The following is a 56,058-nucleotide window of genomic DNA, read 5'->3' as shown; positions in this document are numbered from 1 at the left end:
CCCGCTGGCTGGCCGAGAACCCGGGGCGGGACACCATCCGCAACCCGATCGCGCTGCGGATGGCCTTCGGCAACCTGCACTCCGCCAGCCAGCTCAAGGGCCTGTACGCCTCGGCCAACGAATACCACACCGAGGCCCTCGCCCAGGTCCGGGAGCAGGTAAAGAACGCCAAACGGGATGGGGAGACGTACGACGCCAGCGCGCTGGAGTTCGCCGTCGCCTACCACCGGGCGGCCCTGTCCTGGTTGAAGTCCGCTCCGGTCGGGTGACCTCCCGCGGGTTCGCCCAGTGGGAACGAGCTGCTCAGCCGGCGGCGTCGGGGTGCGGCTTTTGCGCGGGACCGTCGGGCTCGCAAGCTCAATCCTCGTCCGCGCAGTACGCTTACCTGTCGTGACCGCTGCCGATTACGCCGAACAGCTCAAGGAACTCGACGCGACCCTGCGAAACATCGAGGCCGTCCTCAACCTCGACCGACTCCACGAGGACAAGGCCCGCCTTGAGCAGGAGGCCTCCGCCCCCGACCTGTGGGACGACCAGGCCAAGGCTCAGCAGGTGACCTCGCAGCTGTCGTACGTCAACGGCGAGATCAGCAAGCTGGGCAGCCTGCGCTCCGGCCTCGACGACGCCCAGGTGCTGTTGGAGCTGGCCGAGGCCGAGGCCGACCCGGGCGTGTTGACCGAGGTCGAGTCGGAGATCACCGGGTTGACCAAGGCCATCCAGGAGATGGAGGTCCGCACCCTGCTCTCCGGCGAGTACGACTCCCGGGAGGCGCTTGTCGCCATCCGCGCCGGCGCCGGTGGTGTGGACGCCGCCGACTTCGCCGAGATGCTGCTGCGGATGTACCTGCGCTGGGCGGAGCGGCACGGCTATCCGACCGAGGTCTACGAGACCTCCTACGCCGAAGAGGCGGGCCTGAAGTCGGCCACCTTCGCGGTCAAGGTGCCCTACGCGTACGGCACGCTCAGCGTCGAGTCGGGCACCCACCGGTTGGTCCGGATCAGCCCGTTCGACAACCAGGGCCGCCGGCAGACCAGCTTCGCGGGCGTCGAGGTCCTGCCGGTCACCGAGCAGACCGACCACATCGACATCCCGGAGAACGAGGTACGCGTCGACGTCTATCGTTCCTCCGGTCCCGGTGGGCAGAGCGTCAACACCACCGACTCGGCGGTCCGGTTGACCCACATCCCGACCGGCATCGTGGTCACCTGTCAGAACGAGAAGTCCCAGCTGCAGAACAAGGCCTCCGCGCTGCGGGTGCTCCAGGCCCGCCTGCTGGAGCGCAAGCGCCAGGAGGAGCAGGCCAAGCTGGAGGGGCTCAAGGAGAACGCCGCCGGTTCGTGGGGCGACCAGATGCGCTCCTACGTCCTGCACCCGTATCAGATGGTGAAGGATCTCCGAACCGAGCAGGAGACCGGCAATCCGAGCGCGGTGTTCGACGGGGACCTGGACGGTTTCATCGAGGCGGGGATCCGTTGGCGCAAGCAGCGGCAACTCGCCGGCGACGGAGCGTAACGACACGCGGGCGGAACGCTTCGTCGATCTCCAGGTAGAGGCCTGATTCGACGACTCGTGCCGGATCGGCGGGGCGTGGGGCTTGGCTCAGTTGTTACACCGCGTAGACTCACCACCCGTGATTCAGCTTGAGCAAGTGACGAAGACGTACCCGAAGGCGTCCCGGCCTTCGCTCGACAACGTGTCCGTCTCGATCGAGAAGGGCGAGTTCGTCTTCTTCATCGGTCCATCCGGCTCCGGCAAGTCCACAATCATCAAGATGCTGCTGCACGAGGTCGCCCCCAACAAGGGCCGCGTCGTCGTCAACGGCAAGGACGTCACGTCGATGCGCTCCTGGAAGCGACCCCACTTCCGGCGCTCGATCGGCTGTGTCTTCCAGGACTTCCGGCTGCTGCCGAACCGCACCGCGTACGAGAACGTGGCGTTCGCCCTCGAGGTGATCGGCAAGACCAAGGCGGTTGCCCGCCGGGTCGTGCCGGAGGTGCTGGAGCTGGTGGGGCTCGGTGGCAAGGAGCACCGCTACCCGCACGAGCTCTCCGGTGGTGAGCAGCAGCGGGTCGCCGTCGCCCGGGCGTTCGTGAACCGTCCGCTGATCCTGCTGGCGGACGAGCCCACCGGAAACCTGGACCCGGACACCTCGATCGAGATCATGCGCCTGCTGGACCGGATCAACCGCACCGGCACGACCGTCGTGATGGTCACCCACGACTCCAACATCGTCAACCAGATGCGCCGCCGCGTCGTCGAGATCGAGAGCGGTCGTATCGTGCGTGACCAGGCCCGCGGCGTCTACGGGTGAGCCGGCTCTCCACCCCTGCGCAGCCTGACGACGAACACTTCATGCCGGAGACCCGGAGGAAATCCCGATGCGCGTGAAATACGTCCTGTCCGAGGTACTGGTCGGACTGTGGCGCAACGTGACCATGTCCATCGCGATGATCATCACGATGGCGGTCTCGCTGACCATGCTCGGCGCCAGCGGTCTCATGTACCGCCAGGTCGACGACATGAAGGTCACCTACTACAAGAACATCGAAGTCTCGATCTTCTTGAAGCAGGAGGTGAGCGAGCAGGAGCGCACCGACCTGAACGCCAAGCTCGACAGCGACCCCCTGGTCAAGGATGTCATCTACGTCAACAAGGACGAGGCGTACAAGAAGTTCAAGGTCATGTACCAGGACGCGCCCGACCTGGTGAACGTGGTCAAGCCGGACCAGCTGCCCGAGTCGTTCCGGCTCAAGCTGAACAACCCGGAGCAGTACAAGGACATCTACGAGCAGTACAAGAACACCGCGGGTGTCGACGAGATCATCGACCAGAGTCGACTGCTCGACAAGATCTTCAACATCCTCACCTCGATCCAGAACATCGCCCTGGCCGCCGCCATCGTGATGGCGATCGCCGCCCTGCTGCTTGTCGCGAACACCATCCAGGTCGCCGCGTACAGCAAGCGGCGTGAGGTGGCGGTCATGAAGCTGGTCGGCGCCTCCAACTGGTTCATCCAGGCACCGTTCGTGCTGGAGGCCGTGGTGGCCGGTCTGATCGGCTCGCTGCTCGGTCTGGTGGCCTTGGTCGCGGCCAAGTACCTGCTCTTCGACCGCTCGTTGAGCGCGTTGCAGGGTCTGCTCTCGCCGATCTCCTGGGGTGACATCCTTGTCGTCTTCCCGCTGATGGCCGGCGTCGGTGGTCTGATCAGCGCGGGCACCGCCTGGATCACCCTGCGCTTCTACCTGCGGGTCTAGTCGTCCCGTCGTCTCCCGAGGACCCTCCCGCAGCCGGAAATAAACGGCGCGGGAGGGTCCTTGTGATTCGGGTAGCATGATCGGTTGTCCGGCCGAGGTGCGCTCGGCCCACGGGCAGCGGAGAGAGGGGGTGGCACCGATGCCACGGGAAAAGGGGCGCAAGGTGGTCGCCTCCAACAAGAAGGCGCGCCACGACTATGCCATTCTCGACACGTACGAGGCGGGCATGGCGCTGACCGGCACCGAGGTCAAGTCGCTGCGGGCGGGGCGGGCGTCGCTTGTCGACGCGTTCGCCCAGGAGCGTGACGGCGAGCTGTTCCTGCACGCCCTGCACATCCCGGAGTACACGCAGGGCACCTGGACCAACCACGAGCCCCGGCGCACCCGCAAGCTGCTGCTCAACCGGGTCGAGATCGACAAGCTCGTCGGCAAGACCCGCGAGGGCGGTTTCACCATCGTCCCGTTGCAGGTCTACTTCTCCGACGGCTGGGCCAAGGTCGAGATCGCCCTGGCCAAGGGCAAGAAGTCGTACGACAAGCGTCAGGACCTCGCCAAGCGGGACGCGGACCGGGAGATCGCCCGGGTGTCCGGTCGACGCGGCAAGGGAATGGACGACTAGTTCATCCTGTTTGTCCGGGTCGGCGCGCCGGCCCGGGGCTCGGGATGAAAGCTGTTGCGGCAGGCGTTAGTCTTGTCAGTGCCGCCACATCGGCGGCCTGTCGAGGGGGTGACTGGTTTCGACTTCGTACGCAGCGACAGGGGAAGCGAGCCGAGGAAGCCGACGTCGTCTCGAGAATCGGTCGTCGGAAACTTATAAGCGCCAAGCAAAATCGCGCTGACTTCGCTCTCGCCGCCTGAGGCGAGTAGCTAAGTCTGTCGGCCTGGGAACGCCTTCGTCCCAGTAGCCGGCATCAGCTAGGAGGCTGGCCAATCGGACCCGGTCGCGGGGTCCGTGCGGCGAGATTAATCAGCGACTGGGCCCGTCACACCAACTTGCTCGCGTGAGCGGTGGGGCCGAGTAGAGGCACAGCGAGCTGCGCTCGGAGAAGCCCTGACAAACCGGCGAAGGACCCGGGTTCGATTCCCGGCACCTCCACCACCTCGAGCGAAGCGCCCCGGCCCGTCGGCCGGGGCGCTTCGTCGTGTACGCGCCTCGCCTACGCTGCCCCCTGTGACGAACCAGGAGCTGCGCCTGTCGGTGGGCGCCTCACCCGCCCAGCGCACGTGGGCGGTGGTGGTCGGCGTCTTCGTCACCGCCGTCGCATCGGCATTCGTGGTGCTGCCGCTGATCGCCGGCGGGTTGCTGGGCCGGCTGTCCGGCCCGGGTGATCCGTTCTCCTCCTATGAGGAGGCCCGCGATCTGCCGCCGGGGATGCTGCCACCCGCGCTGCGGGACGGTGGCGCGGAACAGGCCGGGCCGAGCCCGTTCATCGGGCTCTGCGGCCTGCCGTTCGTCCTGCTCGGCATCTACCTCGTGCTGCGGGTGCTCCGCACGGCCGCCTGGCTGGAGGGCAGCCACGTACGGGTCCGGGGCGCGTTCCGGACGCGCGGCGTCGACCTCGCCACCGCCCGGATCGACGCCGCGGCGCTGTCGCACGACGAGCCCGGAGACGACTTTCCGGCGGGTCGGCGGCGGACCCGCGCCATCATCGCGACCGACCACGCAGATGGGCGGCGAGTCACCGTCGCGTTGCAGGGCATGGGGCTGGCCAGCCTGCCCCCGTCGGAGTTGCGCGCGCTCGCCGACGCGATCACGGCGGGCCGGCCGGTCGACGGCCGGGACGGCGACGCGCACGCCGTCGCCCGCCAACTGCGCCGCCTGGCGGAGCACCCCCAGCTCGGCTGAGCGGCGGTTGTCCGGTCCCACTGGGACTCGCGGGACCCCTGGGACCAACGGGACAGATGAGCATTCTCCGGGGCCTTTACCGGCCCGGTCGGGCAGGCTCACCATTGCGGTATGGGGTAGCAGCACAGCGCGGGAGGTGCCATGGTCACCGGTCCGGTCCAGCAGTCGTCACTCGTCGCCCGGCCGTCCGCCGCACCGCACCATCCGATCGGGCTGCCCGGTGAGCCACGCCCGGCCGGTCTGGCCGGAGACGTCCATGCGTTCGGCCGGGCCGTCACCGTGGCCCCCACCGAGCCGCGCTGGCGGGAAGAGGTCCTGCTCCGGCTGCGTCCGGTGGGGCACGGGTTCGCCGAGCACGTTCGGGTCACCGAGGGCCCCGCGGGCCTTTACCGGGAGTTGCTCACCCAGTCGCCCCGGCTGGCCCACGGGGTGCGGTTGCTGACCCGGGAGCACGCGGGGATCATCGCCGCGATCCTCGCGGTGCAACGGGTCGCCGAGCGTCCCGAGGTGCACCCCGACGAGGTGCGGCATCGGGCCGGGCACCTGCTGCGGCGCTTGGCCCGGCATCGGCGGCGCGGTGCCGACCTGCTCTGGGAGGCGTACCAGACGGACCTGGGCGGCGAGACCTGAGCAGTCGACCGGGAACCGGCGGATCGGCGGCGGCGTCGAACCGTACATGCGTCGACCGGCCCTGCTTCTCGTCCTCCCGTTGCTGCTCACGGCGGGCTGCGCCACGCCCGTGGCGGATCCGGCCGGCGGGCCCCACAGCCCGTCACCCCGCGGCGAGGCGTTCGACAACCGGGCCGCCGAGGTGGCCGAGGCGTGGCGACCGGGCCCCGACTGGAGTACGGGGTACGTCCCGCTGGAGGGGCCCACGGTGGTCACCGGCGACCCGCGCTTCACCCCGGACACCGAGGCCGCCTACCGGGCCGGGTGGTACCGGGCGCAGGTACCGATGCCACCCACCCGGGTCGGCGGCGAGATCCGATTCCCGGACGGCCGGCTGACGCTGCCGCTGGTCAGCGCCGCCGAGGCGTACCGTCAGTTGGACCAGGGTGATCCGCTGCCCTGCCCGGGGCGACCGAAGCGGCCCGGCCTGCCGAGCCCGGGCGGCCCCAGCGTCGAACCAGGGCCGGACGGATGGGCCACCAGCGCGACGCAGACGGCCTGTCTGTCGCTCACCGTCACCGGGGTCACGTTCGGTGCCGTGCCGGTCCGTACGAGCCGGGGCACGGCGCAGGTCCCGGCCTGGCTGTTCACCATCAAGGAACTGGCCACCCCGGTGGCCCGGCTCGCCGTCGCGCCGAGCGCGGTCACGCCCGTGACCCAACCCTCCGCGCCGGTCCGCCCGCTGGCCGACGGTCTGGTGGGCGCCCAGAACCTCCTGGCGGTCGACGATGTCCGGATGACCGTGCAGCTCGGCGTCGGCGCCTGCGACACCGGCATCACGCCGCTGGTGTGGGAACGGCCGGACGTCGTGGTGGTCGGCGGCCGCGTCACCCGGGCCACCGGAGAATGCATCGCTGTGCTCAAGCTGGCACCGGTCGCCGTCACCCTGGACGCGCCACTGGGCGCCCGGCCGGTCCTGGACGTCGCCACCGGCGCCCCCCTGTCGATCGCCCCACGCTGACCGGTCGGCACCGGAGCCGACGAGCCGGTTCAGAGGAGGCTGGGCACGTCCGTGCTGATCGGCACCGGCAAGACGGTTGGCCGGTCGGCACGCAGCCCGGTGGCGAGCGCCGCACCGAGCTGGTCCGGGGTCTCGACGACCTCGGTGGCGCAGCCGTAGCCGGCCGCGATGGCGACGATGTCCAACCCCGGCAGGTCCAGGCCGGGCACCCCGGGGGTGTCCTTCAGCTCGGCGAACGCCTTGAGGATCGCGTACTGCTGATTCACCGGGACGACGACCACCACCGGCAGTGCGAGGCGCGCGGCGGTCCACAACGCCTGCACCGAGTAGTGGAACGAACCGTCACCGACGACCGCCACCACCGGACGGCCGCGCCCGCTGTCCCGCTCGGCGAGCGCCACCCCGATCGCGGCCGGCAGGCCGTAGCCGAGGCCGCCGCTGGCCATCGTGAAGTACGACGCCGGGCGGGTGATCCGCAGCTGCCGGCGTAGTGCGGACAGATTGGACGGTGACTCCTGCACCAGCACGCCGTCCGCCGGCCAGTGCGCGGCCAGCCCGGCGAACAGCGCGTCGGCGCTCAACGGGGCGGTGATCTCCGGCGGGGTCGGTGCGGCGCGGGGTGCGGGGGGTGGCCGGTCGGCCGGCGGCACCCGGTCCAGCAGCGCGGCCAGGGTCAGCCCCGGGTCGCCGAGCAGGCTGTCCCCGACGGGTGCCCGCGCGGCCTCGTCGGGGTCGTCCGTGACGTGCAGCAGCCGGGCGCCCTCCGGCAGGTGCCCGCCCGGCACGTACGGGTAGTAGCGGAACACCGGTGCGCCGACGACAAGCACCGTGTCGTGCCCGCGCAGCGCCTCGGCGAGGGGGCCGATCGCGTACGGCAGCACCCCGCGGAAGTGCGGGTGGTCCTCCGGGAAGACGGCGCGTTCGGGTGCCGGGGCCGACCAGACCGGTGCGGCCAGCCGCTCGGCGAGCGCGACAGCGGTCGGCCAGCTCCCGGAGCGGTCCACCCCCGGCCCGTACACCAGCACCGGGTTGTCGCTGCCGGCCAGGATCCGGGCGAACTCGGCCAGCCGTTGCGGGTCCGGCGCGAACCGGGTGGCCACCGTTCGCGGTGCGGGCAGCGGGTCGGCCGGCTGGGCCCAGTCGTCCATCGGCAGGGAGAGGAAGACCGGCCCAGCCGGTGGCTGCACCGCCGTCGCGTACGCCCGCAGCACCGCCGCGGGGATGTCCTGCGCGCGGGCCGGCTCGTAGGCCCACTTGACGTACGGCTGGGGAAGCTCGGTGGGCCGGCGGCTGGCCAGCCGGGGTTCGAGCAGCAGCATCTCCCGGGTCTGCTGGCCGGCCGTGACGATCAGCGGCGTCTTGTTGTGCCAGGCGGTGACCAGGTTGCCCATGCCGTTGCCGGTGCCCGGGGCGGTGTGCAGGTTGACGTGGGCGGCTGTGCCGCTGGCCTGCGCGTAGCCGTCGGCCATCGCGACCGCCGTCGCCTCCTGGAGCGCGTGGACGTAGCGGAAGTCGGCGGGGAAGTTCTCCAGGAACGGCTCCTCCGTCGAGCCGGGGTTACCGAAGACGGTGGTCATGCCGAGGGTGCGGAGCACGTCGTACGTCGCGTCCCGGACCGTTGCCATCGCCACCGCCTCCGTGTTGCGGGAGGGACGACAGCAGTCGTCCCTCCCGATCAGCCGAATCTATCGGGATGTGACGGACCTTTCGGGTGTTTCCGGCGGGCCGATCCGGCGGACCGGGCCCGTACCTGGTCAGGGCACCGGAACGGACTAACTGCGGTCTTAACTGTCTGATCACCTGCCGGTCAGCCCTTAGCCAGCACCCGGGACGCAGGCTATGGTGCCAGGCATGGCGTTGACAGCGCGGCTGATCCCGAAGCACCGGGCGGATCCGGTAGATGACCGATCCCCGGCGCGGGCTCACGGTTGACGGGTGTGTGGGATGCAGGGAGAGGGTCAGGCGATCGGCGGACGAGCGATGGAGTCGATGACCGGGCGGCTACTGGTCGCCACTCCGGCGCTCAAGGATCCGAACTTCGACCGTACGGTGGTGCTGCTGGTCGCCCACGAGCCCGGCGGCGCGCTCGGCGTGGTGCTCAACCGGGCCACCGAGGTGCCGGTGTCCGAGGTGCTCGGCGACTGGAGCGACCTGGCCCGCCACCCGGCGGTGCTCTTCGAGGGCGGCCCGGTGCAGCCCGACTCGGCCATCTGCCTGGCCCGCATGCGGCACCCGATGCGCCGGCTCAAGGGCTTCCACCAGGTCTCCGGCGCGGTCGGCACGATCGACCTCTCGGTCGACCCGGAGCGGCTGCGGGAGAGCATCGGTGGCATCCGGGTCTTCGCCGGCTACTCCGGCTGGGGCAGCGGCCAGTTGGAGCAGGAGATCGCCGACGGCTCCTGGTTCGTGCTGGACGGGCTGCCCGGTGACGCCTTCGTCGACCGGCCCGACGATCTGTGGCCGATGGTGCTGCGCCGCCAGGGTGGGATGATGGCCGCGGTCGCCCACTTCCCGCCGGACGTCGCGCTCAACTGACCCGGCGCGGGCGGGGACCCCGCGAGATGACCATGCGAGCCGGTCTGTGTATAGTTTCCCAGTGCCCGGGCGACCGGGACGACAGCAAGGGGCCGTGGCGCAGCTGGTAGCGCACCACACTGGCAGTGTGGGGGTCAGGGGTTCGAGTCCCCTCGGCTCCACCTTGTTGTAGCAGGTCAAGGGCTTGCTCGCTGATCGTGGCGAGTGAGCCCTTGATCATTTGAACCCCATTCGACCCCGGACGGGGTCGGCCGTGCGGGGAGTCAGCCCGTAACGGCCCGTGGCGGAATCGTCGGTAGCCGGACGGTGAAGGTCGCTCCGGCGCCGGGCCGGCTGTCGGTGGAGATCGTCCCGCCGTGGCTGGTCACCACCTCGCGCAGGAGGGCCAGGCCCAGACCGAAGCGCCGGTCCTGGGCCCCGGCCCCGCGGTGGAAGCGGTCGAAGAGGTGTTCGGCGTCGGCGGGGTCGAAGCCGGCTCCGCTGTCCGTGACCACCAGGTCCGCGCCGCGTCGGGAGGTGCGTAGGGCGACGTCGATGCGGCCGCCGGTCGGGGTGTGGGTGAGGGCGTTGGCGAGCAGTTCGCCGACCATGCGGCGCAGGGCCGAGGCGATGCCGGGGACGAGGACCGGAGTTTCCGGGACCGACAGGTGCAGCTGGACGCCCTGCTCCGCGGCGCGGTCGGCCTCGCAGTCGACGGCCTGGGCGGCGAGGAGGGCCAGGTTGACGGGCTCGGAGGGGTGCCGGTCGGCCGGGGTGGCGGCGAGGCGGGCGGAGAGCAGGAGCTCGTCGACGATCTCGCCGAGGCGGTGGGTGGTCTCGATCAGGCGGTCGTAGTCGGGGCGGTTGGCGCCGGCGCGCCGGGCCAGGATCTGGGCGCGGGTGTGGACCTGTGCGATGGGGGTGCGCAACTCGTGGCTGGCGTCGGCGACGAAGCGGCGCTGCCGGCCGAGCGCCTCGGCGAGCGGTGCCACGGCTCGGCGACCCACGACGATGCCCGTGAAAACCGCCGCGGCGAGGCCGACCACCGCCGCGAGGAGGAACGCGGCGAGCAGGTGACGCCGGTCGGAGAGCTGAAAGCGCGCGTCGAACACCGCTTGCACGATGCCCGTGCCACGAGGCTGGGTGCGGACGTAGTAGGTCGTGCCGTTGCGGTCGACCTTGTCGCTGCGGACCTGGTGGTCGAGGGCCACCGCGTCGATGGCGGACTGCAGCGGGAAGCCCGGCGGGGGCGGGTTCCGGCCCGAGTCGGTGCGGTTGCCGTCGTACAGGATGATCCAGCTGCAGCCCGGTGGCCCGGCGATGGTGCCGTGGACCGCGCCGTAGTTGAGCTCTCGTTCGATCTGTTCGTGCTGGTAGCGCAGCAGTGCCGCGTAGGAGATGGCGGCGCCCAGGGCGAGCAGCGCCGTCATGGTGAGTCCGACGAGCAGACTGACCCGCGCCCTGGTCCGGCGCAGCATGGTGTCCTCGAAGCTCACAGGGTGCCCAGCCGGTAGCCGAGGCCGTGCACGGTCCGGATCACCGAGCGGCCGAGCTTGCGGCGTAGGTAGTAGACGTACGTGTCGACCAGGGACGCCGCGCCCGCCTCGTCGAAGACCCGGCTGCGCAGCTCGGAGCGGGAGTGGACGGTGTACGGCCGGGCCGCGAGGACCCGCAGCAGCTCGAACTCGCGTGCGGACAGGGCGATCCGGGTGCCGTCGGGCAGGACGGCGTCGCGCACGGAGAGGTCGAGCTGGCCCGACCCGAGCCGCAGCACCTCGGTGGACTCGGTGGTCCGGCGACAGAGGGCCCGGATGCGGGCGCTCAACTCGTCCAGGTCGAAGGGCTTCGTCAGGTAGTCATCGGCGCCCGCGTCGAGGCCGGCGACCCGGTCCTCGACGGTGCCGAGCGCGGTCAGCAGCAGTGCCCGGGCGACCACCGCCCGAGCGCGCAGCCGGACGACCAGGTCCAGCCCGTCGAGGGCGGGTAGGCGTCGGTCGATCACCATGACGTCGTACGGCCGGGTGAGCCCCAGGTGCAGGCCGCGCTGGCCGTCGGGGGCCTGGTCGACGACGTATCCCTCGCCGGTCAGTGTCTCCGCCACCATGCCGCGTAGTTCCGAGTCGTCCTCGACGAGCAGGAGTCGAGTCATACAGCGATGGTGACAGATTGATAAGTGTCATTGTCTGTGAAACTTGTCTCCTCAAACAAACAAGTTAGGGGGTTCCGGCGGGCACGAGCGACGGTGTAGGAGCGGGCACGCGTGCCTCGCGCCGTTCGATCCAGGTGAGCAGCGGCGTCGTCATGAGAGTCGTGACGAGCGCGACCACCACCAGCACCGTGAACAGCGACGGGTTCACGATGCCCGCCTCCAGTCCCACGTTCAGGGCGATCAGCTGCATCAGGCCCCGGGCGTTCATGAGGGCGCCGACGCGCAGCGCGACGCCGTTCGGCTCGCCGCGCATCCGGGCCGCGGCCCAGCAGGCGCCGAACTTGCCGACGATAGCCACGCTCACGCACGCCACGGCGAAGCCCAGTACGGCGAGGTTGCCCAGCAGTGCGAACTCGGTGCGCAGCCCGGAGAAGGTGAAGAACAGCGGCAGGAACACCGTCGCGGCGATCGGCGTCAACGTGTCGACCACCTTGTCGGTCTGCTCCGAGCGCGGCATCACCACGCCGACCGCGAAGGCGCCGAAGACGGCGTAGAGCCCGATCTCGTCGGTGTACCAGGCGACCAGGAAGAGCAGCGCCACCGTGCCGAGCAACCGGGCGCGGTCACTCGGGAGCCCCATGACGAAGCCGGTCACCCGCCGCCCACCCAGCCACAGCACCACTCCGAACAGCACCGCGCCACCGGCGGTGACCAGGGCCGGGCCGGCGGCACCCGAGGCGAACGCCAGCACCGCGGCCAGCATGATCCACGCGACCATGTCGTCGATCGCGCCGCTGGCCAGGGCGAGCAACCCGTGGCGGGTGCCGGTCTGGCCGCGCTCGGTGATGATCCGGGCGAGCATGGGGAAGGCCGTGATCGCCAGCGCCACGCCGACGAACGCCGCGGACACACCGAGCGACACGCCGTCCGCGCGGATCGGGACGAAGCCCGCCATGCCCACGACCAACAGGACCCCCAGCACCAGCGGAGCGGTGACACCCGCGAGGGACACCGCTCCCGCGGTGCCCGCGAGCCCGGTCACCCGGTGGGAGGTGAAGGCGTACCCGGCCTGGAACATGAACAGCACCAGGCCGACCTGGCCGACCACGTACAGGATCGGCAGCAGCGGCGTGGGGAAGAGCGCGGCCTGCGCGCCCGGCCAGAACAGGCCGAGCAGCGACGGGCCGAGCAGCACCCCGGCGAGCATCTCGCTCACGACGGGAGGCTGGCCCACCTTGCCCAGGAGCCAGGAGACCAGCTTGCAGAAGAGCAGAATGACCGCTACCGCGATGAAGAACCGCGGGGCGAGTTCGGTGGGGGTCATGCGCTGGCCTCCTCGAAGAATCGGGTGCACAACTTCTGTCGTCGGCTGTCGACGACCATCCAGGTACCGCAGACCAACTGCTTGACCGAGCGCCCCACGTCGAAGATCCGGTCGCGCTGCCGCATGAGGGCGAGCCGGTTGCGGCCGGGACCGGGAAGACCCCGGGGCGTCAGGTACGCGGGCCCCCGACTCGGCAGCGAGCGGGTGTGCGCTACCGACGAGCTGATCGAGAAGCGCCGCAGCACCTCCCGGGTCGCCGCGCGTAGCTGGACGGGGGCCGAGCCGCGCGCCGGACAGGCCCGGTTGGCAGTCACGCCGTACGGAATGAAGTGGGCGTCCTGCCGGCGCAACGACAGCCAGCGCTCCGGGTCGAACTCGTCGTCCGCGGCCGGACCGGTGCGCTGGTAGGCCCGATAGTTGAAGAGCAGGACGGACCCGGTGGGGAGGACGTGCTCGCCCACGGTGATGGGTCCGGAGGTGATCCGGTGCGCGATGCCGAAGAGCGGGTAGACCCGGAGCGTTTCGTCGATGATCCGGTCGAGCGATTCGTCCGAGGTGTCCGTGCCGGACTTGCAGCACAGCAGGATGTGCGCCATGGCCTCCGACATCTGCACCACTGCCGTGTTGAAGAACGCGCCCTGCAGGTACCAGGCGGTCTCCAGGGCGGTGAAGGGCGGCGGCAGCACCACCGGGCACGTTCCCGCGACGATCCGGTCCAGCAGGTAGCGAGTCAGACGAACCCGCCGGGACATGTGCCGCAGACCCATCCCCTTCAGGGCGGTCACCACGTCGTCCGCGTTCGCCACGATGAGATCGCGGACGTCGCGCGGGCAGGACGCGCCGAACACCAGCTCGTACGAGACCTCGGCCCAGACCGGCATCATCAGGTCACGTAGTCGCACGTGGCTGATCCGGTCGGCCGGGAGCGCGTCGAGGATCCGCCGGGTCGCGGCCGTCGCCCGCTCGTCGGAGCGCGCGTGCCCGCTGGCGAGCACCTGTCGGGTCGTCCGGGCGACCGTCCGGTACCGCTCGCCGGGCTCAAGGTGTTCCTGGTGCATCTGCGGACCGGGCGCGAGCCAGTACCAGAAGAGGTCGGACAGGCCGGCCCCGCGGCTGCGCCCGTCGGCGGCCGGATCGCCGTACACCCGCTCGAAGTCCTCCGGCCCCACCAGCGGCCCGGGGACGGGAACGCCCTCCGTCCCGTTGACCCGCTCGAAGATCCACTCTCGGAGGTCGACCACCGCCTTCACCGGATCGCCACCTGGTCGGGCGTCAGGTCGGCCGGCCGCCGCGCTCCGGCCAGGGCGAGGGCCTGATCCAGCTCGGTGGTGAGTCGATCGAGAACCTCCCGTACGCCCACCGCCCCGCCCGCCGCGAGCGCCCGCACCACCGGACGCCCCACCAGCACCGCCCCGGCCCCGAGCGCCAGCGCGATCACCACGTCGGTGCCGCAGCGCACACCCCCGTCGAGCAGCACCGGGATCTGGCCACCCACGGCTGCCACGACCGCGGGCAGCGCGTCGAGCGTGGGAATCGTCCCGTCGAGCTGTCGTCCACCGTGGTTGGACACGATCACACCGGCGGCGCCGTGCTCGACCGCGAGGCGGGCATCGGCGGGATGCAGGACGCCCTTGAGCAGGATCGGTAGTCCCGTGACGCCGCGCAGCCACGCGATCCGATCCCAGCCCGCCGTCGCGTCCATCGCGATCGGGCGCACCCGGCCGGTCGCGTCGCGCATGTTCGCGCAGGCGTAGCCGGGCGGCAGGTCCGTGAAGCCGTTGCGCCTGTCACGCTCGCGCCGTCCGAACACCGGGGAGTCCACGGTCACCACGAGCGCCCGGCAGCCGGCCGACTCGGCGCGCTTGACCACGTACTCGGTGAAGTCGAGGTCGGGTTGCGGGTACAGCTGGAACCACAGCGCTCCGCCCACCGCCGCGATCTCCTCGACCGGCTGGGTGGCGGCCATGCTGACCACCATCGCCGTGCCGGCCGCCGCGGCCCCCCGCGCGGTGGCCGCCTCGCCGTCCGGGTGCGCGAGCCGATGAAAGGCCGTCGGAGCGACCAGGACCGGCGCGGCCAGCGACGTGCCGGCCACGGTGACCCGCAGGTCCCGCTCGCCGGTCGCCCGCAGCACCCGGGGCACGATCCACCGTCGCTCGAAGGCCCGCTCGTTGGCGGCCAGGGTGCGTTCCCGCCCGGCCCCGCCCTCGAAGAAGTCCTGGTGAACCGGGTCCATGTCAGCCCTCGGCGCCGGCGAGGCAGCGACTCATGAACTCGCGCAGCGGCCGGACGTGGACGTCGGGCCGGTCCCACTGGTTCTCCAGGTTCTCGGCGAGGTGGTGCGTGCTGACCAGTTGACCCTCGCGGTGGTAACGCACGACCGGGTGCAGGTACGCCGCGTCGTGCGCCTGCCCCACGACGTCCTGGGCCACCCGGGCCACGGTGATGTCGAACGGGTCGACCTGGTCGTGGTCGGGGCCGTACTCCAGCGTGATCACGAACGCCTGGTCGTGGTCGTGCTCGGCGGTGCGCAGGCCGGTCGACTGGAAGTAGTCCACCGGCACCTCCTCGTGGTAGCGGGCCTCGGGTCCGGCGATGGTGAGCACGTCGGCGAGGAACCCGAACTGCTGCCACAGGGCCGAGGTGCGGTTGATCCGCTCGATCACGGCCGCGGTCATGGCCGCCGGCTCGGCGGCGAGCGTGTCGGACGGCCAGGCCGTGGCGTCGTACCGGCGGGAGAGGATCCGGTGCAGTGCGCGTACGGCGTAGCGGAAGCCGTGCACGAAACCGCTCGTGGACTTCTTGAAGTCGCGTGCCTGGGAGATCGTTCCGGCGAAGAACAGCCCCGGAACGTTCACCGACTCCCAGGCCTCGGTCTGCGCCGGGAAACGGTCGGAGATGGTGAGCTGCGGCCGGGCCGAGGAGTCGAAGATCGAGTCGTCGAAACGGAATCCGGTACACGCCAGCACCCGGTCGTACCGCAGTTCCTTTACGACCTCGTTCGCCCGCGAGAAGCTGAACACGACCTTGTAACCCGTGCCGTCGCGTTCGATGCTCTGGACCGTGCCGTCGAGGATCGCGTTTGCCGACTTGAGCTGATAGGTGTCCAGGAAGTTGTTGTTCACCGCGCGCAGGTGCCCGACGTAGTGGGTGCGCCACGCCATCCGGACCGAGCTGGGCCCCGCGAGGTGGATCAGCGTCGTGGTCTCCATGAGGTTCTCGGCGGTCTCGAAGGCGGAGTTTCCCTTGCCGATGATCAGCACCCTCTGGTCGAGGTAGTCCCGTGGCTCGACGCTCATCACGTCGTACCCCTCGGCCAGGTCGAATCCTGGAATGTCCGGCTGGTAGGTCTTCGACACGCCGGTGGCGACGATCACCGCGCGGGCCTCCCAGCGCCGGTCACCTGCCTCGACCGTGAACACGTCGTCGTGCTTGGACACCCGGGTCACCCGGGTGCCGTAACTGACCTTGACGCCGGTCTTCGCCGCGAAGTCCGCGAGGTACCGCACCATCACGTCGGCATCGGGGAAGTACCGCTCGGTGTACTGCGTGAACAGCAGCGCCGGGTCGTCGGTGAGCAGGGAGTTCCAGTCGAGTCGCAGATTCAGCTCGGGATCGTCCGTGCCCGTGTGCGGTTTGTTGATCGAGATGAGTTGGCGGTGCCGCGGATAGGTGGCGAAGAACGCCCCCGGCCCGTCGGCGCCCTCCACCACCAGATAGTCACGCTTGCCCTCGGCCTCGAGCAGGGCGGCGAGTTGAAGACCGGCCGGACCGGCCCCGATGATCAGGTAATCAAGCGTCACGGCGCTCACCGTACGAGTGGGAAATCAGAGAGATTTCAAGCTCTTCCAGAATGTCGGCCGCTCTTCGCACGTCGGTGTCGAGCGGCCGGTCCGGGTCGATCGGTGCGATCTCCTCCAGGGCCCGCAGGGTGCGGTCACAGCCCGCCGCCGTGGGCCGGCGCGCCCCGACGTGCACCGCCTGGCGCAGCCCGAGCCCGAGCGAACCGGTGATCAGGCGCAGCAGTTCCGCCTGGTCCAGGGCGCGGAGCGCGGCCTGCGTGCCGAGCGGGATCACGTCCTGGTTGTGCAGGTTGGTGGGGAGGCTCTGCAGGCTTGCCGGCACGGAGTCGCGCCTGATCTCGGCGATGAGCGCGGTCGACGCGAGCTGGACACCCTGCAACCCGTGCTGCTGACCGGGTCCGGCCGCGAGCATCGGCGGCAGTCCGCCGTTGCGCCCGGGATCCACGAGCAGGTCGAGTTGGCGTTCGGCGAGGTTGCCGACCTGGGCGATCACCATGGTCAGGACGTCGGCGGCGAACGCGGCGGGTTGGCCGAAGAAGTTGCCGCCGTGCACGACCTTGTCGTCGGCCGGGAAGAACAGCGGGTTGTCGCTCACCCCGCCGAGGTCCGCCGCCACGACGCCGTCGACATAACGCAGGGCGTCCTCGGCCGCTCCGAGCAACTGCGGCGCGCAGCGGATGCTGTAGGGCTCCTGCAACGGTCTGGTGCCGGACTCTCGCAGGCCGGCGGAGGCCGCCCGCATCGCGGCGCCGACCTCGATGGCGCCCGGGTGACCGTAGGCGGCGAGGAGGGCCGGATCGAGGAACTGTGGATCGCAGCCGAGCAGGTCGGCGAGCAGGCAGGTGAGCGTCTGCACCACGCGGTGCGAGGTGCGGACCCGGCCCAGGGCGAGGGCCAGCGCCGCCGTGGTGAGCGACGTGCCGTTGACAAGCGCGAGTGCGTCCCGGCCGTCGAGCGGCAGCGGCTCCAGGCCGGCCTTCGTCAGGGCTTCCGCGGCGGGCATCCGGACGCCGTCCAGGTAGGCGTGCCCGCGACCGCGCAGCGCCTGGGCGGCGGCACCGAGCGGGATCAGGTCACCACTGGCTCCCACCGAGCCGAATCGGGGCATCGCCGGCGTGAACGTCGTGCCGAGCATGGCCGCGAGCGCGTCGATCACGTGCGGCGAGACCCCCGACGCGCCCTGGGCCAGGGACCAGGCGCGCACCAGCAGCGTCGCGCGTACGACATCCGGGGCGAGGTCCGGGCCCTGGCCCGCCCCGAGGTGGGCGAGGGTGTTGTCGGCCTGGTCGCGCTGGTCGGCTCGGCCCGCGTAGCCGACCAGCGCCCCGAAGCCGGTGGTGGCACCGTAGATTGCCCGGTCGTCGCCGAGTGCCTTGCCGAGGAACGTGCGGCCGGTCGTCACGCGGGCCCGCACCTCGTCGCCGAGCACGACCGCGACCGGGCCTGCCGCGACGCGCAGGTCGGCGAGGCGCAGCGGCGCTGCCAAATCCACCTTAATCGTCATGGGAGCGGATGCTAGAGGCAATTTCTCAGAGCGCTCTGAAATTGCCTCAGTAAATTGCGGCGCATGACGCACGATTGCCTGATCATTGGAGCCGGGCCGGCCGGCCTGCAGCTCGCGGCCCTGCTCGAGCGCGACGGTCACGACTACGTGGTGCTGGAGGGCGGCCCACGGGCGGGCACATTCTTCGAGACCTATCCCCGGCACCGCAAGCTGATCTCGATCAACAAGGTGTGGACCGGGTCGACCGATCCGGAGTTCAATCTACGGTCGGACTGGAACTCCTTGCTGACCGACGATCCGGGGATGCTCTTCAAGTACTACAGCACGCGCTACTTCCCCGCCGCGGAGGATCTCGTGCGTTATCTCGCCGACTTCGCGCGGGGTTTGAACGTCGTCTACGACACCCGGGTGACCTCGGTGTCGAAGACCGACGACGTGTTCACCGTGCGGGCCGGCGACCGCAGTTGGACGGCACGCAGAGTCGTCGTCGCCACCGGCGTCTCCCAGCTCTACCAGCCGCCGATCGAGGGCGCGGACCTGGCCGAGCGCTACGACACCGTCAGTGTCGACCCCGCCGATTTCGTCAACCAGCGCGTGTTGATCATCGGTAAGGGCAACTCGGCCTTCGAGACCGCGGACGCGCTCGTCGAGACCGCCGCCACGATTCACGTCGCCGGGCCGCACTCGATCAGGCTGGCCTGGCAGACCCATTACGTCGGGCACCTGCGCGCGGTGAACAACAACTTCCTGGACACTTATCAGCTGAAGTCCCAGAACGCCGTACTCGATGGCACGGTGGAGCAGATCAGCCAGCGGGAGGGCGGCGGATTCCGGGTGCTTTTCCGGTACGCCCGGACGGTCGAGAATCTGCGCGAACTGGAGTACGACCGGGTCATCCTCTGCACCGGATTCCGCTTCGACGCGTCCGTCTTCGCCGAGTCCGCCCGACCGGACTTGGTCATCAAGGATCGGTTCCCGGCGCAGACGCCGGCCTTCGAGTCGGTGAACGTCCCCGGTCTCTACTTCGCCGGCACCCTCAGCCAGCAGCGTGATTTCAAGAAGTCCACGAACGGCTTCATCCACGGCTTCCGCTACGCCACCCGCGCCCTGCACCACATCCTCCGCGAGCGGCACCACGGGCAGCCCTGGCCGTCCCGGCATATCCCCCCGACGCCCGAGGCGATCGCCGATTCGATCATCGCCCGGGTCAACGTGAGCTCCGCGCTGTGGCAGCAGTTCTCGGTGCTCGGCGATGTCGTCACCGTCGAGGACGACACCGCCCGCTACCGCGAGGAGGTGCCGGTCGCCTATCTGCGGGACGCGGAGCCGGACGTGTTCGCGTTCCTGGTCACCCTGGAGTACGGCCCCGACCACGACCAGGTCGACCCGTTCGACATCACCGTGCCGCGCCCGGCCGAGAACGACGCGACCGCCGCGCACGACGCCAGCTATCTCCACCCCGTCGTCCGGGTGCTGCGCGACGGGCAGGTCATCGCCGAGCACCACCTGGCGGAGAACCTGGAAAACCAGTGGGACCTGCCGACCGTGCACCGGCAACCCCTGGAGGTCTTCGTCAAGGGCGTCCTCGCCGATGCCCGCTGACGTCTGGCCGCAGCCCGTCCTCGACCTCCTGGCCGCCGGCGGGGACCGGCCGGTCTTCGAGGACGGGCCGACCGTCACGACCGCTTCGGCGATGGCGGGTCTGATCCGGCGCGTCGCGGCCGGGCTGCGCTCGTCCGGCGCCGGGCCCGGAGTGGGTGTCACTCTCGACCTGCCGGTCACCGCCCCCGCCTTCGCCGCCACGATCGCCGCCTTCGCCGTCGGGGCCCGGGTGTCCGGGTGGCGTGCCGACCTGAGCCCGGCACAGCTGTCCGGCTCCCTCGTGGTCGACTCGGCTCGACTGGCCGCGCTCACCGAGCATCCCGACGACGGGCTCCCACTCGTCGCGGCGGGACGGGCCGAGGAGCCCGCGCGGATCATCTGGACCAGCGGCAGCACGGGGACACCGAAGGGTGTGGTGCAGACCTATGCGGCGATGTCGGCGGCCTGGGTTCCGTACCCGGACCGATGGCCGCCGGCCATCGCCGACCTGGCCACCCGGATGCGGCGCTACCTGGTCTTCGGCTCGCTGGCCAGTCAGGTGATGCTGGAGTACGGCATCCTCGCCCTCGCGGCGGGCGGCACCCTCGTCGTGGCGCCCCAGCCGGTCTTCCCGGCTGCCCTCGTCGAACACCGGGCCACCGCGAGCGTGATCACCGTCGGCAAGCTGCACCAGCTGATCCGGGACCAGCGCGCCAACCCGGTGGACCTGCGGCACCTGCGGGCGCTGATGGTCTCCGGCTCGCCACTCGCGCCGGGCCGGCTGGCGGAGGCGCTCGACGTGCTCGGCCCGGTGCTCTTCCACGGCTACGGACAGACCGAAACGTCGATGATCTCCATGGTGACGCCCGCCGAGATGCTGACCGACGCGGCCACGCTCGCCACGGTCGGTCGTCCGGCCGTGGACGTCTCCGTTCGCGGCGGCGAGATCTATGTCCGCACACCCGCGCAGGCATCGTCGTACTGGCAGGACCCGGACGAGTCGGCCGAGGTGTTCGTGGACGGCTGGGTGCGTACCCGTGACCTGGGGGAGTTGGGCGCCGACGGATACCTGCGGCTGCTCGGACGGGCGCGGGACGTGATCATCGTCAACGCGCAGATGGTCCACGCCGGGCCCGTGGAGCGGGCGCTCGCCGCCGACGACGCGGTCGCCGAAGCGTACGTCGTCGGGCGTCCGGACGAGATGACCGGCGAGGCCGTGCACGCCTACGTGGTGCCGGTGGCCGGGAGAACGCCCGATCCGGACGTGTTGCGCAAGCTGGTGGCCGTACGGGTGCACGATCTCGCGGTGCCACGAACCGTCACGGTCATCGACCGCGTCCCACTCGCGCCCAGCGGCAAACCGGACAAGAGTCAACTCCCACCGCCCGATGACGAGGTGTGAGGGGGCGGACATGCCAACCGCCCTGACCGGAGGACCCGGTCAGGGCGGTTGTCGACTGTATGTCCGGTAAGGGCGGGGGTCAGCCCTGGCGGCTCTTCCACTGCGGGTTGGCGCGGTTGACCACGACCACCCGGCCACGACGGCGGACCACCACCGAACCCGGCTTCTGCTTCAGTGCACGCAACGAGGTACGTACCTTCATGTCTGCCTCCTCGGTCTCAGCGGTTCCGAGTATCGAAACGCCGCGCCCACCCCGGGGATTCCCGCGGCCTGCGTGGGGGTCACCAACGGCCGACATCGAACCTTTGCCCTCCGCCGGCCGTACCAGTGGGCGGGAGGTCAACCTCATGACCGTACGCCGGCTCCTCGCCATGGTGCTGGTCGCTGCCGCGACCGTGCCGCTGGCCGCCACACCCGCCGCCGCGCACGGCGCCCCGACCGACCCGATCAGCCGGGCCGCGGCCTGCGGACCCGAGGGCCGGTACGCGGCCACCGCCGCCTGCCGGGCCGCTGTCGAAGCGGGCGCCGCCGTCCGGGAGTGGGACAACGTACGGGTCGCCGCGATCAACGGGCGGGACCGGGAGCGGATCCCGGACGGCGAGTTGTGCAGCGGTGGGTTGTCCGCGTACCGGGGGTTGGACCTGCCCCGCACCGACTGGCCGTCCACCGAGCTGAGCGCGGGCGCGAAGTTCACCTTCCGGTATCGGACCACCATCGCGCACCGGGGCACCTTCCGGCTCTACGTCACCACCTCCGGGTACGACCCCACAGCGCCCCTGACCTGGGCGGACCTCGAAGCACGCCCGTTTCTGACGCTCACCGACCCGCCGGTGCGGGCCGGGGCGTACCAGTTGGCGGGGCGGCTGCCGGCGAAGCGCGAGGGTCGACACCTGATCTACACGATCTGGCAGAACTCGAACACCCCGGACACCTACTACTCCTGCTCGGACGTGGTGTTCCGAGGTGCCAAGGTCAAGGCCACCCCGCCGAAGGGCGCCGCGGCCGCGCCGCGTACCGCCGCGAGTGGGCCGGCCGCCACCGACCCGGCGGAGGTGGCGGCGGCGGCCGACCCGGGCGTGCCGGTGGCGTCGGTGACCGACCTCGGCGCTCGCTGGCCGGTGCTCGCCGGTGCCGCCACCGTGCTGGTCCTGGCGCTGCTGATCGGCGCGGGGCGGCGACGCCGCAGCGGCACCGCACCACCCCCGGGCCGGCAGTGCGAGGTGCGCAACCACCGCGTCGGGCGGCGCCGGATCTGGTGACCCGGCCCGCCCGCGCCGGTCAGCCCAGCAGCCCGTCGATCTCGGCCAACTCCTCGGCGGTGAAGTCGAGGTTGTCCAGCGCGGCGATGTTCGTCTCCAACTGCTCGACGCTGCTCGCCCCGATGATCAGGCTGGTCATCCGTGGGTCGCGCAGCGCCCAGGCGAGGGCGAGCTGAGCCAGGGACTGGCCGCGCCGCTCGGCGACCGCGCCGAGACCCCGGATGGTGGTCATCTTCTCGTCGCTGAGGTCGCTCTCGTTGAGGAAGACACTCGTGCGGACCCGCGAGTCGGCCGGGATGCCACCCAGGTAGCGGTCGGTCAGCAGGCCCTGGGCCAGCGGACTGTACGCGATGCATCCCGCGCCGACCCGCTCCAGCGTGTCGAGCAGGCCGTCGGACTCGGTCCAGCGGTTGAGCATCGAGTACGACGGCTGGTTGATCAGCAACGGCGTACCCAGCTCGCCCAGGATCGCGGCGGCGCGCGCGGTCTGCTCCGAGTCGTAGTTCGAGATGCCGACGTAGAGCGCCTTGCCGGAGCGGACGATCGCGTCCAGCGCGCCCATCGTCTCCTCGATCGGGGTCTCCGGGTCGAACCGGTGCGAGTAGAAGATGTCGACGTAGTCGAGCCCCATCCGGCCCAGCGACTGGTCCAGCGAGGAGATCAGGTTCTTGCGCGAGCCCCACTCGCCGTACGGGCCGGGCCACATCAGGTAGCCGGCCTTGCTGGAGATGACCAACTCGTCCCGGTACGGCTTCAGGTCGGTGGCGAGCAGCCGACCGAAGTTCTCCTCCGCCGCGCCGGGCGGCGGCCCGTAGTTGTTGGCCAGGTCGAAGTGGGTGACCCCCAGGTCGAAGGCACGCCGGACGATGTCGCGCTGCCTGTCGAACGGGCGGTCCGGGCCGAAGTTGTGCCACAGCCCGAGGGAGACGGCGGGCAGTCGCAGGCCGCTGCGTCCGCTGCGCCGATAGGTCATGGTGTCGTAGCGGTCATCCGCGGCGAGGTAGGTCACGATCATGAGCCTAACTCCGGCCCGGGGTGCCCGGGATCAGGCGTGCGAACCAGGACATCGGGGTAGTTTCGACGCCATGCGGTTCGCGCCGCTCCGCCGGCCCGACGGGAAAGTGAGCACAGTGGACGACATCACCGCACTGATCCTGGACGACCACGCCGCCTTCCGGCGCGGCTTCGCCCGCCTCGACGACGCCCGCGACGAGCAGGAGCTACTCGCCATCTGGGACGCCCTCGCCCTGCACCTGGACATCCACGCCGAGGCGGAGGAGGCGATCCTCTACCCGCACCTGGTCAAGCACGGCGACGACGGCGAGGACGAGACCGCCGACGCGATCGGCGACCACAACAAGATCCGAGACGCCATCGCCGAGGCGAAGCTGCACCCGGTCGGCTCGGATCAGTGGTGGGCGGCGGTCGGCACGGCCCGCCGGGAGAACAGCGAACACCTGGCCGAGGAGGAGGACGAGGCGCTGCCCGACTTCCGCCGGCACGCCAGCACCGACCTCCGCGCCGAGCTGGGCCAACGCTGGCTGACCTTCTACGGCGAGCACAAGAACGGCCGCAACCTTCCGTTCCGCGACAAGGACCCACAGCAGTACGTGGCCGACCACCGCTGAGATCTCCCCGGCGCGGGGGAGTCGCCGCAGCCGATCCCACCCGCAGAATGACGGGGTGACCCTCCGAGCGGCACTGGCCCCGCTGGTCGCCGGCACCACCTGGCGACGCGGCGTGTTCCTGCTGCTCGGTGGGGTGCTGGCACTGCCGTACGGGGTGCTCGCGGTGACCTTCGCCGAGATGCTCACCGCCTCGGAGATCCCCCGATCCCTGGTGTACGCGCTGCTGGTCGTCGCGGCGCTGATCGCCGTGGTGCCACTGCTGCTGGACGGCAGCCGGGCCCTGGAGATCGCCGCCGTGCGGGCGTTGCTCGGCGTCGACCTGCCCGAGCCGGCACTGGGGCACCGCGGCGACCGGGAGACCCGACTGCGCAGCGCGCTCTGGATCGCCACCCACCTCATCGTCGGCGCGCTGGTGATGCTCGCGCTGTTCAGTGCCCTGCCGATGGCGCTGGCCTTCATCGCCCAGCAGTTCGGCATCGGCACCGAGCTGACCAGCCGGGAACGGTTCGGTCCGCTGGACGGGCGGGACAGCGGCTGGCTGACCCTGACCGGGGTGGCCCTGCTCGTCGGCCTCGGCTACGCGGTCGCGGGGCTCGGCGCGCTCGCCGGTCTGATGGCGCCGGTGCTGCTCGGCCCCGCGCAGGCGGAACGGATCGCCGCCCTGGAGGCGCGGGCCACCCGGCTCGCCGAACGCAACCGGCTGGCCCGGGAGCTGCACGACTCGGTCGGTCACGCGCTGACCGTCGCCACCCTCCAGGCCGGCGCCGCACGCCAGGTCCTCGACACCGACCCGGAGTTCGTCCGGCGGGCGCTCACCGCCATCGAAGACGTCGGCCGGACCGCCATGGACGAGCTGGACCACGTGCTCGGGCTGCTCCGGGACGCCGGCGGCGGGACCCGGGCGGTGACGCCGCAGCGTACCCTCGCCGACCTGGACCGGCTGGTCACCGACACCCGCGCCACCGGGCTGACCGTGCACGCGCATCGCGTCGGCGACCCGACACGGCTGCCCCCGGCGGTCTCCCGGGAGGGCTACCGGATCGTCCAGGAAGGACTGACGAACGCCGCCCGGTACGGCCACGGGCCGGTGACGGTGCGGCTGGACCTGCACCCGGGGGCGCTGGAGTTGGAGTTGGTCAACGCCATACGCCAGCCCGACCGGGCCGAGCTGGGCCGGCCCGGCCGAGGTCTGGACGGGATGCGGGAGCGGGTGCTGCTGCTCGGCGGCCGGATCACCGTGGGGCCGGACGGCGACCGCTGGCTGATCCGGGCCCGCCTGCCGTACGAGGAGACGACATGACGACCGGGGTGCTGATCGTCGACGACGACGAGTTGATCCGCGTCGGGCTGCGCGCCATCATCGACGCCCAACCCGACCTGCGGGTGCTCGCCGAGGCCGCCGACGGCGCCGAGGTGCCCCCGCTTGTCGCCCGGCACCGGCCGGACGTGGTGCTGATGGACGTGCGGATGCCCGGCATCGACGGCATCCAGGCCACCCGGCATCTGCTGGGCACCTCCGCCAACCCGCCCCGGGTGCTGGTGGTCACCACGTTCGCCAACGACGAGTACGTCTACGAGGCGTTGCGCGCCGGAGCCTCCGGTTTCCTGCTCAAACGGGCCCGGCCCGTCGAGGTGGTGGAGGCGGTCCGGGTGGTCGCGGCGGGGGAGTCGCTGCTGTTCCCGGCCGCGATCCGGCAGCTCGTCGGGGCGTACGGGCCGGTCGGCGGCGACCGGCTGCGCGCCGCCCGACTCACCGAACGGGAGGCCGAGGTGCTGCGGTTGATGAGCACCGGCCGGTCCAACCCGGAGATCGCCGCGCACCTGGTGGTCGGGGTGGAGACCGTCAAGACGCACGTCGGCAACGTGCTGGCCAAGCTGGGCGCCCGCGACCGCACCCAGGCGGTCATCGCCGCCTACGAGTCCGGCTTCGTCACCCCGTCCGGCTGACCGGTCCCTCCCCTGATGCCCGGGGCACCCGTGCGAATGTGAGCTAGCGTGGGTCGGGTGACTGCGTCTAACCCGGTAATCCCGGTCCCACCGGCCGACCTGCCCGGCACGCTCGGCGCGCTTCGGGCAGCCGGTCACCAGTACCGCACCGTCAAGCAGGAACTCCGCGACAACCTTCTCGCCCGGATGCGCTCCGGCGAGGCCCGTTTCCCCGGCATCGTCGGCTACGACGACAGCGTGCTGCCCGAGGTCGAGCGGGCCCTGCTCGCCGGGCACGACATGGTGCTGCTCGGCGAACGCGGCCAGGGCAAGACCCGACTGATCCGCGCGCTCGGCGCACTGCTCGACGAGTGGACCCCGGTCATCCCCGGCTCGGTGCTCAACGAGCACCCCCTGCACCCGCTCACCCCCGCGTCCCGCGCCCAGGCCGCCGAGGCCGGCGACGACCTGCCGATCGGCTGGCTGCACCGCTCGATGCGCTACGGCGAGAAGCTCGCCACCCCGGACACCAGCGTCGGCGACCTGATCGGTGACGTCGACCCGATCCGGATCGCCCAGGGCCGCACCCTCGGTGACCCGGAGACCATCCACTTCGGGCTGGTGCCGCGCACCAACCGGGGCATCTTCGCCGTCAACGAGCTGCCCGACCTGGCCGAACGCATCCAGGTTGCCCTGCTCAACGTCCTGGAGGAGCGGGACATCCAGGTTCGCGGCTACCAGCTGCGGCTGCCGCTGGACCTGCTCCTGGTGGCCAGCGCCAACCCGGACGACTACACCAACCGGGGCCGGATCATCACCCCGCTCAAGGACCGGTTCGGCGCGGAGATCCGCACCCACTACCCGCTCGACCTGGAGTTGGAGCTGGCGTTGATCCGGCAGGAGGCCGACCTGGTCGCCGCCGTGCCGGAGCACGTGCTGGAGGTGCTGGCCCGCTTCGCCCGCGCGGTGCGCGAGTCGCCCTCGGTGGACCCGCGCTCCGGTGTCTCCGCCCGGTTCGCCATCGCCGCCGCCGAGACGGTCGCCGGTGCCGCGCTGCGCCGCGCCGGCCTGCTCGCCGGTGCCGGCACCGCGGAGGGCCGCCCCGAGGCCGCGGTGGCCCGGGTCGGCGACGCGGTGTCGGTGACCAGCACGCTGCGCGGCAAGGTGGAGTTCGAGAGCGGCGAGGAGGGGCGGGAGATCGAGATCCTCGCCCACCTGCTGCGTACCGCGACCGCCGAGACGTTCCGCGCCCACCTGGCCGGGCTGGACCTGTCCGGCTTCACCGCGCTCGTCGAGGACGGCGCGGCGATCGAGACCGGTGAGCTGGTCAGCGCCGCCGAGCTGCTGCGGCAGGTCGGCACCGTGCCCGGCCTGGCGAAGGTTCTCGACCGGCTCGACCTAGGCGACGCGCCCAGCCCGGAGGAGGCGGCCGCCGCCGTCGAGTTCGTGCTGGAGGGGCTGCACCTGACCCGCCGGCTCGGCAAGGACGTCACCGACTCGGGGCGCACCGTCTACGGCGGCCGGGGCTGACCATGGCCGGCAACCGGTTCCGGTACGGGCAGTGGAACGGCGGGCCCGACCCGCTGGCACCCCCGTACGACGTGCGTGAGGCGGTGGACGCGGTCGGCGCCGAGGTGCTGGCCGGCGGCAGCCTGCGGGATGCGCTGCGCGACCTGCTGCGCCGTGGCCCGCAGGGGCGGGGCGGGCTGGACGACCTGGCCGCCCGTGCTCGGCGGCTGCGCCGGGAGGCACTGCGGCGCGGCGACCTGGACGGCGCGGTGACCAGGGCTCAGGCACTGCTTGACCAGGCCCTCGCCGCCGAGCGGGACGAGCTGCGTGGTCGCGACGACGACGCCGCGCGGTTCGCCGAGTCGGTGCTGGACAACCTGCCCCGCTCGACCGCGCGGGCGGTGGAGGAGCTGTCCGGCTACGAGTGGGCCAGCGAGGACGCCCGCCGGTCGTACCAGCAGATCCTCGACCAGCTTCGTGACGACGTGCTCGGTCAGCGCTTCGCCGGGTTGCGCGACGCGGTACGCGCGTCCGCCGACCCGGCCGCCCAGCAGCGGCTCGCCGAGATGATGCGCGACCTGAACGACCTGCTGGCCCGGCACGGCCGCGCGGAGGACACCACCGACGCGTTCGCCGAGTTCATGCGCCGCCACGGCGACTTCTTTCCGGAGCAGCCGGCGACCGTCGACGAGCTGATCGACGTGCTGGCCCGCCGTTCGGCGGCCGGTGAGCGGTTGATGAACTCGCTCTCCGAGCGGCAGCGCGCCGAGCTGGCCGGTCTGATGCAGCAGTCGCTCGGCGACCGGCTCGCGGGTGAGCTGTCCGCGCTCGACGCCAACCTGCGGGCGCTGCGCCCCGACCTGCGCTGGGGGCGCGGCGAGCGGGTCCGGGGCGACCAGCCACTGGGCTACGCCGACGCGGCCGGCGCGCTCGGTGAGATCGGCGAGCTGGACGACCTGCTGGACCAGCTCGACCAGGAACATCCGGGGGCGACCCTGGACGACGTCGACGTCGACGCGGTGGCCCGCACGCTGGGGCGGGACGCCGCCGACGACGTCCGCCGACTACGCGATCTGGAACGGGAGCTGCGCCGGCAGGGCTGGGTGAGCCGGGACGCCGAAGGGCTCACGCTGAGCCCGAAGGCGCTGCGCCGGCTCGGCGGGACGGCACTGCGACGTGTCTTCTCCGACCTGACCGCCGGGCCGCGCGGCCAGCACGACCTGCGCTCGGCGGGAGCCGCCGGCGAGGTCAGTGGTGCGTCCAGGCCCTGGGAGTACGGCGACGAGCAGCCACTGGACGTGGTCCGGACGCTGACCCGGGCGGTCAGCCGGGCCGGGCCGACGGTTCCGGTGCAGCTTGAGGTGGACGACTTCGAGGTGGTGGAGACCGAGAAGCGGGCCTCGGCCGCGGTGGTGCTCTGCGTCGACCTGTCGTACTCGATGATTTCCCAGGGTCGTTGGGGGCCGATGAAGCAGACCGCCCTGGCGCTGGCGCACCTGATGGAGACGCGCTTCCCGCAGGACGCTCTACAGATCGTGGGCTTCGGCCGGGAGGCGATGACGCTCACCCAGCAGGAGTTGGCGGCCGTCGAGCCGGACGGGGAACAGGGCACCAACCTCCAGCACGCGTTGCGGCTGGCGGGGCGGCACCTGCGCCGGCACCCGGACGCCGAGCCGGTGGTGTTGGTGGTCACCGACGGGGAGCCCACGGCCCACCTGGACCCGGACGACGGGGAGGCGCTGTTCCACTGGCCACCGCTGCCGGAGACGATCGAGGTGACGGTCCGCGAGGTGGACCGGCTGAGTCGCTACGGTGCCACGCTCAACCTGTTCATGCTCGGCGACGACCCGGGCCTGCGACGCTTCGTCGACGCGGTGGCCCGCCGCAGCCGTGGCCGCATGTTCACCCCGGAAACCGGCGACCTCGGCGAGTACGTGGTGAGCGACTACCTGCGCTCCCGCCAATCCCGCCGCTAACTCCCGGCGGGGCCTGTTGACTGGGGGGATGGAGAACGGGGGATTGCGGCGGGCTTACGGTGCCCTGTTCGCGGAGGTCGACGCAGGCGGGTTCGGTCCGGCTCCGGAGGGGCAGCTCAGCGCCGAGCAGATCGTCGCGCACCTGGTCGCCAACGACGAGCTGATGATTCAGGCCACCGAGGCGCTGCTGGCCGGGTCGCCGTTCGCCTACTACGAGCTGGCGGAGGACGTGCACCGGCCGCAGCTCGACGCGCTGGTCGCCGAGCAGGGTGGTCTGCGCGGCGTGTCGGCGCTGCTGCACGGCACCAGCGACCGCCTGTGCGCCCTGGTCGACCAGCTCGGCCTGGCCGTGGAAACCCCGGTCGAGACGCATCTACGCGAGGGCTTCGACCTCGTCGTCGACGAGCCGCTGCCCTGGTCCCGCACCCTCGACCTGCACGCCCGGGTCCACCTCCCCAAACACCAGTCCCAACTGCACCTGCTCCGGGCCTGAGCAGCGGCGGTCGTGCGCCGGCCGGTCGATGTGGGGCCGTCCTGGTCCGTTGAGTGTGATGCCTGTGAGTCATCAAGATGACTCACAGGCATCACACTCGCAGTAGCACTGCCCCCCGACCGGAGAAGCCCGGCAAGGCGACAGCTTGTGCACGGTGGCAGGTCAGCCGTTGATCAGCTCGGAGCGGGGGTGAAAGGTGCGGCGGTAGGTCGAGGGCGCCACGCCGATGCGCTGGTGCAGCTGTTGGCGCAGGGCGGCGGTGGTGCCGAAGCCGCTGCGGTGGGCGATCTGGTCCACGGTGAGGTCCGTCGTCTCCAGCAGCAGCCGCGCGTGGTCGGTGCGCTGTTGCAGCAGCCACTGGGCCGGGCTCAGGCCGGTCTCGGACCGGAAGCGCCGGGTGAAGGTCCGCACGCTCATCCGCGCCTGCTCGGCCAGGTCACGTAGGGCGATCGGCTCGTGCAGTCGCTGCCGTGCCCACTCCCGGGCGCCCGCGGTGCTGGTGTCGGTGGCCTTCGGCACCGGTCGCTCGATGTACTGCGCCTGGCCACCGTCCCGCCACGGCGGCATCACGCAGCGGCGGGCCGCCCGGTTGGCCACCTCGCTGCCGTGGTCGAGGCGGATGACGTGCAGGCAGAGGTCGATGCCGGCGGCGACTCCGGCCGAGGTGAACACCCGGTCGTCGACGACGAAGAGCACCCCCGGGTCGAGGTCCACCCGGTCGTACAGGCGACGGAACTGCTCCGTGAACGCCCAGTGGGTGGTCGCCCGCCGCCCGTCGAGCAGACCGGCGGCGGCCAACACGAACGCCCCGGTGCAGATCGACATGATCCGGGCACCCCGCTCGTACGCCGCCCGCAACGCCTCGGCCGCCTCCGGCTCGACGGTGCCCGAGGTCAACGGGCTGCCGGCGTGGATGCCGGGGACGATCACCGTGTCGGCGGTGTCGAGCAACTCCAGACCGTGGTCGGGCAGCACCTGGAACCCGGCGGTGCTGCGGACCGGCCGGCCGCCCGGGGTGCACACCCGGACGTCGTAGAAGTGCGTGTCGTCGGCGGCCCGGGCGGTGCTGAAGACCTGGGACGGGGTGCCCAGGTCCAGGCCGACCACGTGGTCCAGGGCGAGTACGGCGATCCGGTGTGGGCGAGACGTCATGGCCCGATTATTGCGCATGATGGCTTTCCGGCCACTCGTCGCGGTGCGTGGCCCCGCCCAGACTGGTCGGGTGACCAAGAACCGCCTTCTGCATCCCGCCTGGCTGGTCGCCGCCGTCGCCTTCGTGGCGCTGGTCGGCGCGGCCGGCTTCCGCGCCACCCCGTCGGTGCTGCTGCACCCGCTGCACGAGGAGTTCGGCTGGCCGCTGGCCACCATCTCCGCCGCCGTGTCGGTCAACCTGCTGCTCTACGGGCTCACCGCGCCGTTCGCCGCCGCCCTGATGGACCGGTTCGGCATCCGCCGGGTGGTCTCGGTGGCGCTGCTGCTGGTCGCCGCCGGCAGCGGGCTGACCGTCTTCATGAACGCCAGCTGGCAGCTGCTGCTCTGCTGGGGTGTGCTGGTCGGGCTGGGCACCGGCTCGATGGCGCTGGCGTTCGTGGCCACCATCACCGGGCGCTGGTTCGTGCACCGCCGGGGCCTCGTCACCGGAGTGTTGACCGCCGGCGGGGCGGCCGGCCAGCTGGTGTTCCTACCACTGATCGCCATTCTGGTCCGCGACCACGGCTGGCGTACCGCCGCGCTCGTCGTGGCCGGAGCCGCACTGGCGGTCGTACCCCTGGTGGTGTGGTTGCTGCGCGAGCACCCGGCGGATCTCGGCCTGCCCGCCTACGGGGCGACCGAGGTCGTCGCGGCGCCGCCGGCGACCGGCGGCGCGGCGAGCCGGGCGCTGGGCGCGCTGACGACCGCGGCCCGGACCCGGCCGTTCTGGCTGCTGGCCGGCGGGTTCGCGATCTGCGGGGCGACCACCAACGGCCTGGTCGGTACGCACTTCGTGCCGGCCGCGCACGACCACGGCATGCCCCAGACCACGGCGGCCGGGCTGCTCGCCCTGGTGGGGCTCTTCGACATCGTCGGGACCATCGCCTCCGGCTGGCTCACCGACCGGGTCGACAGCCGGTTGCTGCTCGGCATGTACTACGCGCTGCGGGGGGCGTCGCTGCTGGTCCTGCCGAGCCTGTTCACCGGCACCGCCGCGCCGAGCATGCTGGTGTTCATCGTCTTCTACGGGTTGGACTGGGTGGCCACCGTGCCGCCGACGGTGGCGCTGTGCCGGGAGTACTTCGGCGGCGCCGGGGCTGTGGTGTTCGGCTGGGTGTTCGCCGCACACCAGTTCGGCGCGGCCCTCGCCGCGACGGGTGCGGGGCTGGTACGGGACCGCCTCGGCGACTACGCGGTGGCCTGGTACGTGGCCGGAGCGCTGTCGATCGGCGCGGCCGGGCTGTCGTTGCTGCTGCGTCGGAGGCCGGGCCGAGCGGTCCCGGAGGCCGTGCTGGCCGCCGCGACCGCACCGAAGGCGTGGCGGTTCCAGGGCTGAGACGGCACGGTTCGGACGGTCAGCCCAGGGTCCACTGCTGGGCTGGCCCGCCGTCGCAGGGTCGCTGCCGGATGTCGTCGCCGGCCGCGATGCCCTCGTCGTCGGCCTGGGCGCACTTGCCGCTGTGCACCGCGACCATCAGCACCGGGCCGGCGCCTGTGGAGTTCAGCCGCCACTGCTGGTTGGCCCCACCGTGGCAGGGAAACTGCATCAGCGGCGCGCCGTCGTCCTGGCTGCCACCCTCGACGTCGAGGCACTGCCCGGACGCGGCATTGGCCACCGTCGACACCTCCGGGCCGACCGGGGTGATCACCCAATCCTGCTCCGGGTCGCCGGTGCAGACCGCCAGGTGGGTCTTCGCCTGCTGGCCTTCGCCGTAGAGCCCCAGGCACAGGCCCGAGTCGGCCTTGAACACCCGGGACCCGGTCAGCGGCTCGGCGGGTGCGCTCGGGCTCGTCTGGGCCGCCGCGTCGGTGGGCGCCGCGGCGGAGGACGAGGCCCCGACCGTCGCCGGCACGCCCGGCTCGTCGTCACCGTCGAGGAGCCCGGTGGCGAAGACCACCCCGAGGACTATGCCGACCAGCCCGACCGCCAGCGCCAACCGCAACAGCGGATCGGCCAGTGGACCGGATCGTGCCGCCCGTCGGCTGCCGCCGTAGACGGTGCCGGTGGAGCTGGGGCGGCGTTCCTCGCCGGTGGGGTCGGGGCGGCGTTCCTCGGGCGCGGACATAGCCGCCATCCTCACCCACGGCCGGCGGCGACGGCCAATCGGTGGGTGGGCCGACGACCCGGACCGGCGCGGACAGCGGTCAGCGGGTGGGCTGCGGGTCGGTGACGTCGGCCACAGTGGCGTCGAGGGCGGTGATCGCGGCGTCGGCGTCGAGCGCGATGGCCAGGCCACGTTCCCCGGCGCCCAGCGTGATCTCCCGGCCGCGCAGTCGCTCGTCGGCGATCACCGGCCAGGCCGTGCTCGCGCCGAACGGGGTGATGGTGCCGCGTTCGTAGCCGGTCGCGGCCAGGGCGCCGGCAGCGTCCGGCATGGAGAGTCGGTGCACCCCGAGCAGGGTGCGCAGCTTGGGCCAGGACACGACCCGGTCGCCGGGGGTGAGGACGAACAGGTGATCATCGGCACTGCGGCGGACCACGATTGTCTTCACCACGTCGGGGATCGCCACTCCCCGGGCCGCGGCGGCCTCCGCGAGACTGCCGACCGCACCATGGCTGACCAGCCGATATGGCAATCCGGCGGCGTTCAGGGCGGTGATCGCGGGCGATGGCATGCCCGCCACGGTAACCGTCCGGCCCCCGCTCGGACGGGAAACTGCCCCGGCTGACATCCCACGGTTTCGCGAGTACGCGCGTAAGGTGATCACATGCGCGCTGAGCGTGTGGGTCACCACCCCATTGACCATGATCAAGCGGTGGACACGTTGCGGCGGTCGTACGCCGCAGTGCCCACGGGCGAGCCTGTCCGGCTGGCCAAACGCACCTCCAACCTGTTCCGCCCCCGGTCCGCACCCGGGGCTCCGGGGCTCGACGTGAGTGGCCTGAACGGCGTGCTGTCGGTCGACCCGGCCGGGCGTACCGCCGACGTGCAGGGCATGTGCACCTACGAGGACCTGGTCGACGCGACGCTGCCGCACGGGCTGATGCCGCTTGTGGTGCCGCAGTTGCGCACCATCACGCTGGGTGGCGCGGTGACGGGCCTCGGGATCGAGTCGACCACGTTCCGCAACGGCCTGCCGCACGAGTCGGTCCGGGAGATGGACATCCTCACCGGCTCCGGTGAGATCGTCACCGTCCGACCCGACGGCGAGCACGCCGACCTGTTCACCGCGTTCCCCAACTCGCTGGGCAGCCTCGGCTACGCGACCCGGTTGCGCATCGAGCTGCAACCGATCGGCCGGTACGTGTCGTTGCGCAACGTCCGGTTCACCCGACTGGAGGCGCTCACCGACGCCATCGCCGAGGTCACCGCGACCCGGTCCTGGGCCGGCGAGACGGTCGACGCGATGGACGGGGTGATGTTCAGCCCCGGCGAGGCGTACCTGGTGTTCGCCAGATTCACCGACACGGCCGACCCGCCCAGCGACTACACCGGTCAGGCGATCTACTACCGGTCGCTGCGCCAGCGCACCCGGGACGTGCTCACCGCGCACGACTATCTCTGGCGCTGGGACACCGACTGGTTCTGGTGCTCGGCGGCGTTCGGTGCGCAGCACCCGGTCGTGCGCAGGCTCTGGCCGGCGCGGTACCGGCGCAGCGACGTCTACCACCGACTGGTCCGCCTCGAGCACCGGCATCACGTGGCGGCCCGGATCGACCGGCTGCGTGGGCAGCCGGCCCGGGAGCGGGTCGTGCAGGACGTGGAGATCCCGCTGGGCCAGGCGGCCGAATTCCTGCGCTGGTTCGCCGGCGCGGTGGGGATGCACCCGGTGTGGTTGTGTCCGCTGCGACTGCGCGAGCCGGCGGGCGCCGGATCGGCGCGGGCCTGGCCGCTGTATCCACTCCGGCCGGAGCAGGACTACCTCAACATTGGGTTCTGGGGGACCGTGCCGATCGCGCCGGGCGCCGCCGACGGCGACGTCAACCGCACGATCGAACGCAGGGTGTCGGAGTTGGGCGGGCACAAGTCGCTCTACTCCGACGCGTACTACGACCGGGACGCCTTCGATCGCCTGTACGGCGGCGACACGTGGCGGGCGGTGAAAGACCGCTACGACCCGGACCACCGGCTGACGGGATTGTACGAAAAGGCGGTAGCACGAGCATGAGCCTGACCGACAGAGATCAGGGGGCGGCGAGCGTCCCCGCCACCCCGCCGGCGGGGGGCCGGCAGACGGGTCCGACCGTGGCGGATGTCATCCGCGCGGTCACCGCCGGGCCGTTGCCGGTGCGGATCACCGGGTACGACGGCAGCTCCGTCGGCCCGTCCGACGCCGGCATCACCCTGGCGATCCGTTCCGAGCGGGGTTTGTCCTACCTGCTCACCGCCCCTGGCGACCTGGGCATGGCCCGGGCCTACGTCAGTGGTGACCTGGCGTTGCAGGGGGTGCACCCGGGTGACCCGTACGAGGCGTTGCGGGTGCTCAAGGACGAGCTGCGCCTGCGCCCACCGTCGCTTGCCGACGGGTTGGCGCTGGTCCGTGGGCTGGGCTGGGAGCGGCTGATGCCACCGCCGGCTCCGCCGCAGGAGGCGCAGCCGCGGTGGAAGCGGGTGATGAACGGGCTGCGGCACTCGCGGGTGCGCGACAGCACGGCGATCTCGCACCACTACGACGTCTCCAACGCCTTCTACGAGAAGGTGCTCGGCCCGTCGATGACGTACACCTGCGCGGTTTTCCGGTCTCCGGGCGACACGCTGGAGCAGGCCCAGGCTGCGAAGTACGACCTGGTCGCCGGCAAGCTGGCGCTCAAGAAGGGGATGCGGCTGCTGGATGTGGGTTGCGGTTGGGGTGGCATGGTCCGGCACGCCGCCCGCGAGTACGGCGTGCAGGCGCTCGGGGTGACCCTGTCGAGGGCGCAGGCGCAGTGGGCGCAGGCGGCGATCGAGCGGGAGGGGCTGACCGGGCTGGCCGAGGTGCGGCACCTGGACTACCGGGACGCGCCGGCGGAGCAGTTCGACGCCATCTCCTCGATCGGTCTGACCGAGCACATCGGGGTGCGCAACTACCCGACCTACTTCGGGGCGTTGCGGTCCCGGCTGCGGACCGGGGGCCGGCTCCTCAACCACACCATCACGCGTGCGGACAATCGGGCGCCGCACCGCTCCGGTGCGTTCATCGACAGGTACGTCTTCCCGGACGGCGAGTTGGCCGGCCCTGGCCGGCTGATCAGCGAGGTGCACGACGCCGGGTTGGAGGTGCACCACGAGGAGAATCTGCGTCAGCACTACGCGCTGACGCTTGCCGCCTGGTGCCGCAACCTGGTGGAGCACTGGGACTTCTGCGTCTCCGAGGTGGGTGCGGGCACCGCCCGGGTGTGGGGGCTGTACATGGCCGGGTCACGGATGGCGTTCGAACGCAACGGCATCCAGCTGCACCAGGTGCTGGCCACGCACAACGGCCCGGACGGCGTGAACGGCTACCCGTTGCGGCCCGACTGGTTGCCCTGACCATCTGCTGAGCGTCGCCTGAAGCCGTGCCGAGAAAAGTCGGCACGGCTTCTCGCGAACCGATTGACAAACAAATTTTGTACGTACAAACTGGTTTTGTCATGAGAGACGTCCTGTACCTGGAGCAGATCGAGCAGGCCGAAGTCCTGCTCAAGCCGCAGCGCGTCGAGGTGCTGCGGCAACTGGCCGAACCGCGCACCTGCACCGAGGTCGCGGCTCGACTCGACCAGACGCCACAACGCGTCTACTACCACGTCAAGCAGCTCGTCGCGGCTGGCCTCGTCGAGCTGGTCAACGAACGCAAGGTCCGCGGCATCACCGAGGGCATCTACCAGGCCGCCGCCCGGTCGTACTGGCTGTCCCCCCGGCTCGTCGGTCGGATCGGGCTGCGCCGGGTCGGCGACGAGCTGAGCCTCGGCTACCTGCTCGACCTGATGGAAGAGGTCCAGGCCGACATCGCCGCCCTGGACCGGGCGGCGCCCGAGCTGCCCTCGATCGGGGTCTCCGGCGCGATCCGGGTGCCCGCGGAGCAGCGCCAGCAGTTCCTGCACGACCTGCAAACCGCACTTCAGGACTTGTTCACCCGCTACGGCGGCAGCGAGGGAGATGCCTTCAAGCTCGCCGTGGCCTGCTATCCGAAAGGGAACGACCATGACTGAACCACTGAAGGTGCAGGCCCGTCTCTCCGCGCCGGTCGGGCGTGTCCGTCAGGCCCTGACCGACCCGGCGGAGCTGCGTCTCTGGCTGGCCGAGCACGCCGAGGTCGAGCTGCCCCAGCGGTACGAGTTCTGGGGCCGTTACACGCCCGAGGGTGACGCCCCGCACCAGCGGTTGTTGCACGCCGACGACGACACGCTGCGCTTCGGCTGGCTGCTCGACGGGGTGGAGACCACCAGCGAGTTCCAGCTCACCGCCGAGGGCCCGGACAGCACCGTGCTGACGCTGACGCAGAGCCACTTCGACTTCGCCGAGGCGATGAGTGGCTCCAGCATCCGGGGCGTGCTCCAGACGTACTGGGCGCTGTCCATCGCCAACCTGGCCGCCCACCTGGAGGGCAAGCCACTGCTGCCCCGCACCGACTTCACCTCCGCCGACCTGCGGGGTGAGCTGGTCATCGCCGCCCCGGCCGACAAGGTGTGGGAGTCGCTGACCGACTCCGAGCAGGCCAGCGCCTGGTTCGGCTACCCGATCGGCATCGAGCCCTGGGTCGGCGGCCGGTACGCCATGGGCGGCTTCGAGCACGGCTACGCCGCGAAGGTCGTCGACCTGGAGCCCGGCCGACGGATGTCCGTCGACTGGGGACCGACCGGCGTGACGAGCTGGGAGCTGGCCGAGTCCGCTGGCCGGACCACGCTGACCTTCGTGCAGAGCGGCTTCGACGAGGCCAACCCCCCGTACGGCGCCTGGAGTGGGTCGGTTGCCGGGCTGTTCGAGCTACGCCGCTTCCACGAGGTGCCAGACTGGCAGCCGATCTGGCTCGCCGAGGAGGTCCCCGGCCTGGAGCCCGCACCGGCCAGCTGACGTCCCCGGCGCGATCGTGCTCGCCTTGATCGTGCTCGATCAGGGATGTAGTGGCCTCGTTCATTCCGAAGGCCACTACATCCTGGATCGAGCACGATCTCGCGTCAGGGGCCTTACGCGATGGCGGCGATGTCACCGTCGTCGAAGTAGATGGCTTGGTGGAGCCGGCCACCGAGAGCGGCAGCGTATCGGGCCACCACGTCCTGACCGGAGATCCTGCCTTGCTCGATCTGGGACACCCGGCCCTTGGTCACGCCCATCCGCTCAGCAATCTGCTGCTGGGTGAAGCCGCGAGCGCGTCGTACCTCCGCGAGGCGGTGCCCGACGACCTGCGCGAGCAGTTCCTCCTTGCCCGCTCCCACGGCCGCCTCGCCGCCAGCACGCTGCACGTACTCCGCTCGGATGTCCGTCCACCGCACGTGACCACTCACCGCTGTCCCCCCTCCTGCTGTGCGCGTTCCTTCAGGTAGCTCTCGTACCGTTGCTCGGCGAGCGGGATGGCCTGCTGATACCAGCTTGTCCATTGCCCCGCCTTGTCGCCAGCGACCAGCAGGATGCTGGCACGCCAAGGGTCGAAGACGAAGAGGATGCGGACCGTGCCTGGACGCAGCTCCTTCAAATTGGCTAGTGACGAACCGCTGATGGTGTCGACCAAGGGTCGCCCCAACCCTGGCCCAACCTCGGCGAGCGCATCGATAGCCTGGACGACTCTGGCGAACGTTGCCTGGTCAAGGCTGTCTATCCAGGTGCGAACTTCGTCGACGACGAAGACATCCCCTTCCTCCTGGCGCACGGATGAAGTATAGCAATCGCTATACGGGTCAGCGATAGTTGCTCCGATCTGCCGGACCGATGCGGTGACTTTTCGCGGTTGGGTGGGTACTGGCGGGCGATGTTCCTCATCTTTGGTCTGCGTACCAAGGTCGACCGGTCCGGTGTCGTGCAGCAGGTCTGCCGTCACTGCGGCAACCACGCCGCGCAGGTGATCACCCGCCGGTCGACGAAGTTCTCCCTCTTTTTCATCCCCCTCATCCCGATCCGCACCCGGTACGCGCAGCAGTGCACCTTCTGTGCGGCGCAGTACGAGATCTCCAAGTCCGACGCCGAACGCCTCCCGGTCGGCTGACCCGGGATGGATCGCCTCCTGTTCTGGCTGATCGGCCGACCGATGCCCCCGGCCGACGTGGCGGTTCACACCGTCGCCCGTCCGCCCTGCACCCCTGGGCGACGCAAACGCCGACGGCCTCGCCGACCACTGGCCGGCACCGCGCTGCCCCGCTCACCCTGGAACCGCTCCGGCGGTCGCTCTTGATCCGGGTTGAGGCCCGGGGATGGGCCGCGGGTTCGCGGGGCCGGGGATGGCTCGACCGGCGCGGACGTTCGGCTCTGGCGGCGTACCTGGGCGCTGGTTAGGCTTTCGGGGTTTGCCGTGGACCGGTCCTTCCGAGGGTGCACGCACGACGAAGCCGGAGCACCCGTGTCCCGTCAGGACGTGAAGCAGGCTGTGGGGAAACCCAACCCCGCCGGTGCGATTCTGGCGGCCGCGGTCATCCTCGTGGAGGCGTGCTGGCTGTTCGCCGCGTTGCCGGGTGCCGCCCTGGTCAGCGACGTCGGCGGGATGCTGGTGGCCGGCTGGGCCACGGTGGCGTGCGTCGGGGTGGCCCGCCGGCACCCGGTGCCGCTGCGCCGGTTCTGGACGCTGCTCGCCGTCACCATGGCGCTCGCCGCGCTGGGGCGGGCCGTCTGGACGGTGCAGCGTCTCGTCGGCGGGGATCTGCCGCACACGCCGGTGGTCGGGGTGGTCTTCACCGCCGGCATCCTCACCGGCACGGCCGCGCTGCTCAGCTCGCCGTCCGCGCCGCGAACCGCGGTGGGGCGCGCTCGCACGTTGCTGGACGGCGTGATCGTCGCCCTGGCCCTGGTGCCGATCGGTTGGGTGCTGGTCTTCCGTGGCGTGGCCGCCGCCGAGTTGGCCGACCCGGCGCGCACGCTGGGGCTGCTCTACCCGATGTTCGACCTGATGCAGCTCACGATCCTGGTCGCGGTGTCCGGGCCGGCCCGGCCGATGTGGCGGCCGATGAGCATGCTCGCGGCGAGCCTCACCCTGCGGGTCGTCGCCGACGTCGTCTACGTCTCGCTGGTCGCGCGTGCCGACTACACCGCCGGACACCCGATCGACCTGTGCTGGCCGGTGAGCTACCTGCTGATCGGTCTGGCCACCCGTAGGCCGCCACCGCCGGACTGCGACGGCACCGACGAGGCCGCCGAGTCGCCGCTGCCGCCGTGGTGGCGGGTGGCGTTGCCGTACCTGCCGGTGGGTGGGGCGATCGTCGCGGTGGTGCTGGCCCGTCGACCCAGCGGGCAGACCCCGCACCTGGTCTTCGTGACCATGATGGCGTTGCTCGCGGCTCTCGCCGTGCGGCAGGGGTTGGCCGCCAACGAGAACCTGCGGCTGGTGGTCCGGCTGCGCCGTCTCGCGTACGGGGACCAGCTCACCGGGCTGCCCAACCGGCTGCTGTTCAACCGGCGGCTGCGCCTGGCCCTGCGGGACGGGCGACCGGTGGCCGTGCTGCTGCTCGACCTGGACGGGTTCAAGCAGGTCAACGACCGTTTCGGGCACGCCACCGGCGACACCCTGCTGACCGGACTGGCGGCCCGGATGCGGGCCGTCGTGGACGGTGACGGCATCATCGCCCGGCTCGGCGGGGACGAGTTCGCGGTGCTTGTCGACGGCGACCGACCGGTCTCACCCGAGCGCCTCGCCGAGCGGTTGCTGGACGCGCTGCGACCCTCCGACGGTGAGGACGACGTCGGGGTGCACCCGTCGGCGAGCATCGGCATCGCCGAGTTCGGCCCGCAGCACGCCTCGCACACCGATCTGCTGCGCGACGCCGACATCGCCATGTACGCGGCCAAGGCCGCCGGGAAGTCCGCGTACCGGACGTGCACCTCGGCGCTGCGTGAGTCGGCCGTGTCGCGGGCCGAGCTGATCGCCGACCTGCGCCGCGCGGTCGACGAGAATCAACTGTGTCTGGAGTTCCAACCCATCGTGGACCTGGCCACCGGCGCGGTACGCAGCGCCGAGGCGCTGGTGCGCTGGCGGCACCCCCGGCTGGGGATGCTGCCGCCGTCGAGGTTCCTGCCGCTGGCCGAGGAGACCGGGTTGATCCTGCCCATCGACCGGTGGGTGATCCACGAGGCGTGTCGGGCGGCGGCGACCTGGCGGGGCCGGGCGCCGGACGCGACAGTGGCGGTGAACATCGCCGCCGCGCACCTGCGCCGTCCGGACCTGATCGCCACGGTCACCGCTGCCACCAGTGCCGCCGGGCTGGCGCCGCGGGCGTTGACCCTGGAGCTGACCGAGTCGGCGCTGATCGAGGGCACCGAGGCGGTGCTGGAACGACTGCACCAGCTCCGGGAGCTGGGCATCAAGATCGCCATCGACGACTTCGGTACGGGTTACTCGTCACTGAGCTACCTGCACCGCATCCCGGCGACCGAGCTGAAGATCGACAGGTCGTTCGTGAACCGGCTCGGGTCGGACGACCGCGCGTACGCCACCGTGGAGATGGTCACCCGGTTGGCCGGTGCGTTCGATCTGACGGTCGTCGCCGAGGGAGTGGAGACCGAGCGGCAGCACGACGCGGTCGCCGCGATCGGGTGCCCGCGCGGTCAGGGCTATCTGTACGGGCGGCCGGACGTGCCCGCCAAGGTGGGCCAGAATCAGGGCTTGACCCTGACGTAGCGGCAGGCGGGAGCCTGGTTTCCGGAAGGGAGGGGAACCATGGCGTACACGGTGGGTCAGGTGGCGAAGGTCGCTCGCGTGACGGTGCGGACGTTGCACCACTACGACGAGATCGGTCTGCTCTCGCCCAGCGGGCGGACCCCGGCGGGTTACCGCCGCTACGACGACGCGGACCTGCAACGGCTGCAACTCGTCCTGTACTACCGGGAGTTGGGTTTCCCGCTTGAGGAGATCAGCGCGATCATCGACGACCCGGCGGCCGACCCGGCCGCGCACCTGCGCCGCCAGCACGAGTTGCTGACGGGACGGGTGAAGCGGTTGCAGGAGATGGTCACGGCGATCGAGTTCGCGATGGAGGCGAGCAAGATGAACATCCAACTCACCCCGGAGGAGCGGTTCGAGGTCTTCGGTGACGTCGACCCGGAGGAGCACCAGGCCGAGGCGGAGCAGCGCTGGGGCGACATCGAGGCGTACCGGGAGTCGAACCGGCGGGTCTCCCGTTACACCAAGGCCGACTGGCTGCGGTACAAGGCGGAGAACGAGGACTGGGGTCGGCGGATCGTCGCGGTGCTGGGCTCGGGTGTGCCGGCGGACAGCCCGGAGGCGAAGGATCTGGCCGAGGAGCACCGGCAGCTCATCGGCCGCTGGTTCTACGAGTGCACGTACGAGGGGCACACCGGGTTGGCCGACATGTACCTGGCCGACGAGCGGTTCACCGCGTACTACGAGAACATGGCGCCGGGGTTGGCCGTCTACCTGAACGAGGCCATCCACGCCAACGCGATCAGCCGCGCCTGATCGGCCCGGAACAGCGGCGCTCGCGGTCCGGCTACTCTGGCCGGACCGCACCGCCCCCGGGGAGATGACCGTGCAGAAACCGAAGCTGATCGCCGCTGGTGCCGTCCTGGCCGTGGCGGTGGCCGCCGGGGTGTGGGCACTGCTGGTGGTCACCGGTGACGAACCCGACGCGGGTCGTGCCGGGGCGTCGCCCGCCCCGACCGACCCGGCCGGGGTCCTGTCGGCGGCCGCTGCGAAGGTCGACGGGCAGACCTACAAGCTGACCTTGGATACCGGCGGGACAGCGGGCGGGGACGGCACGGTGGTGCTCTGGGACCCGTTGGCCAAGCGTGGTCTGGAGACCACCTCGCTCAAGGTGCCCGCCGGTGCGGTGAAGATCGAACGGCTCACCACCGGGCCGGACGTCTACGTGCGGATCAGCGCCCCGGACCGCCGCGTCCCGGTGTGGGATGGCAAGACCTGGTGGCACGTCGGCGCTCCGGGCTCGCCGCCCGCCCAGCAGGGCCTGGACAACACCAAGCTGGCCGGCACGCTCACCGCGGCGACGACGGTGCGGCAGACCGGTGCGCGGGAGTACGCCGGCACACTGGACCTGCGCGAGAGAAGCGCGGTGTTGGGCGAAGGGGTCGGCAACGTGCTCGGTGCCCGGGCCGGCGCGGTGCCGTTCACCGCGGCCGTGGACGAGCAGGGTCGGCTGGTCCGCTACCGCATCGAGTTGGCCAGTGAGCAGTCGCAGACCGCCCAGCTCGACCTGACGTACTCGGATTTCGGGCTGTCGGTGTCGGCCGAGCCGCCGGCGGCCGGCCTGGTCGGCGAGGACCCGCCGGCGAACATCCCCGGCGCCTGACGCCTGCTCACTCCTCGACTCCTCCGGTGGTGGGGGTGACCAGGAAGTCGTAGACGGTCCGGGCCATCCGGCGGACCGTCTCGTCACCGGTGGCCATCGGCCCGGCGGTGAGGAACGCGACGGCGGTCTCGGTGCCGGGGATCAGGTAGTAGCCGACGTCGTGGGAGGCGTCCGGCAGGTCACCGGTCTTGTGGGCCACCGGTACCCCGGGTGGCAGCGCCGCCGGGATCTTGGTGTTGAGGGTCTGTTCCCGCATGAACCCGATCATCAGGTCGCGGGAGGCGGGGGTGAGGATCTCGCCGTCCCAGACCGCGCCGAGCAGGGACACCACGTCGTCCGGGCTTGTGTAGTTCTCCTCGCCGCGCTGCGCCGCCGCGCTGTCGAGCATCCGGCGGGCCAGGATGGTGGACCGTTGGTTCATCGAGTCGATGAGCGCGTTGATCGGGGCGAACCCACCCAGGTAGGTGATCAGTACGTTCGCGGCCACGTTGTCGCTGTACTTGATCAGGTACTGGGCGAGCCGACGCAGGGTGACCACCTGCGGGAACGTCTCGAACTGGAGCTGGCCGGTGCCGCCGACCACGTCCTGCGGGGTGACCAGCACGCCGTCGTCGAGCGAGACCTGTCCACAGTCGACCCGGCGGAGCAACTCGACGAGGATCCACAGTTTGATCACGCTGGCCGCCTTGGGGCGCAGCGCGCCGTTGACGGCGATCTGCTGGTCGCCGTACCGGCCGGACAGGTCGCGAACGGTGACCCCGGCCGGGTTGAGGCTCGCGTCGGCGACCACCCGGGCGAGCTGCCCGCTGAGGGGGGACAGCCGGGCCCCCGCGACCGGGTCGGTGGGCGGCTGCGGGCTGGTGACCACCACGCCGGTGAGCGTCGTCGGCGGGCGGTGCCGTTGGACCACCTCCAGCGTGCCCTCGCTGCGGCCGGTCAACGGCACCCGGTAGCGGTAGGCCGTGCCTCCGACGACGACGGCACCGCTGGCCACCCCCGCGGCGACCCGCATACCCGGGTCGGCGACCCGGCCGGTGTCACCGTCGCAGGCGCGGTAGCGCACGGTGTGTCCGAGCGAGTCCACCGCGAACACCCCACCGGGGAATGACAACCAGGACACCTCACTGGTGGGCGCCCGCCCCGGCGTCGGGTCCGCGCCGGGTTCGTGACCCTGCCCGTCGCCCGGCTCGACCGCGTGCTCCGCCTCGGCCGGCCGCGCCGGGTCCGCGCCGGGCCCGGGGCCGTCCGCGGTGGCCGGCCCGGTCGTGGCCAGCAGGGCGAGCGCGACCGCCGCCGCCAGCCCTTTCCGGGGTACGCGGACAGCGGCCCCCCGTAGGGAAGATGAACGCTTCTTGTCGCTTTTTCTCACGTTTGTACGATATGAAGCGCCGGGGACGGGTGGGGTCGACGGGACTGGCGTCACCCGTCCGGGCGGCGATGTCGCGACGAGCGTGATGACACACAGGTATAGAAATGACTCAGCGGCATCAGACTCATCAGCCACACCACCCCCCCGGAGGCACAGCATGTTGATCATCGCAGGCAGTTTGCAGGTCGAGCCGGCCACGCGCGAGGCCTACCTGTCCGGCTGCGAAGAGGTGATCACGCAGGCACGTGCCGCCGCCGGCTGCCTCGACTTCCTGCTCGCGGCCGACCCGTTGGAGCCCGGCCGGATCCACGTCTACGAGCGCTGGGAGTCCGCGGAGCAGTTGGCGGCGTTCCGTGGTTCCGGGCCGAGTGGCGCGCAGGAGGCGGCCATCCTCGACGCCGACGTGCAGCGCTACCTGATCGCCGGCGTGGAGGCACCCTGACCCGCTCGCCGCGGCGGCGGGTCGAGCCGGAGCGGGGTCGACCCGAGGCGGGCCGGCCGAGCTGTCACATCGGGGGTCCGGTCGCCGGCTCGGGTTCCGCGGGCAGGCCGGGTGCCATCCGGCGGATCGAGGTGAACGTGGGAGTCAGCGCCTCGTACAGCTCGGCGAAGAGCGGCAGCAGCGCCGCGTACGTGGCGGCGGCGGCCGGGTCGGGGCGGATCGTCTCCTCGATCCGGACGAGGTCGGCGGCGACGTCGATGCTGGGGATCAGCCCGAGCGCCTGCATGCCGAGCAGCGCCGCGCCGAAGCTGGATCCCTCGTGTGCGGCCGGGAAGCTCACCGGCAGGCCGAGCACGTCGGCGAGCATCTGCCGCCACAGGCCGCTGCGGGCGAAGCCGCCACCGGCACGGATCTCACGGACCTCGTTGCCGGCCGCCCGCACCGAGCTGAGCACCAGCGCGAGCTGCTGGCAGACCCCCTCCAGCGCGGCGCGGATCAGATGCTCGCGGCGGTGGTTGTGGGTCAACCCCACGTACGCGCCGCGCGGCAGCGCGCTCCAGTGTGGTGCCCGTTCGCTGTGCAGGTACGGCAGCATGATGAGCCCGCCCGAGCCGGCCGGCGCGCGGGCCGCCAGGGTGACCAGGTCCTCCTCGGCGTGCTCGCCCAGATCCGGGGCGAGCGCGGCGCCGGCCCACTTGAGGACGATGCCGCCGTTGTTGATCGCACCGCCGACCGCCCAGCGGTGCTCGGTCAGCGCGTAGCAGAACACGCCGCCGAGCGGGTCCACGCCGGGTCGCTCGACCATCACCCGCATCGCGCCGCTGGTGCCGATCGAGCAGGCCACCATGCCGGGATGCACCGCCCCCAGGCCCAGGTTCGCGAGCGGCCCGTCCCCGGCACCGACCACCACCGGGGTGCGCTCCGGCAGGCCGGTCTCGGCCGCGGCCCGCGGGGTGAGGCCGGGCAGCACGGCGGTGGTGGCGACCAGTTGGGGGAGTTGCTCCGCGGTGATGCCGGCGATGGCCAGCGCCTCGCTGTCCCACGCCAGTCGGTGGATGTCCAGCAGGCCGCTGGCCGAGGCGATCGAGTGGTCGGTGACCAGCGCGTCGCAGAGCCGCAGCAGCACCCAGTCCTTGATGCCCACCCAGTGCGCCACGCGCTCGAAGAGCTTCGGCTCCTGCTCGGCGAACCAGAGCAGCTTGGGCAGCGGCGACATCGGATGCATCGGCGTGCCGGTACGCCGGTGCAGGGCCAGCCCGGACGGGACCGCCCGGAGTCGTTCGGCCTGCTGGGTCGAGCGTGAGTCGGCCCAGGTCACCGACGGGGTGAGCGGATTGCCGTCCGGGTCCAGCCCGATCAGGCTGTGCATGGCGGAGCTGAACGACAACCCGGCCACCGGCTGGACCAGCTCGGCCACGACCACGCTCACCGACTTGAGCACCGCGTCGAGGATGAGGTGCGGGTCCTGCTCGGCGTAGCCGGGTTGCGGGTCGTTCAGCGGGTAGCCGACCGAGTGGCTGCCGAGTTGCCGCCCGTCGGTGTCGTACGCGACGGCCTTGGTGCTCGTGGTGCCGATGTCGACGCCGATGACCACGGCGGACCGGGTCTCCTGCGGCATGACGCTCACCCCCTTCGTGCGGCGGTGCGGCGGCGACGCCACCCGGCTGCGGCTGACGTTACCGAGACGGCGACCGCCCCCGCACGACCCGCGCAAAGGTGGAACGCCGACGCAGCAGTATCGGCCAATTGGGTCGTTTCATCGGCCAACCGGGTATTTCGCCTGTTTCGGCGTTTCCGGGTGCCCCGCCGTGCCTGTTGAACGAGGAGACACCCAGATTGGTGGCCTACGCGGCGAAGGAGTCGGCGTGGCGAAGACTGATTCGACGGGTTCCACCTGGCGGTACCGGTGGGCGCACCGGCAGAACGTGCGGCGGGTGAGCACGTACCGGGGGGCCGAGAAGGCCTGGCGACGCCGCGACGACGAGTTACGGCGACTACGTGCCCTGGCCGCCGACTTCCACGGCTCCGCCGCGGCCGGTGCGGGCCTGCCCATGGAGTTGACCGCCGACGAGGTGGTGCTCTGGGCGCTGCCCGCCGCGCAGTTGGTCGAGGTACGACACACGGCGGTGCTGCCCGCCCCGGATCTCACGGTCGCCCTGCCGGCCGGGCCGCTACGCCCACGCCGCCCCGACGGCGTGCGCGTCACCGACGCCGGCATGGCCGTGATCACCAGCCGCCGGTTGGTGCTGCTCGGCGGGCGCGGCCGGCGCGACTGGGCGTACGGGCGGATGACCGGCCTGGCCCACGACCCGGCCTCGCCGGTCACCCTGATCCAGGTGCTGGACCGCCGGCGTACCGCCGGATTGTTGTTGCCCACCGACGCGGCACCGGACTTCCGGTTCAAGCTGACCCTGGCCTTCGCCGACGCGATCGAACAGCGCGCCGCGGTGCTCGCCCAGCTCGACGAGCTGATCGCGGAGCACGCCCAGCTCAAGCCGTTCCGGCCGGCCGTGGCCACCCCCGGGCAGGCCCGGCTCTCGTCGTTCGTTCCCGGTGGTCGCCGGACCATCGCGGTGGCTGCCGCTCTGGCGCTGCTGGTGCCGGCGGCGCTCATCGAGTCGGACCCGTCCGACCCGACCGGCGGCCCGGAGGTCGCCGCCGCCGCCACCCCCAGCGGCGAGCCGGTGCTGATCCGTCCGGCGCCCCCGGCGCTCACCCGCGGCACCCCGACGCCGAAAACGGCGACGCCGGCGAAGCCGCCCCGCGCGGCACCCAGCACGACCGGTGACCCGCGCTGCGGGGCGCCCCAAAACCCCCTGGGGTACGGCTTCTGCGGCGGCACCCGGATCCGGAAGCCCGCCACCGAGGTGTGCGACTGGTTCGACTGCGTGCCGCAGTTCTGGGCCGGGCGGGGTTACCTCGTGCAGTGCCGGGACGGCTCGGTCAGCCTGGCCGGTGGCCGGTCCGACGCCTGCGCCGAGCACCGGGGCGTGCGGCGAACGATCACGAAGTGACCGGTTTGGCAGTTTAAGCCCGTTTCGGTGGTCACAATGATCGAGTGGAGATCCGGTCTGACGATGGCGCGCGGGTGCGGATACGCCCCGTCGGCTACCAGCCTGGCATCGACCCGCCCGACGACCCCGACCGGGCCGCACCCGGCTGGCACGACTGGCTGCTCATCGAGGTGGACGCCCGCACCGCCGACGGTCAGACCTGGTCGCACCACTACCCGAGCCTGATGGTCGAGGAGGCCCGGGCGTTCGGCGGCTGGCTGCACGGGCAGGCCACCGCGGCCCTCGGATCGAACGCGCCACCGGCGATGGTCCGCTTCACCGAACCCAACCTGGCCCTGCGCAGCCGGGTGGTCCGTCGCCGCCGGCTGGAGCTGATCGTGGAGTTCTCCGCCGAGTCGCTGCCGCCGTGGATGCGCCGCCCGTCCGGGGCGATCTACCCGCTGATCCTCACCGTCTCGGCGGACGCCCTCGCCACCGCCGCCGAGCAGTGGGCCGAGCACTGCGAGGCGTACCCGCCGCGGACCCGGTCGAGGTTTCCCGCCGAGAACCCGCCCGGGTCGGTGCACCACCCACGCCGCGCCGGCTGAACGGGTCACCACGCGCGGTCCTTGTGGAGCCGGTGCCGCCCCTGCTCTGATGTGCGGTCATGGGGGTCGAGCAGGTCCACCGCACGGTGGAGGCGGTCTGGCGGATCGAGTCCGGGAGGGTCGTCGCCGCCCTGGCCGGGCTGGTGCGCGACGTCGGCTGGGCCGAGGAGTTGGCCCAGGACGCCCTGGTCGCCGCGCTGGAGCAGTGGCCGCGAGATGGCGTACCGGCCAACCCGGGCGCGTGGCTGACCACCGTCGGCAAGCGGCGGGCGATCGACGCGCTGCGCCGGCGCAGCCTGCTCGAACGCCGGGTGGCCGACCTCGGCCGCGATCTGGACGACGAGCAGTTCACCCCCGACTTCGACGCCGCCTTCGAGGACCGCATCGACGACGACCTGCTGCGGCTGGTCTTCACCGCCTGCCACCCGCTGCTGGCACCGCAGGCGCGCGCGGCACTGACCCTGCGGGTGCTGGGCGGGCTGAAGACCGAGGAGATCGCCCGCGCGTTCCTGGTCACGGAGAGCACCGTCGCGCAGCGCATCACCCGGGCCAAGAGGACGCTCGCCGAGGCAAAGGTGCCGTTCGAGGTGCCCGGCGTGGCCGAGCGCGGCGAACGGCTCGCCTCCGTGCTGGAGGTCATCTACCTGATCTTCAACGAGGGTTACTCCGCGACGGCCGGCGACGACTGGATGCGCCCGGCGCTCTGCGCGGACGCGCTGCGGCTGGCCCGCCTCGTGCAGGAGTTGATGCCCGAGGAGCCGGAGGTGCACGGCCTGGCCGCGTTGCTGGAAATCCAGGCGTCGCGTACCGCCGCCCGGGTCGACGCCGACGGTGAGCCGATCCTGCTGCTCGACCAGGACCGGGGGCACTGGGACCGACTGCTGATCCGCCGCGGCCTCACCGCGCTGGACCGGGCGAGGGCGGCGAACGGCCCGCCCGGCCCGTACACCCTCCAGGCGGAGATCGCGGCCTGCCACGCGCGGGCGGCCACCCCCCAGGACACCGACTGGGCGCGCATCGCCGCCGGCTACGCGGAGTTGGCCCGGGTCGTACCGTCGCCGGTCGTGGAGCTGAACCGGGCCGTCGCGGTCTCCTTTGCCGACGGCCCGGCCGCCGGTCTGGAGCTGGTCCGGGCGTTGGCCGACGAGCCGACGCTGGCCGGCTACCACCTGCTGCCCAGCGTGCTCGGTGACCTGCTGGCCAAGCTGGGTCGCCACGACGAGGCGCGTGCCGAGTTCGAGCGGGCCGCCGAGCTGACCGGCAACGAACGCGAACGCGCGCTGCTGCGCGCCCGTGCCGCCGACTGCGCCCGTGGGGTCGCGCCAACCCGCTGAAAAATTCGTTCACCGTTCTGTCGTATCCCGCGCCGGCCGCTCGACGCCTCAGTGAAAGCCGGCTCGCACCGGCACGCGGGACCGGCGACCAGCCGGCACGGACAAGGAGAACGACATGACGACGACGGCGAACGCGACGAGCGCAGGGGCCGCGGTGGCGGGCGTCGACTCCCGGCGTACGACGAGAAGGGCGCTGCTGGTCGGCGGAGCCGCCGCGGGCCCGCTGTTCGGGGTGGTGGCCGCCGCCCAGGTGCTCACCCGCGACGGGTTCGACCTGAGCCGGCAGCCACTCAGCCTGCTGGCCCTGGGCGACCTGGGTTGGATCCAGATCACCAACTTCGTGCTGACCGGGCTGCTCGCCCTGGCCGGCGCGGTCGGGCTGCGCCGGACGCTGCGCGGTGAGCCGGGCGGGACGTGGGGGCCGGCGCTGATCGCCGTGCACGGCCTCGGTCTGATCATCGCGGGGGTGCTGGTCTCCGACCCCAGCATGGGCTGGCCGGCCGGCGCGCCGGAGGGCGCACCCGACACGCTGAGCTGGCACGCCGCCGGTCACGGCGTCGGCGCGGCGCTGGCGTTCGGCTCGCTGCCCGTCGCCTGCCTGGTCTTCGCCCGCACCTGGTGGCGGGCCGGGCAGCGCGGTTGGGCCGCCTACTCGCTGGGCAGCGCCCTGGCCGTCGTCGCGATCCTGGCCTGGCCCGACCAGGGCACCCTGAGCGTCCGGATGGCGCTCGCCTGTGTCGTCACCTTCGGCTGGCTCACCGCGCTCTGCGCTCGCGCGTTCACCCGCTGACCCGCACTCGAACGATCACGAGAGGACCACACCGATGCGTTACATGATGATGCACAAGCTCGACGAGAACCTGCCCGAAGCGTTCAACCCGAGCCCGGAGTTCCTGGCCCGGATGGAAGGTTTCATGAAGGACGTCGCGCAGGCCGGGATCCTGGTCGCCGCCGAGGGGCTCTGCCCGACCGTCACCGACGCCACCCGGATCACCGTGAGCGGCGGCAAGACCACAGTCACCGACGGGCCGTTCACCGAGACCAAGGAACTGATCGCCGGGTTCGCGCTCGTGGACGTGCGCTCCCGCGAGGAGGCCCTGGAATGGGGGCGGCGCTTCGTGGACGTCTTCGCCGAGACGATCGGTGCGGTGGAGGTGGACATCCGCCGGGTCTACGAGGCACCCCACCCAGCCTGACCCCACGCTGCAACCAGAGGCGGAGCCGGTCCGAATCGTGGCCCGGCTCCGCCATTGTCGGAAATTCTCTCCTTTCGGGCGCAACGGGATACATCGATCGTGGTCGCGTTCCCTGTCACGTACACGAGCGGTTGTATCGCGTGTGACCGTGACCTCCGTGGCCTGCGCCCCCTGGCGGATCGCCTGGGCCGAGCGCGAGAACGAGCGCCGGCAGCGCGCGTACCGCGACGCCACCGACGCCTGGCTGCGCCGCGACGACCACCTGGCCCGGCTGCGCATCGAAGCCGCCAGCTTCCTCGGGTGTACGCAGCCCCGCGGTGGCCTGCCAGTGGATCTCGACCACGACGAACTCGTCTTTCGTGTCCTCCCCGTCGCCCAGCTCGTCGAGGCCGAGGCGCGGCACGTCCCCGGCCTGCCCACGCCGGGTCCGTGCGACTTCGCCTCCGCCCCGGCCGAGGCGCTGCCGGCTGGCCTGCGAGCGGTCGACACGGGCCTGGCCGTCGTGACCAGCCACCGGGTCGCCTTCGCCGGTCGTGCGCACCGCCGCGAGTGGCGGTACGCGGACCTGGTCGGCCCCGCCCACCACCCCGATGTCCCGGTCACCCTGCTGCCCGACCACCGGCGACTGTCGGGGTTGCTGGTCCCGGCCAACGCCGTGGTGAACTTCCGCTTCTACCTCACCCTCGCCGTCGCCGTGGCCGCCGGGGAGCGCGCCGCCGTCGCCACGCGGGTCGACGCGTTACGGAACGCCCATCGCGACGCCCGGCCTGTGCCGTTGCCGCTGGTGGGGCCGGAGGAGGCACCACGGACCGCGGTCCGCCCCGACCGCCGGGCACTTGGCGCTGCCGCCGTCGCGGCGATGGTGTTCGCGACGCTGGGTCCCGGAGCGCTGGGTCCCGGCGCGATGGGGTCTGGCGCCAGGGGGCCCGGTGCCATGGGGCCTCGCGCGGCGGAATCGGTGCAGGCCGGGCCGGTGCCGCGGGCGGAGGTCTTCGCCCTGGACGCGGTCCTCATCCCGGTACGTCCGGTCGGACCGCTGGCACCCGAGGCCGGCGTTGCGGTGATCGACCGTGACGTATCGAGCCGGCCGTCCACCGTGTCGGCTGCTCGGCCGGCCGTCTCCGCAGTTGTGGGGCCGTCAATCGTGCTGGCCCTGCCGCCGGTCGCCACGCCGTCTGTCGCTCCGGACTCGTCTGTCGCTCCGGACTCGTCTGTCGCTCCGGACTCGTCGGCCGGTCCGACGCCCGACCCGGAGACCACGATGGACCCGTCCACCCCGCCGACCCCGCCGGCCGCATCGGTCTCGCCGACCGTGCCCGCGTCGCCCTCGCCCTCGCCCGATCCCGCGCTGGTGCTCGTCTGCCTGGATCCGTTGCAGCCTCTGTTGCTGGACCCGTTGCTCTGTCCGTCACCGGCGCCCTGATCGGCTGTGCTTCCGTCCGGGTGTGTCTCCGTGCTTTCGTGCGGCGTGCTTTCGTGCGGCGTGCTCAGTCCATCGCGCTGAAGTCGGGCACGGTCAGGGTGCCGTCCGCGGCGAGGGTGAAGCCGGGATTCCAGGAGATCTCCCACAGGTGACCGTCCGGGTCGGCGAAGTAGCCGGCGTAGCCGCCGTAGAAGGTCTCCCCGGCCGGCTTGGTCACCGTGGCACCGGCCTCGGTCGCGGTGGCGATCACCTCGTCGACCTCGGCCCGAGAGCGGACGTTCTGGGCCAGGGTCACCCCGCCGAAGCCGTCGGTGCCAGGATCGTCGATGCCGGCGTCGGCGGCGAGTTTGTCGCGACCCCAGAGCACGAGGGCCAGGCCGCCGGCCTGGAGGAAGACCGTCTCCTCGACCTCCTGGCCCTGCCAGCCGAGGTGCTGGTAGAACGCTGTGGCGCGCGCCAGGTCCGAGACGCCGAGGGTGATCAGACTTATCCGCTGCTCCATCCTCGTAACCTAACGCGCGATCAGTCGGAGGGCGCGGCAGACAGTAGACCAGATCAATCCGAGGAATCTACACTCTTCTCTGTTAACGCTCACACTCGTCCCAGTGCTGAGGCAGTAACGCCATGCCGATGTGACGATCGGCGCCCGCCGGGCGAACACCCGGCAGCCGGCGGCTGCTCGGTCCGGCCGGCCCCGCTCCCAGAGGTTGCCGGCTGCCCGTGGCGGCCCTCCCGGTCGGCCCATGCCCTCGGCCAGCTCGACCAATCCAGGGGAGAAAGCTATGCGAACGAGGGCACGATGGCTCGCGACGCTCGCCGCGCTCGGTGTCGTGGTCGCCGGAGTGGTGACACCCACCGGGCCGGCCAACGCGGAATCCAACGGCGGGGTGCGGGTGATGCCGCTCGGCGACTCCATCACCGAGGGCACCCAGGTGCCCGGCGGGTACCGCATCGGGTTGTGGCAGCGCCTCGCCACCAACCGGTACACAGTGGACTTCGTCGGGTCGCAGTTCAACGGGCCGGCCAGCCTCGGTGACCACGACCACCAGGGGCACCCCGGCTGGCGCATCGACCAGATCGACGCGAACATCGTCAACTGGCTGAACACCCAACGACCGCAGACCGTCCTGCTGCACATCGGCACCAACGACATCCTGCAGAACTACAACGTGAGCACCGCCCCGAACCGGCTCTCCACCCTGATCGACAAGATCACCACCACCGTGCCCACCGCTGAGGTGTTCGTGGCGCAGCTCATTCCGCTGTCGAACAGCGGCCAGGAGGCGGCCAACCGCACCTTCAACGCGGCGATCCCCGGCATCGTGCAGAGCAAGGTGAACGCCGGCAAGCGGGTGCACCTGGTCGACATGCACAGCGCTCTCACCACCGCCGACCTGATCGACGGCGTCCACCCCACCGCCGGCGGCTACGACAAGATGGCCGCCCGCTGGTACAGCGCGTTGCAGTCGGTGCCCGGAAGCATCGGCAACCCGGGCAGCGGCGGCGGACAGACCACCACGATCGTCGGCACCCGGTCCGGCAGGTGCGTCGACGTCCCCGGCTACTCCACCACCAACAGCACCCAGCTGAACCTGTGGGACTGCCACGGCGGCACGAACCAGCAGTGGACGTACACGTCCAGCAAGGCGCTGACCGTCTACGGCAACAAGTGCCTCGACGCCGCCGGCAACAGCACCGCACCGGGCACCCAGGTCACCATCTACGACTGCCACGGCGGGACGAACCAGCAGTGGAACGTCAACGCGAACGGCACCATCACCGGCGTACAGTCCGGCCTCTGCCTGGACCCGTACAACCAGGGCACCGCCAACGGCACGAAGCTCGTCCTCTGGACCTGCACCGGCCAGGCCAACCAGCAGTGGATCCGCAGATGAGGCAGCCCACACGATGGCTGACGGCCGCGCTCGCGGTGGTCCTCGGCCTGGCGCTGGCCACAACGACCCGGGAGGCCGCCGCCGCCGACAGCCCGTACCAACGGGGTCCGGATCCGACCGCGGCCAGCGTCGCCGCCACCCGCGGCCCCTTCGCCACGGCGCAGGCGACAGTGCCCGCGGGCAACGGCTTCAACGGCGGGTACGTCTACTACCCGACCGACACCAGCCAGGGCACCTGGGGTGCGGTCGCGATCGTTCCCGGCTATTCCGCCCTGTTCGCCAACGAGGAAGCCTGGATGGGCCCCTGGCTGGCGTCCTTCGGGTTCGTGGTGATCGGCATCGAGACCAACAGTCGCACCGACGGCGCCGACGCCCGCGCCACCCAACTGCTCGCCGCACTTGACTACCTCACCCGAACCAGCCCGCTGCGCAACCGGGTCGACGCCAACCGACTGGGCGTCATGGGCCACTCGGCGGGCGGCGCCGGAACCCTCCTCGCCGCCCTCCGGCGGCCGACCCTGAAGGCGGCGGTCGGCCTCGCACCCGGTACGCCCGGCAACAACCTGAACATGTCCACCACCCAGGTCCCCACCATGCTGCTGTCCGGGCAGAACGACGGCACCGTCACGCCCTCCTACGTGCAGGGCATCTACAACACCCTGCCCGCCGGGGTGGAACATGCCTGGGCGGAACTGGCCGGCAACGACCACCTCTCGTTCACCAGGCCGAACCCCACCGAGATGCGACTCCTGATCCCCTGGCTCAAGACCTTCCTGGACAACGACACCCGCTACACCCAGTTCCTCTGCCCACTGGCGGACAGCACCGGCGTTTCGCGGTACAACGCCACCTGCCCCCTGGTGCCGCCGGACGGCCCGCCGGCACCACCCACGTCCGCCCCACCAACCACGGGTACGCCCACCACGCCACCACCCTCCGGCCCCACCTGCACCGCGACCTACCGCACCGTCAACGCGTGGTCCGGCGGCTTCCAGGGCGAAGTCACCGTGACCGCCGGCACCGCCGCCATCAACGGCTGGACCGTCAGGTGGGAACTGAACAACGGCCAGCGCATCGACCAGGTCTGGAGCGGCACTCTGAGCACCAGCGGGTCAACCGCGACGGTCCGCAACGTCTCCTACAACGGCTCGCTCGCCGCCGGTGCCACGACAAGCTTCGGCTTCCTCGCCTCGGGTACGCCAGCCACCACCTCACCGACCTGCGTCAGCCCCTGACCAGCCATAGGCCGTGAACCTGCGGCCTGGAACGGGAGCCACCAGTTGACCGCCGCGCACCTCGACCCAGCGTCGAGGTGCGCGGCGCGACGACGTATTCCTCCAGGCGCCGTCGCCAAGAGGGGCCCTGGCGTCTCGGCGAGAGGTCGACGCCAAGCCGATTGGCGACACGCGTCCAGAAGAAGCTCTCGGACATACGCGCAACCCATAGCA

At 71.4% G+C, this 56,058-nt stretch carries 54 protein-coding genes, 1 tRNA gene and 1 other RNA gene (1 of these 56 cut by a window edge); 38 read left to right on the top strand and 18 right to left on the bottom strand.

What is annotated here, in order from left to right; genetic code table 11:
- The 9 genes from AB0B14_RS17405 to AB0B14_RS17365 form a co-directional block, all read left to right on the top strand.
- Positions 1-269, top strand: partial view of a PadR family transcriptional regulator gene (locus AB0B14_RS17405; protein ID WP_357071786.1) — the 3' portion only. 247 nt of this gene lie to the left of the window's left edge; the window shows 269 of its 516 coding nt (coding positions 248-516); the start codon falls outside the window, past its left edge; the stop codon is at positions 267-269.
- A gap of 121 nt (positions 270-390) precedes the next feature.
- On the top strand, positions 391-1,512 hold the full coding sequence (gene prfB, locus AB0B14_RS17400; protein ID WP_357071789.1) for a peptide chain release factor 2: 1,122 nt from the start codon (positions 391-393) through the stop codon (positions 1,510-1,512).
- Positions 1,513-1,630: 118 nt separating this feature from the next.
- Positions 1,631-2,311 (top strand): cell division ATP-binding protein FtsE, encoded by a 681-nt coding sequence (ftsE, locus tag AB0B14_RS17395; RefSeq protein WP_030331491.1) that lies wholly within the window; start codon positions 1,631-1,633, stop codon positions 2,309-2,311.
- Between the two features lie 67 nt (positions 2,312-2,378).
- Positions 2,379-3,254, top strand: a complete 876-nt coding sequence (ftsX, locus tag AB0B14_RS17390; protein ID WP_357522981.1) for a permease-like cell division protein FtsX — start codon at positions 2,379-2,381, stop codon at positions 3,252-3,254.
- A 139-nt stretch (positions 3,255-3,393) separates the two neighbouring features.
- Positions 3,394-3,873: an SsrA-binding protein SmpB gene (gene smpB / locus AB0B14_RS17385; protein ID WP_357071795.1), complete on the top strand. Its 480-nt coding sequence runs from the start codon at positions 3,394-3,396 to the stop codon at positions 3,871-3,873.
- A gap of 104 nt (positions 3,874-3,977) precedes the next feature.
- Positions 3,978-4,353: a transfer-messenger RNA gene (gene ssrA / locus AB0B14_RS17380) on the top strand.
- A 72-nt stretch (positions 4,354-4,425) separates the two neighbouring features.
- Positions 4,426-5,100 (top strand): hypothetical protein, encoded by a 675-nt coding sequence (locus tag AB0B14_RS17375; RefSeq protein ID WP_357071798.1) that lies wholly within the window; start codon positions 4,426-4,428, stop codon positions 5,098-5,100.
- A 141-nt stretch (positions 5,101-5,241) separates the two neighbouring features.
- Positions 5,242-5,730, top strand: coding sequence for a hypothetical protein (locus tag AB0B14_RS17370; protein ID WP_357522980.1), 489 nt, complete (start codon positions 5,242-5,244; stop codon positions 5,728-5,730).
- A gap of 46 nt (positions 5,731-5,776) precedes the next feature.
- The gene (locus AB0B14_RS17365) at positions 5,777-6,730 is read left to right on the top strand and encodes a hypothetical protein (protein WP_357522979.1); all 954 of its coding nucleotides are present in this window, start codon (positions 5,777-5,779) and stop codon (positions 6,728-6,730) included.
- A 29-nt stretch (positions 6,731-6,759) separates the two neighbouring features.
- Here AB0B14_RS17365 and mdlC read toward each other — a convergent pair whose 3' ends face one another.
- Complete coding sequence (gene mdlC, locus AB0B14_RS17360; protein ID WP_357522978.1) at positions 6,760-8,355, bottom strand: benzoylformate decarboxylase; 1,596 nt, start codon at positions 8,353-8,355, stop codon at positions 6,760-6,762.
- 319 nt (positions 8,356-8,674) lie between these two features.
- Here mdlC and AB0B14_RS17355 point away from each other — a divergent pair, with 319 nt between their 5' ends.
- Both AB0B14_RS17355 and AB0B14_RS17350 read left to right on the top strand, forming a co-directional pair.
- On the top strand, positions 8,675-9,265 hold the full coding sequence (locus tag AB0B14_RS17355; RefSeq protein ID WP_357071810.1) for a YqgE/AlgH family protein: 591 nt from the start codon (positions 8,675-8,677) through the stop codon (positions 9,263-9,265).
- Positions 9,266-9,353: 88 nt separating this feature from the next.
- Positions 9,354-9,426, top strand: a tRNA-Ala gene (locus AB0B14_RS17350).
- A 102-nt stretch (positions 9,427-9,528) separates the two neighbouring features.
- Here the strand turns inward: AB0B14_RS17350 and AB0B14_RS17345 are convergent.
- From AB0B14_RS17345 to AB0B14_RS17315, 7 genes are all read right to left on the bottom strand, one after another.
- On the bottom strand, positions 9,529-10,740 hold the full coding sequence (locus tag AB0B14_RS17345; RefSeq protein WP_357522977.1) for a HAMP domain-containing sensor histidine kinase: 1,212 nt from the start codon (positions 10,738-10,740) through the stop codon (positions 9,529-9,531).
- Positions 10,737-11,393 carry a response regulator transcription factor gene (locus AB0B14_RS17340; RefSeq protein WP_357071816.1) on the bottom strand — a complete coding sequence of 219 codons (657 nt, stop codon included), beginning with the start codon at positions 11,391-11,393 and terminating at the stop codon, positions 10,737-10,739. Before AB0B14_RS17340 ends, AB0B14_RS17345 begins: the two co-directional genes overlap by 4 nt.
- 64 nt (positions 11,394-11,457) lie before the next feature.
- Entirely contained in the window at positions 11,458-12,717 is a 1,260-nt protein-coding gene (locus AB0B14_RS17335; protein WP_357071819.1) for a cation:proton antiporter, read from the bottom strand.
- Complete coding sequence (locus tag AB0B14_RS17330) at positions 12,714-13,967, bottom strand: cytochrome P450 (RefSeq protein ID WP_357522976.1); 1,254 nt, start codon at positions 13,965-13,967, stop codon at positions 12,714-12,716. Before AB0B14_RS17330 ends, AB0B14_RS17335 begins: the two co-directional genes overlap by 4 nt.
- Positions 13,964-14,953, bottom strand: a complete 990-nt coding sequence (locus AB0B14_RS17325) for an alpha-hydroxy acid oxidase (RefSeq protein WP_357522975.1) — start codon at positions 14,951-14,953, stop codon at positions 13,964-13,966. Before AB0B14_RS17325 ends, AB0B14_RS17330 begins: the two co-directional genes overlap by 4 nt.
- A 1-nt stretch (position 14,954) precedes the next feature.
- Positions 14,955-16,520 (bottom strand): NAD(P)-binding domain-containing protein, encoded by a 1,566-nt coding sequence (locus tag AB0B14_RS17320; RefSeq protein WP_357522974.1) that lies wholly within the window; start codon positions 16,518-16,520, stop codon positions 14,955-14,957.
- Entirely contained in the window at positions 16,510-18,024 is a 1,515-nt protein-coding gene (locus AB0B14_RS17315) for an aromatic amino acid ammonia-lyase (RefSeq protein ID WP_357522973.1), read from the bottom strand. Before AB0B14_RS17315 ends, AB0B14_RS17320 begins: the two co-directional genes overlap by 11 nt.
- 63 nt (positions 18,025-18,087) lie before the next feature.
- On the opposite strand from AB0B14_RS17315, the gene AB0B14_RS17310 reads away from it, so the two are divergent.
- Positions 18,088-19,626, top strand: a complete 1,539-nt coding sequence (locus AB0B14_RS17310) for an NAD(P)-binding domain-containing protein (protein ID WP_357522972.1) — start codon at positions 18,088-18,090, stop codon at positions 19,624-19,626.
- Positions 19,616-21,007, top strand: a complete 1,392-nt coding sequence (locus AB0B14_RS17305) for a fatty acid--CoA ligase family protein (protein ID WP_357522971.1) — start codon at positions 19,616-19,618, stop codon at positions 21,005-21,007. Before AB0B14_RS17310 ends, AB0B14_RS17305 begins: the two co-directional genes overlap by 11 nt.
- Positions 21,008-21,086: 79 nt before the next feature.
- Here the strand turns inward: AB0B14_RS17305 and AB0B14_RS17300 are convergent, their stop codons facing one another.
- The gene (locus tag AB0B14_RS17300) at positions 21,087-21,209 is read right to left on the bottom strand and encodes a 50S ribosomal protein L36 (protein ID WP_357071839.1); all 123 of its coding nucleotides are present in this window, start codon (positions 21,207-21,209) and stop codon (positions 21,087-21,089) included.
- Positions 21,210-21,354: 145 nt separating this feature from the next.
- Between AB0B14_RS17300 and AB0B14_RS17295 the strand changes: the two genes are divergently transcribed.
- Positions 21,355-22,266, top strand: a complete 912-nt coding sequence (locus tag AB0B14_RS17295; protein WP_357522970.1) for a lytic polysaccharide monooxygenase — start codon at positions 21,355-21,357, stop codon at positions 22,264-22,266.
- Positions 22,267-22,285: 19 nt separating this feature from the next.
- Here the strand turns inward: AB0B14_RS17295 and mgrA are convergent, their stop codons facing one another.
- Positions 22,286-23,281, bottom strand: a complete 996-nt coding sequence (gene mgrA, locus AB0B14_RS17290; protein ID WP_357522969.1) for an L-glyceraldehyde 3-phosphate reductase — start codon at positions 23,279-23,281, stop codon at positions 22,286-22,288.
- Positions 23,282-23,351: 70 nt separating this feature from the next.
- Here mgrA and AB0B14_RS17285 point away from each other — a divergent pair, with 70 nt between their 5' ends.
- From AB0B14_RS17285 to AB0B14_RS17260, 6 genes are read left to right on the top strand one after another with little or no spacing between them, the layout of a single operon-like run.
- A complete protein-coding gene (locus AB0B14_RS17285) occupies positions 23,352-23,894 on the top strand; it encodes a hemerythrin domain-containing protein (RefSeq protein WP_357522968.1) in 543 nt (180 codons plus the stop codon).
- 55 nt (positions 23,895-23,949) lie between these two features.
- Positions 23,950-25,194: a histidine kinase gene (locus AB0B14_RS17280; RefSeq protein ID WP_357522967.1), complete on the top strand. Its 1,245-nt coding sequence runs from the start codon at positions 23,950-23,952 to the stop codon at positions 25,192-25,194.
- Positions 25,191-25,841, top strand: a complete 651-nt coding sequence (locus AB0B14_RS17275; protein ID WP_357522966.1) for a response regulator transcription factor — start codon at positions 25,191-25,193, stop codon at positions 25,839-25,841. The genes AB0B14_RS17280 and AB0B14_RS17275 overlap by 4 nt, the downstream gene beginning before the upstream one ends.
- Before the next feature lie 48 nt (positions 25,842-25,889).
- The gene (locus AB0B14_RS17270) at positions 25,890-27,350 is read left to right on the top strand and encodes a sigma 54-interacting transcriptional regulator (protein ID WP_357522965.1); all 1,461 of its coding nucleotides are present in this window, start codon (positions 25,890-25,892) and stop codon (positions 27,348-27,350) included.
- Positions 27,351-27,352: 2 nt separating this feature from the next.
- The gene (locus AB0B14_RS17265) at positions 27,353-29,305 is read left to right on the top strand and encodes a VWA domain-containing protein (RefSeq protein ID WP_357071857.1); all 1,953 of its coding nucleotides are present in this window, start codon (positions 27,353-27,355) and stop codon (positions 29,303-29,305) included.
- Between the two features lie 28 nt (positions 29,306-29,333).
- Positions 29,334-29,798, top strand: coding sequence for a hypothetical protein (locus AB0B14_RS17260; protein ID WP_357522964.1), 465 nt, complete (start codon positions 29,334-29,336; stop codon positions 29,796-29,798).
- Between the two features lie 162 nt (positions 29,799-29,960).
- Here AB0B14_RS17260 and AB0B14_RS17255 read toward each other — a convergent pair whose 3' ends face one another.
- The gene (locus AB0B14_RS17255) at positions 29,961-30,968 is read right to left on the bottom strand and encodes a DJ-1/PfpI family protein (protein ID WP_357071863.1); all 1,008 of its coding nucleotides are present in this window, start codon (positions 30,966-30,968) and stop codon (positions 29,961-29,963) included.
- 52 nt (positions 30,969-31,020) lie between these two features.
- Between AB0B14_RS17255 and AB0B14_RS17250 the strand changes: the two genes are divergently transcribed.
- Positions 31,021-32,325: an MFS transporter gene (locus AB0B14_RS17250; RefSeq protein ID WP_357071866.1), complete on the top strand. Its 1,305-nt coding sequence runs from the start codon at positions 31,021-31,023 to the stop codon at positions 32,323-32,325.
- Between the two features lie 19 nt (positions 32,326-32,344).
- Here the strand turns inward: AB0B14_RS17250 and AB0B14_RS17245 are convergent, their stop codons facing one another.
- Positions 32,345-33,055, bottom strand: a complete 711-nt coding sequence (locus AB0B14_RS17245; RefSeq protein WP_357522963.1) for an RICIN domain-containing protein — start codon at positions 33,053-33,055, stop codon at positions 32,345-32,347.
- A 79-nt stretch (positions 33,056-33,134) separates the two neighbouring features.
- Positions 33,135-33,605 carry a YbaK/EbsC family protein gene (locus tag AB0B14_RS17240; RefSeq protein ID WP_357071873.1) on the bottom strand — a complete coding sequence of 157 codons (471 nt, stop codon included), beginning with the start codon at positions 33,603-33,605 and terminating at the stop codon, positions 33,135-33,137.
- Positions 33,606-33,698: 93 nt separating this feature from the next.
- On the opposite strand from AB0B14_RS17240, the gene AB0B14_RS17235 reads away from it, so the two are divergent.
- The 4 genes from AB0B14_RS17235 to AB0B14_RS17220 all read left to right on the top strand — a co-directional run bounded on the left by AB0B14_RS17235 (position 33,699) and on the right by AB0B14_RS17220 (position 37,960).
- Positions 33,699-35,099, top strand: coding sequence for an FAD-binding oxidoreductase (locus tag AB0B14_RS17235; protein ID WP_357071876.1), 1,401 nt, complete (start codon positions 33,699-33,701; stop codon positions 35,097-35,099).
- On the top strand, positions 35,096-36,439 hold the full coding sequence (locus tag AB0B14_RS17230) for a class I SAM-dependent methyltransferase (RefSeq protein ID WP_357071879.1): 1,344 nt from the start codon (positions 35,096-35,098) through the stop codon (positions 36,437-36,439). The genes AB0B14_RS17235 and AB0B14_RS17230 overlap by 4 nt, the downstream gene beginning before the upstream one ends.
- A 101-nt stretch (positions 36,440-36,540) precedes the next feature.
- Positions 36,541-37,098, top strand: coding sequence for a helix-turn-helix domain-containing protein (locus AB0B14_RS17225; RefSeq protein ID WP_357071882.1), 558 nt, complete (start codon positions 36,541-36,543; stop codon positions 37,096-37,098).
- A complete protein-coding gene (locus AB0B14_RS17220; protein WP_357522962.1) occupies positions 37,091-37,960 on the top strand; it encodes an SRPBCC family protein in 870 nt (289 codons plus the stop codon). Before AB0B14_RS17225 ends, AB0B14_RS17220 begins: the two co-directional genes overlap by 8 nt.
- 113 nt (positions 37,961-38,073) lie before the next feature.
- Here AB0B14_RS17220 and AB0B14_RS17215 read toward each other — a convergent pair whose 3' ends face one another.
- A complete protein-coding gene (locus AB0B14_RS17215) occupies positions 38,074-38,391 on the bottom strand; it encodes a helix-turn-helix transcriptional regulator (RefSeq protein WP_357071888.1) in 318 nt (105 codons plus the stop codon).
- A complete protein-coding gene (locus AB0B14_RS17210; RefSeq protein WP_357522961.1) occupies positions 38,388-38,753 on the bottom strand; it encodes a type II toxin-antitoxin system RelE/ParE family toxin in 366 nt (121 codons plus the stop codon). Before AB0B14_RS17210 ends, AB0B14_RS17215 begins: the two co-directional genes overlap by 4 nt.
- Before the next feature lie 99 nt (positions 38,754-38,852).
- Here AB0B14_RS17210 and AB0B14_RS17205 point away from each other — a divergent pair, with 99 nt between their 5' ends.
- The 4 genes from AB0B14_RS17205 (at position 38,853) to AB0B14_RS17190 (ending at position 43,350) form a co-directional block, all read left to right on the top strand.
- A complete protein-coding gene (locus AB0B14_RS17205; protein WP_357071891.1) occupies positions 38,853-39,086 on the top strand; it encodes a zinc-ribbon domain-containing protein in 234 nt (77 codons plus the stop codon).
- 366 nt (positions 39,087-39,452) lie between these two features.
- Positions 39,453-41,705 carry an EAL domain-containing protein gene (locus tag AB0B14_RS17200; protein WP_357071893.1) on the top strand — a complete coding sequence of 751 codons (2,253 nt, stop codon included), beginning with the start codon at positions 39,453-39,455 and terminating at the stop codon, positions 41,703-41,705.
- 39 nt (positions 41,706-41,744) lie between these two features.
- On the top strand, positions 41,745-42,503 hold the full coding sequence (locus AB0B14_RS17195; RefSeq protein ID WP_357522960.1) for a MerR family transcriptional regulator: 759 nt from the start codon (positions 41,745-41,747) through the stop codon (positions 42,501-42,503).
- Positions 42,504-42,573: 70 nt separating this feature from the next.
- A complete protein-coding gene (locus AB0B14_RS17190; protein WP_357522959.1) occupies positions 42,574-43,350 on the top strand; it encodes a hypothetical protein in 777 nt (258 codons plus the stop codon).
- Between the two features lie 7 nt (positions 43,351-43,357).
- On the opposite strand, the gene AB0B14_RS17185 is transcribed toward AB0B14_RS17190, so the two are convergent.
- Positions 43,358-44,719, bottom strand: coding sequence for a serine hydrolase (locus AB0B14_RS17185; RefSeq protein ID WP_357522958.1), 1,362 nt, complete (start codon positions 44,717-44,719; stop codon positions 43,358-43,360).
- 157 nt (positions 44,720-44,876) lie between these two features.
- Between AB0B14_RS17185 and AB0B14_RS17180 the strand changes: the two genes are divergently transcribed.
- Positions 44,877-45,161 (top strand): antibiotic biosynthesis monooxygenase, encoded by a 285-nt coding sequence (locus AB0B14_RS17180; protein WP_357522957.1) that lies wholly within the window; start codon positions 44,877-44,879, stop codon positions 45,159-45,161.
- 64 nt (positions 45,162-45,225) lie between these two features.
- Here AB0B14_RS17180 and AB0B14_RS17175 read toward each other — a convergent pair whose 3' ends face one another.
- Positions 45,226-46,779: a gluconokinase gene (locus tag AB0B14_RS17175; protein WP_357071909.1), complete on the bottom strand. Its 1,554-nt coding sequence runs from the start codon at positions 46,777-46,779 to the stop codon at positions 45,226-45,228.
- A gap of 247 nt (positions 46,780-47,026) precedes the next feature.
- Between AB0B14_RS17175 and AB0B14_RS17170 the strand changes: the two genes are divergently transcribed.
- From AB0B14_RS17170 to AB0B14_RS17145, 6 genes are all read left to right on the top strand, one after another.
- Complete coding sequence (locus AB0B14_RS17170; protein ID WP_357522956.1) at positions 47,027-48,175, top strand: hypothetical protein; 1,149 nt, start codon at positions 47,027-47,029, stop codon at positions 48,173-48,175.
- Between the two features lie 44 nt (positions 48,176-48,219).
- On the top strand, positions 48,220-48,762 hold the full coding sequence (locus tag AB0B14_RS17165) for a hypothetical protein (protein ID WP_357071915.1): 543 nt from the start codon (positions 48,220-48,222) through the stop codon (positions 48,760-48,762).
- Between the two features lie 59 nt (positions 48,763-48,821).
- Positions 48,822-50,096: an RNA polymerase sigma factor gene (locus AB0B14_RS17160; RefSeq protein WP_357071918.1), complete on the top strand. Its 1,275-nt coding sequence runs from the start codon at positions 48,822-48,824 to the stop codon at positions 50,094-50,096.
- A 115-nt stretch (positions 50,097-50,211) separates the two neighbouring features.
- Complete coding sequence (locus AB0B14_RS17155) at positions 50,212-50,886, top strand: DUF998 domain-containing protein (protein ID WP_357071921.1); 675 nt, start codon at positions 50,212-50,214, stop codon at positions 50,884-50,886.
- Positions 50,887-50,920: 34 nt separating this feature from the next.
- Positions 50,921-51,292, top strand: coding sequence for a YciI family protein (locus AB0B14_RS17150; protein WP_357071924.1), 372 nt, complete (start codon positions 50,921-50,923; stop codon positions 51,290-51,292).
- 148 nt (positions 51,293-51,440) lie between these two features.
- Positions 51,441-52,715, top strand: coding sequence for a hypothetical protein (locus AB0B14_RS17145; protein ID WP_357522955.1), 1,275 nt, complete (start codon positions 51,441-51,443; stop codon positions 52,713-52,715).
- Positions 52,716-52,779: 64 nt separating this feature from the next.
- Here the strand turns inward: AB0B14_RS17145 and AB0B14_RS17140 are convergent, their stop codons facing one another.
- Positions 52,780-53,217, bottom strand: a complete 438-nt coding sequence (locus tag AB0B14_RS17140) for a VOC family protein (RefSeq protein ID WP_357522954.1) — start codon at positions 53,215-53,217, stop codon at positions 52,780-52,782.
- A 280-nt stretch (positions 53,218-53,497) separates the two neighbouring features.
- On the opposite strand from AB0B14_RS17140, the gene AB0B14_RS17135 reads away from it, so the two are divergent.
- Positions 53,498-54,610 (top strand): RICIN domain-containing protein, encoded by a 1,113-nt coding sequence (locus tag AB0B14_RS17135; protein ID WP_357522953.1) that lies wholly within the window; start codon positions 53,498-53,500, stop codon positions 54,608-54,610.
- On the top strand, positions 54,607-55,845 hold the full coding sequence (locus AB0B14_RS17130; protein ID WP_357522952.1) for a cellulose binding domain-containing protein: 1,239 nt from the start codon (positions 54,607-54,609) through the stop codon (positions 55,843-55,845). The genes AB0B14_RS17135 and AB0B14_RS17130 overlap by 4 nt, the downstream gene beginning before the upstream one ends.
- Positions 55,846-56,058 lie beyond the last annotated feature (213 nt).

The organism is Micromonospora sp. NPDC049171 (genome assembly GCF_040648275.1).
GTDB lineage: Bacteria > Actinomycetota > Actinomycetes > Mycobacteriales > Micromonosporaceae > Micromonospora.
The sequence above is the reverse complement of the archived record's forward strand: the minus strand, read 5'-3'. Positions and strand labels throughout refer to the sequence as shown.

What these genes read in the sequence shown, in the direction of transcription:
- ftsX (WP_357522981.1), top strand. Translation starts at nt 2,379, where the DNA reads ATGCGCGTGAAATACGTCCTGTCCGAGGTACTGGTCGGACTGTGGCGC.
- smpB (WP_357071795.1), top strand. Translation starts at nt 3,394, where the DNA reads ATGCCACGGGAAAAGGGGCGCAAGGTGGTCGCCTCCAACAAGAAGGCG.
- AB0B14_RS17370 (WP_357522980.1), top strand. Translation starts at nt 5,242, where the DNA reads ATGGTCACCGGTCCGGTCCAGCAGTCGTCACTCGTCGCCCGGCCGTCC.
- AB0B14_RS17365 (WP_357522979.1), top strand. Translation starts at nt 5,777, where the DNA reads ATGCGTCGACCGGCCCTGCTTCTCGTCCTCCCGTTGCTGCTCACGGCG.
- mdlC (WP_357522978.1), bottom strand. Translation starts at nt 8,355, where the DNA reads ATGGCAACGGTCCGGGACGCGACGTACGACGTGCTCCGCACCCTCGGC.
- AB0B14_RS17355 (WP_357071810.1), top strand. Translation starts at nt 8,675, where the DNA reads ATGCAGGGAGAGGGTCAGGCGATCGGCGGACGAGCGATGGAGTCGATG.
- AB0B14_RS17340 (WP_357071816.1), bottom strand. Translation starts at nt 11,393, where the DNA reads ATGACTCGACTCCTGCTCGTCGAGGACGACTCGGAACTACGCGGCATG.
- AB0B14_RS17335 (WP_357071819.1), bottom strand. Translation starts at nt 12,717, where the DNA reads ATGACCCCCACCGAACTCGCCCCGCGGTTCTTCATCGCGGTAGCGGTC.
- AB0B14_RS17325 (WP_357522975.1), bottom strand. Translation starts at nt 14,953, where the DNA reads ATGGACCCGGTTCACCAGGACTTCTTCGAGGGCGGGGCCGGGCGGGAA.
- AB0B14_RS17315 (WP_357522973.1), bottom strand. Translation starts at nt 18,024, where the DNA reads ATGACGATTAAGGTGGATTTGGCAGCGCCGCTGCGCCTCGCCGACCTG.
- AB0B14_RS17310 (WP_357522972.1), top strand. Translation starts at nt 18,088, where the DNA reads ATGACGCACGATTGCCTGATCATTGGAGCCGGGCCGGCCGGCCTGCAG.
- AB0B14_RS17305 (WP_357522971.1), top strand. Translation starts at nt 19,616, where the DNA reads ATGCCCGCTGACGTCTGGCCGCAGCCCGTCCTCGACCTCCTGGCCGCC.
- AB0B14_RS17300 (WP_357071839.1), bottom strand. Translation starts at nt 21,209, where the DNA reads ATGAAGGTACGTACCTCGTTGCGTGCACTGAAGCAGAAGCCGGGTTCG.
- AB0B14_RS17295 (WP_357522970.1), top strand. Translation starts at nt 21,355, where the DNA reads ATGACCGTACGCCGGCTCCTCGCCATGGTGCTGGTCGCTGCCGCGACC.
- mgrA (WP_357522969.1), bottom strand. Translation starts at nt 23,281, where the DNA reads ATGATCGTGACCTACCTCGCCGCGGATGACCGCTACGACACCATGACC.
- AB0B14_RS17285 (WP_357522968.1), top strand. Translation starts at nt 23,352, where the DNA reads ATGCGGTTCGCGCCGCTCCGCCGGCCCGACGGGAAAGTGAGCACAGTG.
- AB0B14_RS17275 (WP_357522966.1), top strand. Translation starts at nt 25,191, where the DNA reads ATGACGACCGGGGTGCTGATCGTCGACGACGACGAGTTGATCCGCGTC.
- AB0B14_RS17265 (WP_357071857.1), top strand. Translation starts at nt 27,353, where the DNA reads ATGGCCGGCAACCGGTTCCGGTACGGGCAGTGGAACGGCGGGCCCGAC.
- AB0B14_RS17260 (WP_357522964.1), top strand. Translation starts at nt 29,334, where the DNA reads ATGGAGAACGGGGGATTGCGGCGGGCTTACGGTGCCCTGTTCGCGGAG.
- AB0B14_RS17255 (WP_357071863.1), bottom strand. Translation starts at nt 30,968, where the DNA reads ATGCGCAATAATCGGGCCATGACGTCTCGCCCACACCGGATCGCCGTA.
- AB0B14_RS17245 (WP_357522963.1), bottom strand. Translation starts at nt 33,055, where the DNA reads ATGTCCGCGCCCGAGGAACGCCGCCCCGACCCCACCGGCGAGGAACGC.
- AB0B14_RS17240 (WP_357071873.1), bottom strand. Translation starts at nt 33,605, where the DNA reads ATGCCATCGCCCGCGATCACCGCCCTGAACGCCGCCGGATTGCCATAT.
- AB0B14_RS17235 (WP_357071876.1), top strand. Translation starts at nt 33,699, where the DNA reads ATGCGCGCTGAGCGTGTGGGTCACCACCCCATTGACCATGATCAAGCG.
- AB0B14_RS17230 (WP_357071879.1), top strand. Translation starts at nt 35,096, where the DNA reads ATGAGCCTGACCGACAGAGATCAGGGGGCGGCGAGCGTCCCCGCCACC.
- AB0B14_RS17225 (WP_357071882.1), top strand. Translation starts at nt 36,541, where the DNA reads ATGAGAGACGTCCTGTACCTGGAGCAGATCGAGCAGGCCGAAGTCCTG.
- AB0B14_RS17220 (WP_357522962.1), top strand. Translation starts at nt 37,091, where the DNA reads ATGACTGAACCACTGAAGGTGCAGGCCCGTCTCTCCGCGCCGGTCGGG.
- AB0B14_RS17205 (WP_357071891.1), top strand. Translation starts at nt 38,853, where the DNA reads ATGTTCCTCATCTTTGGTCTGCGTACCAAGGTCGACCGGTCCGGTGTC.
- AB0B14_RS17195 (WP_357522960.1), top strand. Translation starts at nt 41,745, where the DNA reads ATGGCGTACACGGTGGGTCAGGTGGCGAAGGTCGCTCGCGTGACGGTG.
- AB0B14_RS17180 (WP_357522957.1), top strand. Translation starts at nt 44,877, where the DNA reads ATGTTGATCATCGCAGGCAGTTTGCAGGTCGAGCCGGCCACGCGCGAG.
- AB0B14_RS17175 (WP_357071909.1), bottom strand. Translation starts at nt 46,779, where the DNA reads ATGCCGCAGGAGACCCGGTCCGCCGTGGTCATCGGCGTCGACATCGGC.
- AB0B14_RS17160 (WP_357071918.1), top strand. Translation starts at nt 48,822, where the DNA reads ATGGGGGTCGAGCAGGTCCACCGCACGGTGGAGGCGGTCTGGCGGATC.
- AB0B14_RS17155 (WP_357071921.1), top strand. Translation starts at nt 50,212, where the DNA reads ATGACGACGACGGCGAACGCGACGAGCGCAGGGGCCGCGGTGGCGGGC.
- AB0B14_RS17150 (WP_357071924.1), top strand. Translation starts at nt 50,921, where the DNA reads ATGCGTTACATGATGATGCACAAGCTCGACGAGAACCTGCCCGAAGCG.
- AB0B14_RS17140 (WP_357522954.1), bottom strand. Translation starts at nt 53,217, where the DNA reads ATGGAGCAGCGGATAAGTCTGATCACCCTCGGCGTCTCGGACCTGGCG.
- AB0B14_RS17135 (WP_357522953.1), top strand. Translation starts at nt 53,498, where the DNA reads ATGCGAACGAGGGCACGATGGCTCGCGACGCTCGCCGCGCTCGGTGTC.
- AB0B14_RS17130 (WP_357522952.1), top strand. Translation starts at nt 54,607, where the DNA reads ATGAGGCAGCCCACACGATGGCTGACGGCCGCGCTCGCGGTGGTCCTC.